The sequence below is a fragment of the Pseudomonas sp. RIT623 genome (assembly GCF_004519305.1).
Taxonomy (GTDB): domain Bacteria; phylum Pseudomonadota; class Gammaproteobacteria; order Pseudomonadales; family Pseudomonadaceae; genus Aquipseudomonas.
The window spans coordinates 1-56,265 of record NZ_SOZA01000024.1 but is presented as its reverse complement, the minus strand read 5'-3'; the positions used below and the strand labels follow the sequence as shown (position 1 = coordinate 56,265).

Sequence of the window (56,265 nt, the reverse complement as noted above, 5' to 3'; positions counted from 1 at the left end):
CTTGCGTGTCTGTGGGGCGCGCAATGTGTTCGATGACCTGACCCAGCCCGCACCGCAAGTCAGTGTGGAGTCGGTGCTGCTGCGCGATCCTGAGGTGATCCTGGCAGGAGATTCAGCGCAACTGGCCAGTTGGCGCAACTGGCCGCAGTTGAGCGCCGTGAAGGCTGAGCGCTTGCTGGTGGTGCCAGACAAGGGCCTGGAACGGCCCAGCGGGCAGATGATCGAGGCCACCGCCCGTCTGTGCGCGCTGCTCAAGGCTAGAGCGCCGGTGTCCAGGTGAGGCTCAGCAGCCAGGTGCGGCCTTCCTCGCGGTAGCCGTAGCTGTTGCTCTGGTAGCTGTAGAGCGTGCGGCCATAGCGCTTGTCCAGCAGGTTGTCGAGTTTCAGGTCGAGCTTCAATTCCCGGCTGGCTGCCCAGCCGCCACGCAGGCCCAGCAGGCCATAGCCGCCAATGGCGTCGTTGTTGGCCTCGTCGTTGTAGCTGCTGCTGACAGCCTGCCAGCTCGCACCGACGTTGAAGCGGTCGAATTGACGGTCCAGGTCCAGGCTCAGGGTTCGCCGTGCACGGCGGGACAGGGTATGGCCGGTTTCGCGGTCGCGCGGGTCGATCACTGCCAGGCCCAGTTGCGAGGTCCAACTGCCCCATTGCTGTTGCAGCGAAAGCTCCAGGCCGTTGATGCGAGCACTGTCGATGTTGCCAGGCCGACGGGCCTTGGCGTCGTAATTGATGGCGTCGCGCAGATCGGTGCGGTACAGGGAGGCTTCCAGGTGGCTACTGTCGGTCAGCTGGCTGCGCCATTGCAGCTCATAGCTCTTCGAATGTTCCGGCTTGAGATCTGGGTTGCCGTAGTCCGGAAAGTACAGATCGTTGAAAGTCGGTGCACGGAAGCCTTCGCTGTACGACAGCAGCAGGTCATTGCGCGTATCCAGCGGCACGCTCAGGCTACCGCTCCAGGTGGTTTGGCTGCCGAATTGCTGGTTGTCGTCGTGGCGTAGCCCAAGCTCACTGGAGAAGTGCTCGCCTTGGAAACGATGCTGGGCGAACACGGCGCGGTTCCAGCGGCTGTCCTCGTCGAATGTCTCGGTGCCGTGAAAACGGTCCTGATACCAGTCGCCGCCGAGCATCAGTTGATGTCGTTCGTTGAGCGTCAGTTCGTTCTGCCAGGTTGCCTGGTCGCGGTAGGTGTTATAGACGATGTGTTCGGTACTGAGCTTGTCACGCTTGTCATCGCGGTTTTCGCTGTGTCCCAGCTCCAGGCGGGAATGCCAGGCGTCGGTGAGCTGAGCGTCGAGCCAGGTGCCCAGGCTGCTGACGTTGAAGTCGGTATAAGGTTTTTGTGCAGAAAAAGCACCGGTCTTCAGGTCATAGCGGCCGTAGGGGCTGTCGTAGGCAGAGCGTCCATGGCTGTCGAGCAGGTTAAGGCCGGCTTCGAAGCGTTCGTTGAACGTATGGCTCAGGCTCAGGTTCAGCGAGCGGTTGCGATAGGTGTCATGGTCGCCGTCGCTGGCGTAAGAGGGGCCGGTCGCGTCGATACCGGCGGTCTCGTCCAGGCTGGCGCCGAGGTTGAAACGAGTCGCGCCATTGCCACCGGACAGTCCCAGGCTGCGTTGCCAGGTCTGGTTGCTGCCGGCGGCCAGGCGCAGGCGCGGTTGCAGGCCCAGGCCATCGCCACGGCGGGTGAAGATCTGGATAACCCCACCAATGGCGTCGCTGCCGTACATCGCCGAACGCGAGCCGCGCAGCACCTCCACCCGCTCGATCTGGTCGACGTCGAGGAACTGCAGGCCGCTGTCGCCGGAGGTGGCGTTGGCGATGCGCACGCCGTCGACCAGTACCAGGGTCTGGGCCGCCTTGGTGCCGCGAATGAAGATACCGGGCAGGCTGCCGCGGCCACCGGTGGGGGCCACTTGTACGCCGGGAACGCGGGCCAGCAGGTCGGTAACGCCGCTTGGTTGCAGGCGGTCGATGTCGGCGCGGGTGAACACCGTGTTGGCGGCGCTGGTGGCGGTGCGCGACTCGACCTGGCGACTGGCGCTGATCAGCACGTCGGGGAGCTTGAGGGCGTCATCGCGGGAGGGTTCGGCGGCCAGGGCGGCGGCGGGAAGGCAGAGCAGGGGGAGGGCGCGGATCTTCATGGGCAGTTCCATTGCAATCGCGGGGCAAGTCGCATCGGCGCACCGATGCGACTTGCCCCGCGATATGGCCTTACAGGCCGAGCTTGGCCATTCGGGCTTTGACGGAGGCTTCGATCCCTGCCACGTCCAGCCCACACTCGGCCAGCATCTGCGCCGGCTTGGCATGCTCGACATAGATATCCGGCAGCCCCAGGTGCAGCAGCGGCTTGACCACCGCTTCGCGGGCGAGGAACTCGCCGACCGCTGCGCCGGCGCCACCCATGATGGCGTTCTCCTCGATGGTCACCAGCAGTTCATGATTGGCGGCCATCTCCAGCACCAGCGCCTCGTCCAGTGGCTTGACGAAACGCATGTCGACCACGCTGGCGTCGATCTGCTCGGCCACTTGGAGGGCTTCGGCCAGTTGCACGCCGAACACCAGCAGGGCGACCTTGCTGCCCTGGCGGCGCACCACACCCTTGCCGATTTCCAGGGGCTCCAGGTCGCCGCTGATCGGCGCGTTGGGGCCAGTGCCGCGTGGGTAGCGCACTGCCGCCGGGCCCTTGTAGTGGTGGCCAGTGCTAAGCATCTTGCGCAGCTCGTTCTCGTCGCTCGGGGTCATCACCAGCATGCCGGGGATGCAGCGCAGGTACGACAGGTCGTAGGCCCCGGCGTGGGTCGGGCCGTCCTCGCCAACCAGGCCGGCGCGGTCGATGGCGAACAGTACATCGAGGTCCTGCACCGCCACATCGTGGATCAGTTGGTCATAGCCGCGCTGCAGGAAGGTGGAGTAGATCGCCACCACCGGCTTGGCGCCTTCGCAGGCCATGCCTGCGGCCAGGGTCACCGCGTGTTGCTCGGCAATGGCCACGTCGAAGTAGCGCTCGGGGTAGCGTTCGCTGAAGTCGATCAGGTCCGAGCCTTCCTTCATCGCCGGGGTGATGCCCACCAGGCGGTTGTCGGCGGCGGCCATGTCGCACAGCCATTGGCCGAACACCGAGGCGTACTTCGGCCCGCTGGGCTTTTTCGGCGCGACCGGCTTGTCGACCGGCTCCAGCTTGGTGATGGCGTGGTAGCCGATCGGGTCGATCTCGGCCGGGGCGAAGCCCTTGCCCTTCTTGGTCACCACGTGCAGGAACTGCGGGCCCTTGAGATCGCGCATGTTGCGCAGGGTGGCGATCAGGGTCGGCAGGTCGTGGCCGTCGATAGGGCCGATGTAGTTCCAGCCCAGCTCCTCGAACAGGGTGCCGGGAACCAGCATGCCCTTGGCGTATTCCTCGGTGCGGCGGGCGATTTCCCAGGCACCGGGCAGGCGCGACAGGACCTTCTTGCTGCCCTCGCGCATGCTGGCGTAGGTGCGGCTGGAGAGGATCTTGGCCAGGTAGTTGGACAGGCCGCCGACGTTGCGCGAAATCGACATGTCGTTGTCGTTGAGGATCACCAGCATGTCGGCGTCCACTTCCTGCGCGTGGTTCAACGCTTCGAAGGCCATGCCCGCGGTCAGTGCGCCGTCGCCGATCACCGCGATGGATTTGCGCGGGTCGTTTTGCAGGCGGGCGGCGATGGCCATGCCCAGGGCGGCGCTGATCGAGGTGCTGGAATGGCCGACGCCGAAGGTGTCGTACTCGCTCTCGCTGCGGCGCGGGAAGGCGGCGATGCCGTCCTTCTGGCGCAGGCTGAGCATGCGCTCACGGCGCCCGGTGAGGATCTTGTGCGGGTAGGCCTGGTGGCCGACGTCCCACACCAGTCGATCATCGGGGGTATCGAAGACGTAGTGCAGGGCGATCGTCAGCTCGATGACGCCCAGGCCAGCACCGAAATGCCCACCGGTCTGACCAACGGTATAGAGCAGTTCCTGGCGCAGCTCGTCGGCCAGGGTCTCCAGGTCGGCTTCGGCCAGCCGGCGCAGGCCGGCGGGCGTGTCGGCGCGGTCCAGCAACGGCGTGACCGGGCGTTCGCGGGGGATCTCTTGAAACGTCGTGGGCATCAGGCGTGTCGTTATAGGTGTGAAGACGCGGCAGTTTACCCCATTGTGGGAAAAGCTGCCCATTTGGACGGGTGTGCAGAAAGCTCAATGCGACACGGATCCTGTAGGAGCGGCCTTGTGCCGCGAAAGGGCTGCGTAGCGGCCCCAGGATTTCAGCCTTGACGCAAAGATTGCCGGGGCCGCTTTGCGGCCCTTTCGCGGCACGAGGCCGCTCCTACAGGGGGGCTCTCGGGCCTCAGTGGCGGCGCTCGACGATATAGCGGGCCAGGGCCCGCAGCGGCTCGGCGTTGTCGCCAAAGCCTTGCAGCGCCGCCAGGGCCTGGTCGCGCAGTTCAAGGGCATAGGCCTTGGCCGCGTCGAGGCCGAGCAAGGCCGGGTAGGTCGGCTTGTCGCGGGCGATGTCGGCGCCCTGGCGCTTGCCCAGCGTGGCGGTGTCGCTCTCGACGTCGAGAATGTCGTCCTGCACCTGGAAGGCCAGGCCTATGGCCTGTGCATAAGTCTGCAGGGCCTCGAGCTGGGCCTGGCTGGCGCGGGCGCTGGCCAGGGCGCCGAGGCGCACGCTGGCTTCGATCAGCGCGCCGGTCTTGTGCCGGTGCATGTACTCCAGGGCCTGCTGGTCGAGCTTGACCCCTACCGAACCCAGGTCGATGGCCTGGCCGCCGACCATGCCGGCGGGGCCGGCGGCCTTGGCCAGGGCCTGGACCATCTGCAGGCGGATGCCATCGGCCTGTGGGCTCAGTCGCGGGTCGAGCAGGGCGCTGAAGGCCAGGCTCTGCAAACCGTCACCGGCCAGAATCGCGCAGGCTTCGTCGAAGGCCTTGTGGGTGGTCGGCTGGCCGCGACGCAGGTCGTCGTCGTCCATCGCCGGCAGGTCGTCGTGCACCAGCGAGTAGGCGTGGATCAGCTCTACCGCGCAGGCCGCGCCGTTGGCCTGTGCGGCCGGGACGCCGAAGGCTTCGCAGGCGGCGTAGGCGAGCAGCGGGCGCACCCGCTTGCCGCCATTCATCACGCTGTAGCGCATGGCGGCGTAGAGCCGTTCGAGCTCTTTGGACGGGGCCTGGAACAACGGTTCGAGGGCGGCATCGACGCGGGCTTGGGCACTGGCCTGGTACGCGGCGATCATGCCTCTGGCTCCGCGTCGAAGGGCTGCGCGGCCAGCTCGCCGTCGCGCTCCAGCAGAATCTGCACCTTCTGCTCGGCCTGGGCCAGGGCGCCCTGGCAATCGCGGGTCAGGGCGATGCCTTGCTCGAAGGCGGCCAGCGACTCTTCCAGCGACAACTCGCCGTTCTCCAGGCGCTCGACCAGGGCTTGCAGGTCGGCGAGGGATTGTTCGAAATCGATGGAGGCTTTTTTGCGGGCCATGGCGACTGTCTCGGTGGTGTTCAGAACGGCGCGACACTAGCAGAGCGGGGCAGGGGGAGCAAATTAGCGGATGCCGTCATTCGTCTTATTTTGTTGCACTTATCCGGCTGCCGCCGTCTTGCATTCTGCGCAGCGCTCGGATTGTGGGGGGTAGAGCCCTCTGCCATAATCCGCGCGCTCTGGCCCGCGGGCCAGCCCTCCCCAACGTCATGTAATGGACTACGTTGTGAGCTTCCTCTCGATCGAATTCGGCCTGTGCTTCACGCTTTTCTTCGTTGTCTACTGGAGCCTGTGCTGGAGCGTGCGGCTGCAGAATGCCCTGCTGCTGGCGGCCAGCTATGGCCTGGTGGCCAGTTTCAGCCTGCAATCGCTGTACATCCTGCTTGGTTACAGCGTGCTGGTGTACTTGCTGGGGCTGCTGGCGGGGCGTTATCCGGAGCGCTGGTTCAGCCGTGCGCTGCTGCTGGCGCTGGTGCTGGGTTGCTTCTACCTGTTCAAGTACCAGGAATTCTTCGTCGGCGGGGTGCAGGGCGCCCTGGCGACGGCGGGGCTCGAGGTATCGTTGCCGCTGCTGGAAGTGCTGGTGCCGATCGGCCTGTCGTTCTATACCTTCCATTCGGTCAGCTACCTGGTGTCGATCAACCGCCGCGAACTGGCGCCGGCGGCGCCGCTGGACCTGGCCCTGTACCTGGCGTTCTTCCCCAGCCTGGTGGCCGGCCCGGTCAACCGCGCCCTGCACATGCTGGCGCAGATCCGCCCACCGGCCATGCGCCAGGTGCTGGAGCCGCAGCGGGCGCTGGGGTTGATCGCCATGGCGGTGGTCAAGCTGTTCTTCCTTAGTGCCTGGCTGGGCAGCGAGTGGGTCGACCCGGTGTTCGACACCCCGGGCAGCGCCACCCCCGAGCAGGTGTTGCTGAGCGTGTACGGCTACAGCTTCCTCATTTATTTCAACTTCAGCGGCTACACCAACCTGGTGACCGGCATCGCCTTGCTGCTGGGCTTTCGCCTGCCGGACAACTTCGATGCGCCCTATGCCGCGCACAACCTCAAGGAGTTCTGGGGGCGCTGGCATATCAGCCTGTCACGCTTCATCCGTGACTACGTGTATATCCCGCTGGGCGGCAACCGCAAGGGCGTGTGGCGCGGCAACCTGAACATGCTGCTGGCCATGCTGGTGTCGGGGCTGTGGCATGGCGCGAGTGTCAACTTCATCATCTGGGGCGCGTTGCATGGCGTCGGCCTGGCTCTCTCCAAGCTGTTCAGCCAATGGCTGCCGGGTTTTGCCCGGGTGCCGGGGGCCGGTTTGCTGGCGCGCCTGATGACCTTCCACTACGTGGCCTTCGCCTGGATCTTCTTCCGCAGCCCGACGCTGGACGGCGCTGTCGAGATGCTTGGCGACATCGCCGAGCTGAGCCTGGCCGGGTTGAACAGCGCCACTGGCCTGATGCTGTTGGCCTGCGTGCTGTTCGTGGCCAGTTATCCACAGTGGCTGGCGCTGCTGCGCGGCAGTGGCGCGGCGTTCCAGCGCTTGCCCTGGCAGTTGTATCCGATCCCGCTCGGGGTTGGCGTGTCGTTGGTGATTTTCGCTTCGCAGTCGGGCGTGCCGGGGTTCATCTATGCAAGCTTCTGATAGCAAACAGCTGTTCCAGGTGCAGGTGGGCGCGGCCCGCGCGTTGTATGCGCTGGTGGTGACCACGGCGTTGCTGTTCTGGCTGAACCAGGACTCGATCAAGCTGTACTGCCAGCAGAAATACCATCAGGGCTGCGAGATCCCGTTGCTTGGCCAGGCGCCGGCCTGGCGCTTCGGCGCACAGTTGACCCTGGCGTTGGAACAGCAGCGCGACAGCCTGCTCGAGCGCCTGCAGCCGGCAGCGCAACTGGCCCAGGCGCCCGTGGTACTGCCTGAGCCGATGCCGGTGCTGGCGGTCAACCTGGAAACCCCGGCGGTACTGGCCAAGCCGCTGGCGGCCACAGCCCAACCGGTGCATCAGGCGCCCGCCGCGCAGCCGCTGCCGGTTCCGGCAGCGGTGACGCAATCGGTGCCGGCCGCCCCGGCGCCGGCACTGCTGCAGCCTGGTACCGTCGCGGCCCTGGCTGCGGGCGACGAAGTGTTCCTGGTGGGGGATTCGCTGATGCAGGGCGTCGCCCCGCACCTGGCCAACAGCCTGCGCAAGCGCTACCAGATCCGCACCGTCAACCTCAGCAAGCAAAGTACCGGGCTTGCTTATCCGGGCTTCTTCAACTGGCCGAGGACCGTGGCCGAAACCCTCGACCACGCGCCGAATATCCGCCTGATGGTGGTGTTCCTCGGCCCCAACGATCCCTGGGACATGCCCCAGGGCAAGGGCAAGCCGTTCCTGCGCTTCAAGTCGCCGGAATGGGAAGCGGCCTACCGTGCCCGCATCGACGCAATCCTCGAACAGGCCCGCAGGCACGATGTGCAGGTGCTCTGGGTTGGCCCGCCGAACATGGAGAAGGCGCGGCTTTCCAGCGCCATGGGCTATCTCAGTGGCCTTTACCAGGAGCAGACCGCGCTGTATGGCCAGCACTATGTGTCGGCCAACCCGATCCTCGGCTATACCGACGACGGCTTCGCGTATACCACCCAGACGCCGCAAGGCAAGCGGGTCAAGGTGCGGGTCGATGACGGCATCCATTTCACCATCACCGGCCAGAAGCTGATCGCCGAACAGGTATTGTCGCTGATCAGCTTCCCTGGCCTGACCGTTACAGGACATTAAGATGCGCCAATGGCATCACCTGCTGGGCCTGGCCCTGCTGATCAGCGCCGTGCCCGGTTGCAGCACCGGCGCCAACAGTGTGGTCACCCAGCCCACGGCGCGGCCCGTCGCCGCGCCGGCCATGGGCCAGGACGGCAATATCGCGCTGCTGGCCGGCAAGTTGCGCAATGCCAGCCGCGCGCCTGTCGCCGTCGTTCAGCTGGGCGATTCGCACACTGCCGCCGACCTGTTCAGCGGTGAGTTGCGTCGCCTGTTGCAAGCGCGCTATGGCGATGGCGGCATTGGCCTGGTGCCGGCCTCGCCCGTACCGGGGATTCGCAACGACCGGGTGATCATCAAGAGCCAGCCGCGCCAGTGGCAACTGGTGTCGGCGCGCAACCAGCAGAGCCAGCAGTTTCCGCTAGGCGGTTACCTGTCGTTGCCGCAGGCCAGCCGTGCCAGCGTGCAGCTGCAGGCACGCGACGAGGATCGCCAGCGCTACAAGATCTCGGCGCTTTACCAAGCCAGCGGCAATGCCACCTTGCTGGCCGATGGCGGCCAGCGCCGCATGCTGCCGGCGAGCAATGGCCAATGGCGCTTCAGCCCGGCTTTCACCAGCGTCGGCTTACCGGTGCAATTGAGCGTGGAAGGGGGACGCGGTGTCGCCCTTGGCGGCTGGTACCTCCAAGGCCAGAAGAATGCCGGGGTGATCTATTCGACGCTGGGCATCAACGGCGCGCGTTTGGAGGTGGTGGACAAGTGGCAGGCCGGTTGGCGCGACAGCCTCAAGGGAGTGCGCCCGGACTTGGTGATCCTTGCCTATGGCACCAACGAGGCGTTCGACGACAAACTCGACCTGGCGCTGTACCAGGCGCAGCTGGATGCGACCCTCAGCGGGCTGCGCAAGGATTTGCCACGTGCGGCGATCCTGCTGGTCGGTCCGCCGGACTCGATCAAGCAGCGCAAGGCGCGCAGCTGCGCGGCCCGCCAACCGCAACCGTTGGCGGCGGTGATCCGGGTGCAGAAGCAGATGGCGCACAAGCACAGGGCGCTGTTCTGGGATTGGCAGGCCTTCATGGGCGGGCCCTGCGCGATTGCCGGCTGGCAGGCCAGCGGGCTGGCGCGGCCGGACCTGGTGCACTTGACGGCCGATGGCTATCGCAAGAGTGCGGCGGGGTTGTATGAGTTCTTGAAAGGGTCGCTGGGCTTGCGTTGACCGTCGCAGGAGCCGGCAAGGCCGGCGCCTACGGGCCTGGGGTCGGGTCAGGCCGGCTCGGCCTCGAGCTCGACCATCGCTTCGCGATAGCGCGCCAGTTCCTCGATGGTCAGCACCGGCAGGTTGTACTGGCGGGCATACACCGCCACCTGCTCGCCGCGGGCCATGCTGCCGTCGGGGTTCATCAGTTCGCACAGCACCGCCGCCGGGCGCAGGCCAGCCAGGCGCGCTAGGTCGACCGAGCCTTCGGTGTGGCCGCGACGGGTCAGCACGCCGCCATCACGGGCACGCAGCGGGAACACGTGGCCAGGGCTGACGATGTGGCGCTCTTGCGCGGTGGAGCGCAGCGCGGCCTCGATGGTGGTGATGCGGTCCTGGGCCGACACGCCGGTGCTGACGCCTTGCGCCGCCTCGATGGTGACGGTGAAGCCGGTGCCGTGGCGGGCCTGGTTGTTTTGCACCATCGGTGCCAATTCCAGGGCGTCGACGGTGGCTTCGTCGAGGCACAGGCAGACGATGCCGCTGCAGTCGCGGATCATCATGGCCATGGTTTGCAGCGAGAGGTTTTCGGCGGCGGCGACGATGTCGGCTTCGTCCTCGCGGTCATCATCGTCGAGCAGCAGCACGGGACGCCCGGCCTGGTAGGCGGCGATGGCGGCGGCGACGTTGGGGAATTGCTTGTGCAGTGGGGTGGACATGAAACGCTCCTCGTGAATGATCGATGAACGTCTCGGGGCGAACAAAATGCGCGCGCAGAGGCGCCTTGTTGGCCCCTGCCTGACGCCTTCTTTCATCCGGACTATGACCGTCGGCCCTGGAATCTCACCAGGTCTGCTGACCCCCGGCATGGCCGGGGCGCTCGCGGGCTCATCTTTCGATTTACCGCCGGTGGGGACTTTCACCCCGCCCTGAAGACCCGGCAAGCATACAACACAGTGGCTGGATGCTGGCAACCCCCTACGACTTTGGTCGATGCCAGGCTGGCCCGAGTAACGCCGTAGGAGCCGGCCTTGCCGGCGAACACCGCCACCAGCAAGGCAGGCGCTCAGGGCCTGATAAATACCTGCCGCCCCTCGTGGCGCACTTGCACCCCGTAGGTCTGCGCCAGCATCGCCAATGCCAGCGCCAGGTCATCCAGCGGGTAGGTGCCGGACACCGCCAGGTCAGCCAGCGAAGGATCGCACGCCAGGGCCTGGTCGGTGTGGCGCAGCAGTTCCTGTATCCATTGCCACAACGGCATGTCCTGGGCCAGCAGCAGGCCATTGCGCCAGGCCAGTTGGCCATCGCTGGCCGGCGCTGGCGAGCTGACCTGCGTCTGGCTGAAGCGCACTTGTTGGCCGGCATGGACGATGGTCGATGCCGGCCCTTGCACCTGCACGGCGCCCTCGTAGACCGCCAGCAAGGTTTCCTGCGCAAGCTGGCGCACGCTGAAGCGGGTACCCAGCGCCTGCATGAGCCCTTGTTCGGTACGGACCCTGAGAGGGCGAGGATCTGGCGCGGTGACGATGTAGACCTCGCCCTGTTCCAGGTGCAGCAGGCGCTGCTCGGCATCGAAGCGCAACGCCAGGGTGGTGGCGCTGTTGAGCGACACCTGGCTGCCATCGGCCAGCGCCACCTCGCGGCGCTCGCCTACGCCGGTCTGGTAGTCGGCGTGGTAGGCGCCGCGTCGCGACAGCCACCAGCCCAGCGGCGTGACCACGAGCAACAGCGCCAGGCCGCGCAGCACCGCGCGGCGGCTGTTGCCGGTCGGGCGCTCCAGGGTTTGCCTGGCGAGGGTAGGGGGCAGGCTGCCGAGGCGCGTCAGCAGGCGCTGCGCGCGCTTCCAGGCGCGTTCATGCTGGGGGTCGCTGTTGCGCCAGTGCGCGAGCTCAAGGCGCTGGGCCGGGGTCAACGGCCCTTCCTGCAGCAACAGCAACCATGCGGCGGCTTGGGCAAGCACCGCCTGGTCAATAGGCTGGTTATTCATCGGGCATCTGGCTCAGGCAGGCGAGGTAACCCTCGTGGATGTATTTCTTCACGGTGGGCAGGGCGATGTTCAGGGCCTGGGCGATGTCCTTCTGTTTCATGCCGTCCAGCGTCGCCATCAGGAATGCCTGGCGTACGCGTGGGCGCAAGCTGTCGAGCACGGCGTCGACCTCGTGCAGGGTCTCGAGGATGACCGTCTGCAATTCCGGCGATGGATGTGCTGTCGGTGGCACAGCGGCCAGGGCTTCGAGCCAGGCCTGCTCCAGCGAGTGACGACGGCGCCAGCTGACCAGCACGCAATTGGCGATGCGCGTGAGATACGCCCGAGGCTGGCGGATGCTTTCCGGCTGGGCGGCCTCGCGGCTGAGCAGCACGCGCAGGAAGATATCCTGGGCCAGGTCGTCGGCCACCCCGTGCCCCCATGAGCGCAGGCGATAGGCCAACCAGTTGCGCAGCCAGGCGTGGTTCTCGATGTACAGCGTGGTCACGGCGCAGCGAGGGGGTGTTTCAAGGATGGTCATGGGCGGTTGGGTCGGCAGGATCAGGTCGTAAATGAAAACCATTATCAACGGTTTTGCGTAGATCACAAGTTGATGTGAAAATACGAATCGATTGCATATACCTTTTTCGATCTCGAGCGACAGAGGCAATGACAGCCCGCCGCGAGTGCCGGGCGCCAACTCTACGAGCGAGAGAAGCATGCCTGCATCCCATCGGCTTTCCCCTGTTTCGCGCCCCTTGTCGCGTTTGTCCCCGCTGCGCCTGGCCGTGCATTGCACGCTGGTCGGCTGTCTGATCGGCGCTGCCGTCGACCTGGCCCAGGCTGCCAGCGCGGTGCCCGGCGCGGCCACTCGGCTGGATGACGCCACGCTGCGCGACTACGACATCGTCCAAGGTGGGCTGGGCACCTCTCTGGGGTTATTTGCCAACCAGTCCGGGCTGCTGCTGTCCTACGATTCCGAGCTTACCCGTGGGCGCAGCGCGCCCGCGCTCAAGGGGCGCTACACGGTGCTCGAGGCGGCGCGGCTGCTGCTGGCGAACACTGGCCTGCAGTTGTTGCCCAGTACGCGCGGTGCCTACATCCTGGCCCCGCAGGGCAAGGCTTCCACCGCGACCGAGCTGTCGGCCACCGTGGTCGGCGCTGCCGTGTTGGACGATCCGCAGCGTGACACCTACCGGGCGCCGCGCTCCACCGTGCACCTCACCCGCGCGGACCTCGACCGTTTCGCCACGGTCTCGGTGGGCGACATGCTCAAGGGCGTGGCCGGGGTCCAGGTGGGCGACAGCCGCAACGGTGGTGCGCTGGACGTGAACATTCGCGGCATCCAGGGCCAGAGCCGGGTGGCGGTGCGGGTCGATGGCTCCGAGCAGGCGGTGGATGTCTACCGCGGCTATGGCGGTACCCAGCAGCGCAGCTATATCGACCCTGACCTGCTCAGCAGCGTGACCGTGAACAAGGGGCCCAGCACCCGTTCCGGGGCGATCGGCGGCTCGGTGGAGATGAAGACCCTGGGCGTCGACGACATCCTGGTGGATGGCAACAGCGTGGGCGTGCGCCTGACCGGCAACCTGTGGAACAACGGTGTCGAACCGGCCCACCGCAGCCGCCATTCCAAGGACGAGGACCTGAGCACCGTGCCGCGCGACAGCCGCGCGGGCCTGTTCGGTTCGCAGGCCGGGTCCGGCAGTGCCGCCTTCGCCTACAGTAACGAGCGCTTCGACCTGGTGGCCGCCTATGCGCAGCGTAACCAGGGCAATTATTTTTCTGGCAAGAAAGGCCAGGAGCGCTATCGCCTGTACGACCGTTGGGGCTATGAGCAACCCAGCGTGGCCAACACCTACAACGCCGGTGAAGAGGTGCTCAACTCCTCGTCGCAAACCGACTCCTACCTGTTCAAGACCACCTGGCGCCTGGCCGACGCGCACACCCTGGACCTGGGCTACCGTCGCTTCGACGGCCACATGGGCGAGATCATGCCGTCGGATATCTTCCGCTACGCAACCGCCGGGATCTACCAGTACCCCACGAGCGAGGTGCGGCTCGATGCCTACACCGCCCGCTATCACTACCTGCCCGAGGGTAACCCGCTGGTGGACCTGACCAGCACCCTGTGGCTGACCGACACCCAGACCAGCACCCTGACCGCGGCCTGGATGGCGCCCAAGTCGCAGCTGTTTCGCACCGACCGCGGCTGGACCCGGCAGGACAACCGACGCATCGGTGGTGACCTGAACAACGTGTCGCGCTTCAGTACCGCCCACGGCGACTTCAAGCTCGACCTTGGCGGCGCCTTCCAGCTCGAAGACTTGCAGCCGCAGAAAAGCGTGCTGACCACCCAGCACGACATCAACGCCAACCGCATGCTGCGGGATGCTTCGCGCCAGGAGTTCAGTGTCAACGGCAACCTGGAGTACCAGCCCATCGAGCAGGTGACCCTGTGGGGCGGCGGGCGCTATGCCCACTATCGGACCAAGGACAACACGGTGCTTGCCGAGGCCCGGCGCGAGGACCGCAAGCTGCGCTGGATCACTGCCAGCAGCCCGGGAAACTGGGGCAGCATGACCTGGTTCCCGGATCAGAACGGGCAATACACCGACGCCACCGACCCGCGCCTGAACAATGGCATCGTCTTCGCCAACAGCAACGAGCCGTTCAACGGCGTGCCGTTCAACGAGGCTGGCGCGACCAACGTGACGGTGCATCCGGAAAGCACCAGCAGTGTGGTCACCGGCTACGACTACACGCCCCAGGGCAAGAGCAGCGGCGCTGGCTTCTCGCCGGCGTTCGGCATCAATGTCGAGTTCCTGCCCGACACGTTCGTGTACGCCTCCTATACCCAGGGCCTGCGCCTGCCATCGCTGTTCGAAACCAGCCAGGGCACCCAGCAGGTTACTCCGGGCAAGCACCTCAAGCCCGAGCGTTCACGCAGTTGGGAGTTCGGGGTCAGCGCCTTGCGCGACAACCTGTTGCGCACGGGTGACGAGGCGTCGATCAAGCTGGCGTACTTCGACAACCAGATCAAGCACTACATCACCCGCTACTACGACCCCAGCCCCGGCCGGTGGGGGCAGATGACCTTCAGCAACACCGACAGCTTCAGCACCCGTGGCCTGGAGTTGCAGTCGCACTATGACGCCGGGCGGGTGTTCGCCGATCTGTCGGCCACCTACTACCTGAAAACCGAAACCTGCGACGCGGCATTCGCCAGCACGCTGCGCAGCACCGCCAATAGTTACCAGCGTACCCAGGACACCCCCGACTGCACCTCGGGCAGCTACATGGGCTCGTACACCAACACGCAGAACCCACCGCGTTTCTCAGCCAACCTCGTCAGCGGCCTGCGCTTTTTCGACGAGGCGTTGACCGTTGGCGGGCGCATGACCTACACCTCAGGCCCGACCGCGCAGATGGACAAGCCCTGGCAGACCGGCGCCACCACCCCGCAGATCGATTACCGCTCGGTGGCGTTGTTCGATCTGTTCGCCCGCTACAAGCTGCTGGAACACACCGAGCTGAATGTATCGGTGCAGAACCTGACTGATCGCTACTACCTGGACCCCTTGGCTCAGAGCTTCATGCCCGCGCCGGGGCGCACCTGGCGGGTGGGGATGCAGACGCGGTTCTAGTGCGGCGTTGCGCAATCCACACGGGGTTGACGCTAGTGGGGCGACGACAACCCTGACAGGCCCCGAGGCTGCAATGGCATCGGGGCCAGCGCGCTGCATGATTGCCTGATGCCCTACGAGGGGGAACGAAAGCACCCGTATGAGTGTGGGATTCTTCCTATCAAGTTTCGACGTGCATCGGCATAGAGTTTTCCTCCGCAAGGTTCAGAACCTAATCGAGGTGCTCTATGACGCTTATCCATGTCGATGCACTCTGCGCGCTTGCCGATCCCTATCGCGCCGATGCGCGCGCCGACCATCTATTCGATGCGGCGATGCGCGAAATTACTGCCTTTCACCAGCAACACACGCCGGGCTATGCGAACTGGCTACGTCAGCAGCATTGCGATCCCGCCGCCCTGGATATGCACAGTTGGGGGCAGTTGCCACCGATATTCGCCAACTACCTGAAGAAGCGCCTGCTGTTCAGCGAGTCCGGGCGCGATGCCCTGGAGCTGACGTCTTCGGGGACCACAGGGCAAAAAAGCCGGATGCGCTACGATGCGCGCAGCATGGGGGCTGCCCAGGGCATGGTCGACAGGATATTCCAGCGTTACGGCTGGGATACGCCGCAGACGCCCTGCAACTACCTGCTCTTGGGGTATGAGCCCAGCGAGCATCGCACGCTCGGAACGGCTTTTACCGATAATTTCCTGTGCAAGTACGCACCAGTCAAACAGTCGTTCCATGCCCTGCGCCACAACGGCAGGGGCACAGAGTTCGACCCCTTTGGCGTGATCAGCGCGCTGCAACGTTTTGCCGAGGACGGCGCGCCGCTGCGTATTCTGGGCTTTCCGGCATTCATGTGGTTCGTGCTCGAGCGCATGCGTGAAATGAAGTTGCCTGCGTTGTCGTTCGACACGCGCTCGCTGGTGCTGTTTGGCGGTGGCTGGAAAACCCATGCCGACCAGCAAGTGCCCAAGGCGCGGCTGTATGCCCGCGTGGCCGAGCAGCTCGGCATCCCCCTGCCACGTTGCCGGGACGGTTATGGCGCTGTCGAACATTGCGTGCCGTATGTCGAGTGCGCACACCACCATCTGCATGTCCCGACCTATGCCAGGGCGTTCACCCGCGACCCGCGCAGCTTTGCCTTGCAGGAGCATGGGCTGCCGGGGCTGCTCCAGTTCGTTTCTCCCTACATCACCTCGAGCCCGGCCCACAGCATCGTGATGAGCGACCTGGCCGTGCTGCATCGCGCCAGCGAGTGCGGATGCGGCCTTGCCACCGACTGGTTCGAGATTCTCGGACGGGCGGGCACGGGCAAAAGCCGCAGTTGCGCAATGGCCGCTTCCGAACTGATAAAGGACGCCTGATATGTACCTCATTCACGGACAACACCGCGCCGAGCTGAGCTTGGACCAGGCACTGCAACAGCTGACCGATGGGTTGGCTGGCACGCTACGCCAGCCTTGTAACGTAGAGGTCGTAATGGCCTGCGCCGAGCGCTTCGCGGGGAAACTGCTGGCCGACGATTTTCTGACCGAACTCGATAGCGCCGCCCGTGCTGAAGTTCGCGCGTTCTGTCAGCCTGGCGCGTTACGTGGCAAGTTGCAGGGTGAACTCGGGAACCAGCCCTTTTCCCTGCGGCGTATCGACTACCGGAGCGCTCGCTTCGAGAGCTGGCGGCCATTGGGCGTCGTTCTGCACATTACCCCGGCCAATGCACCGCTCCTGCCGTTTTTTGCCATCCTCGAAAGCCTGCTGGTGGGCAATATCAACTGGTTACGGCCAAGCGAGCGCGAACGGGGTTTGAATACCCGGCTGCTACAGGCATTCCTCGCTTGTGACGAGTCGGGCGAGCTTGCCCGGCATGTCGCCGTGCTGCCTGTGGCCAAAGACGAGCTACCGCGCTTGATGGCGCATGCCGATGGCGTGTCGGCATGGGGCTCGAGCGAGACGCTGAAGGCCATACGCGATCAACTCCCCGACGGTTGCCGCTGGATACCCTGGGGGCACAAGATCAGCTTTGCCTGGCTGGTGCCGGACGCCTTGGACAGCGCGGCGCTGGAGGCCCTGGTCGATGAGGTTTGCCGCCTGGATCAACAGGCCTGTTCCAGCCCACAAGTGGTGTTCGTCGATAGCGAGGACCCGGCCACCCTGCATGCCATCGGCGAGCAGTTGGCCGCGACGCTGCAACGGCGCCAGGGCCGCTGGCCTGCCTTGCGCCCCAACTTGCAGGAGGCCGCGCAGATCACCACCACCCTGGCTTTGGCCGAACTAGGCCAGGCCTTTGCCCAGACCGCAGGGCAGATCTGGAGAGGCGAGGGCTGGCAAATCATTCTTGAACACAGGATGGCCATCGAGCCCTCGCCGTTGTTCCGTACCCTACTGTTGCGACCACTGCCGCGCGATGTCGTGGTTGAGACCTTGCGCCCTTGGCGTACGCGTCTGCAAACCTGTGGATTGGTCTGCGGCGCAGCGGAGGTAGCGCCGCTGAGCCAGTTGCTGCTGGTTGCCGGTGTCGATCGAGTGACATCCGTGCAACAGATGCATGGCGGCTACGGCGGCGAACCTCACGATGGGGTCTACGCCCTGAGCATGCTGTCCCGGCGGGTCGGCGTGAGCCTGGAAGAAGGCTGTCTGCCTGGGCGGGCGAGCCTCGATCCACCAGGTGGACAGCCGGCGGGTCTGAGCCAGTCGCCGGTCATGGATAGAAACGCGTTTGTGCAGGGGGCGAGCACCGACAGCGCCCAATTGTTTTTCCGCTCCGGGGGGACCACCGGCACGCCCAAGCTTGTGGGCTATTCCTACCGTGACTTCCATCGACAAATGCAAGCTGCGGCTGACGGCCTGTTCGCTGCTGGCTTGGATCCGGCCAAGGACAGCGTGCTGAACCTGATGTATGGCGGCAACCTCTACGGGGGGTTGCTCAGTTTCTTCACGGTCCTCGACAAGCTGGGTGCCAGGCAATACCCCATGGCTGGTCCGCAAAGTGATGACTACAGCGAAATCGCGCGTTTCATCGTCAGTCAGGGTATCGACACACTGGTCGGCATGCCGACCACCGTGCATCAGTTGTTCTACCGTGAGGCGCCTACCCTGCGGGCCTATGGTGGTATTCGCAAGATACTGCTGGGTGGCGAGCATATTGGCGAGCCTCAGCGTGCCTATCTGCAGAGTTTTGGTGTACAGAGCATTCGCTCGGTGCTCTACGGCTCTGTCGATGCCGGGCCGCTGGGGCACGCGTGCGCCGCCAGCCCTGATGGCGTGTTCCATCTGATGAGCGATATCCAGTGCATGGAGATCGTGGCCCTTGAGTGCGATGAACCGGTTGCCCAGGGGCAGGTTGGACGTTTGTTGATCACCTCCAAGGCCCGCGAGGGACAGCGCGTGATTCGCTATGAGATTGGCGATACCGGGCGCTGGGTTGACGCTCCCTGCGCCTGTGGCTCGCCACAGCCAAGGTTTGAATTGTTAGGACGTCATGGCGGGTTGGTGCGTATCGGATCCTTGTTCCTCCAGCCGCAACAGTTGGCCACCTTGGCCGAGGCACCGATGCAGTTGCATCTGGAGCACAACCTCAGCAACGGTCTGGAACGCATTCGTATGTACGTCGACGCGCGGCCCGAGGCGGTCAGGGCCAAGCTTTGCGCCGACACCGAGCTGCACAAAGCATTGGAGCTGGGATTGTTGGAGCTTGAGGTGTATCAGCTGGCCCAAGGTCAATTCGAGCGCCATTCGCAATCGGGCAAGACCCCCCTGGTCATCGACAAGCGCCGCTAGCCACAGGCACGCAGAAGGATGTTAAGCATGCATCATCATTGCTACGCTCCCCTGGAGTTAACACGGCTGGTTGACCATGTCCGTGCGCATTCACCTTACTACGCCCGCCTCTGGCGAGACGTCCCGCAAACAGGATGGACACTCGCCGACCTGCCCCTGGTCGATCTTCGCCACTATTGGGCAACGGCGACCTTCCTGGAGGATTGGTCGGTTTTGACCGGTCCGGTCACCGATGCGATCGTCTACAAAACCGGAGGGACGACCGGCGGCGCCAAGTATTCGCTGTTCACGCAGGCCGAGTGGCAGCAGTTTGTCAGCACCTTCGGGCAGAGCCTTGGTGGTTGGTTCGAACCGGGGGATCGGGTGGCCAACCTGTTTTTCGCCGGCGATCTTTATGCCAGCTTCTTGTTCATCCAGGGCGCGTTGGGGCATGTGCCGGTGCCTCTGTGCGTGTTTCCCTTTACCGGTACGGTCGACTCACAGGCGTTGACCGTGCAACTTGAGCAACACCACATCAATGTACTGGCCGGGGTTCCGGGAAAACTGTTGCAGTACGCGGCGGTGCTTGAGCAGCAGGGCGTGCAATTGCCGCAAATCAAGACGGTGCTGTATGGCGGCGAAAGTGTCTTCGTCGAGCAGCTTCAGCTGTTCAAGGCAATATTTCCCAATGCGCGGGTGGTCTCGATCGGCTGTGCCAGCGTGGATGCTGGCCTGATCGGCGCCAGCGCACCGGATTGCCAGCCTGGAGAGCATCGAGCCTTCGAGCCCGAAACCATCGTCGAGATCCTCGACGAGGATTCCGGGGCGCCGGTCATCGAGCAGCATCGCCCGGGTCTGTTGGTGGTGACCAACCTGACGCGCAGGTTGATGCCGATCATACGCTACCCAGTTGGCGACCTGGCCGAGTGGACGGAGGCACCCGGGACTCCGGGGCGGAAGTTCAGGTTGATGGGCCGCAGCAGCTTGGGTAATCGGCTACGGGTAGGCTATGCCACCTTGTTCCCGGATGAGCTGGCGGTGACCATCCAGGCACGCCTGGGCAATTGCCGGTGGCAGCTGATCCTCGATCAGGAAAACGGTGTCGACGATATCGTGCTCAGGGTCGCTCATGCGCGTGACCCGGCGGCGGCCAGCGAGTTGCTACAAGCGATCATTGGCAAGGATCCGGCAGTGGCGGATTTGATCGCGCAAGGTGCCCTGGATATCGCTGTCGATTGGTGCCAACCAGCGGAACTGCAGACCCATCAACGTACTGGAAAACTGCAGCGAGTCGTTGACCGGCGCAATTACCGTGCCCCTGCTGGACGGTCGCGATCATGATCGTCGTGCGGGGGTTCGAGGCCCGGGATGCGAAGCCGATCAGTGGGTTGTTCACCCGGGTTTACGAGGAACGATACTTCTACCCGCAGATCTACTTGCCGTCGGTCATTCGCCACTACAACCGTACCCAGCAATGGCAGTCCGTGGTAGCGCTGCACGAGGAGCGTCTTGTCGGACATGCCCTGTTGTGGCGTTCACCCGAGGATGCCAGTTGCGCCGAGTTGGCGATGATCGTGGTCGATCCACAGTTCAGGGGGCGGGGCATCGCGGGCCGAATGAGTCGCTACCTGTGTGACCACGCCCGGCGCCAGGGCATGTCGGTACTGACGATCAAGATGGTAGCCAGCCATTTATGGACACAACGGTTGGGCATGTCGCTGGGCTTTCAGGTGACCGGGCTGCTACTCGACTACGTTGCGTCGGGGTTGTGCCCGCGCTCCCGGGAAAGCGCCATTCTCGGGGTGCTGCCGTTGCAGCCCCAGCCCATACCGCTCTTGTATGCCGATGGTGACCAGCCTGAGTGGCTCTGTGCGTTGCTCGAGCGCTTCGGTACGGTTGCTCCATGCCGAAGCCGTCATTCTGAGGAGCCCGCGAGGATCTCCATCCAGGATAATCGCCTGGACCTCATCCTCGACCATCCTACGGGGGCCGATGCCCTCGAGATCATACGCCTGTCGACCCGTCGTGTGATGCACCTGCGGCTATTGATCGATGCCAACCTGGCCAGCGTTGTTCCCGTGCTACACCGGGCCGGTTTCGTTGACACCGGGCTTGCGTTGGGCGGGAACAGGCAGTGGTATTGGTTGTTGCAACGCGGATTCTCCGACCACCTGTTGCACCTGCACTGCCCGACTGCACGGGACTTGCATAGTGGTACACGTAAAGACATGGCGCTGGCGCAGCATTATTGAGCGCAATGCAACGTAGTGGCGGGAATTAAAAAGCCGGCTTGTGGCCGGCTTCTTGGGGACGGTCTTGGTTTATTTTTGATAAACCGCAATCGCCTTAAACGGTTGGCAACATGGCCTGGAAAAGATGGCTAACGGCTGTGTCGGACGTTGCCAGGCCCTCTGGGATGCGGCTTGCATCCGCTTGGGCGGTATGTGCGGGGTAGCATACTAGGGCCAGTTGGCGATGCCCAGCAAAAAATGGTGCGAGTTGCTTCAGCCTGGACGCGCCATACGCAGGCATGACCACCAGAACACCCAGCCGAGGATGTCCAGGCCCTGAACTCGGCGCTGGTAAGTGGTGTAGCGTTCATTGGGATGATTGAGTCGGTCATGACTATGCAGGCACAGGGTGCCATTGTGGCCCAGGCTGAGGTAATGCACCCGTAACCTGCCATTGTGCAGCAAGGCATAGCACTCGCCGTCGACCACGTGGGTGACGCTACGGTCGATGGCCAACAGGCTACCCCGAGGGAGCAACGGCGCCATGTTGTTGGCCGGCATGCTCATGCAGATTGCGGCCTGGAGGGGAACCTGCAAGGCGTCCATGGCCCGGCGCGGGATGGCCTGGCAATGCCCGGGCAGCGCTTGTAGCGTGTTGTTCTGGATGCGGTGGAACGGCAGGCTGACGTGCTCCGTGTCTTGCGCCAGCAAGGGCGATAGCGAGTCGCCGGAAGGCACGGGGGGGAGAACGGCGGCTAGGGGGGCAGGGTGCTTCGAGCCCTCGCCGCTGCGCAGCCAACGCCTGTTCACGCAGAACAGATCGGCGAGCTCGTCCAGGCGTGACAGGGGAACCCCGCGCTTGAACCAGTTGTTGACATGCTGGGGCGTAACGTTGCGTTGGGCAGCGAAATCCGAAGGGGTCAGGTTGCACTCCAGCAGGAGGGCTTTGAGGCGGTCACCGGAAGTGTTCATTGGGCGAGTCTATCGGCCCGTGATTTGTGTGGGTATCAACAGGATGTAGATACGTCTTGTAGGCAACAGTGTTTTTTGTGGGTGGTGGGCTAAGGAGTGCGTGGGAAAAGTTCTTGCTGTAGGTGCCTGGTGCTGAGGCGCGCGCTCGCTTCTTTTCCTGTTTCCATAAAAAACCCCGCCGAAGCGGGGTTTTTTGGTGTCTGGTATCAGCCCTTGTAGGCCGCGACCGACTTGGTGATCGCGGCGCGGGCGGCGTCGGCGCCTTCCCAGCCTTCGATCTTGACCCACTTGCCCTTCTCGAGATCCTTGTAGTTCGCGAAGAAGTGCTCGATCTGCTGGATCAGCAGGGCAGGCAGGTCGGTGTATTCCTTCACGTCGACATACAGCTGCGACAGCTTGTCGTGAGGAACGGCGATGACCTTGGCGTCGCCGCCGCCGTCGTCGGTCATGTTCAGCACGCCAACCGGACGGGCGCGGATGACCGAGCCTGGAGCGACCGGGTACGGGGTCACGACCAGCACGTCCAGCGGATCACCATCGTCGGCCAGGGTGTTGGGGATGAAGCCGTAGTTGGCCGGGTAGAACATCGGGGTGGCCATGAAGCGGTCGACGAACAGGGTGTCGCTGTCCTTGTCGATCTCGTATTTGATCGGCGCGTGGTTGGCCGGGATCTCGATAGCGACGTAGATGTCGTTCGGCAGGTCTTTGCCAGCCGGAATCTTGCTGTAGCTCATTGGGCAATGCCCCCGTGTTTGATCAAAAAAGTGGCGGCGATTATAGGCACATTCCCACGCGGCATGCCACGCTCGGCCTGATGTGCGGGCGCTTCAGGCGTGGCTTTGACGGTAATCCGGATGCTCGGCCTGCAGGCGGCTCAGACGGGCCAGCGGGTCCTGGCGGTAGAACAATGCCAGTTGCTGGTACACCTTGGGGTAGGCCTGCTTTAGCAGGTCGGGGCCGCTGAAGAAGTATTCGCTGGTAACCGCGAAGAACTCCGCCGGATTTTCCGCGGCGTAGGGGTCGATGGCCGTTTCGGCGTCGGGGTCGGCATCGAGTTGGCGGTTCAGGTCGTCGTAGGCCTGCTGCATGGCGCTGGCCCAATCCTCGACACGCATGCCGCTGTGCAGCGGCGGCAGGCCGTTGGCGTCGCCGTTGAGCATGTCGAGCTTGTGTGCCAGTTCGTGGATCACCAGGTTGTAGGCTTCCCAACCACCGCTGGCCAGCACCCCAGGCCAGGCCAGGATCACCGGGCCTTGTTGCCAGGCTTCACCGCTGTGCTCGGCATCCCACACGTGTTCCACGCCGCTGGCGTCGCGGTGGCGCTGGGGGCTGAGGAAATCGTCGGGGTAGAGGATCAGCTCATGAAAGCCCTGGTACCAGTTGAGCGCGCCCAGGTGCAGCAGCGGCAACTGGGCCTGGGCGGCGAGGAACAGGCGCTGTTCGTCGTCCAGCTCGACCCCGGGCAGGGTGGTCAGGTGCTTGTCGTGCAGGAACAGCACGCTGGCTTCACGCAGCCAGCGGTCTTCCTCGGCGCTGATGCCGTCGAGCAGGGGCAGGCGATCGCGGATCACCTGCCACAGGGCCGCGTCAACCGGGTAGCGGGCCAGGGTGCGCCGGCGGCGCCAGGCGCTGAACGACCACATGCCGAGGTCAGTGGGCTTTGGCCGCGCGGCCGAAACGGCCGCGCAACAGGCCGAGAATCATCGGCACCAGCGACAGCAGGATGATGCCCACCACCATCAGCGACAGGTGTTGCTTGATGAACGGCACATTGCCGAAGAAGTAGCCCAGGGTCACCAGGCCACCGACCCACAGCAGCGAGCCGGCCACGCTGAAGGCGAGAAAGCGTGGGTAGTGCATGTGCGCGATGCCGGCGACGAACGGCGCGAAGGTGCGCAGGATCGGCAGGAAGCGCGCCAGTGTGACGGTCTTGCCGCCGTGGCGTTCGTAGAACTCGTGAGTGCGCTGCAGGTAATCCTTGCGGAAAATCTTCGAGTTGGGGTTGCGGAACAGGCGTTCGCCCGCAGTGCGTCCGATCACGTAATTGGTGCTGTCGCCGAGAATGGCGGCGACCATCAGCAGGCCGGCCAGCAGCCCCGGGTCCATCCCACCACCGGCGGCCACGGCGCCAGCGATGAACAGCAGCGAGTCACCCGGCAGGAACGGCATGACCACCAGGCCGGTTTCGCAGAAGATCACGGCGAAGAGGATGGCGTAGATCCACGGACCGTAGTTGTTGACCAGCAGGTCGAGGTAGGCATCGAGATGCAGGATAAGGTCCAGCGGGTTGAAATCCATGTACAGCACCTGTGTTCTTGACCCGCGTCTACGGGCGCGCAATGACGGACAGCGCCATGGGCTAAGGAAGATTTACCGGCAAGGGGTAATTATTCGCACATGACAGGAGCAAGGATTATACGGCGAAGTGACGAAGATGCCTGGACAGTTTGTAGCGGCGGGTTACGACAGGGTAATTGGGCTTTCAGAGGGGACGTCTCGGTGTGGGAGCGGCCTTGTGTCGCGATGGGGCGCTCGGTTGCCTCCAGCATTTCGACATCATGCAAAGATGTCGGGGCCGCTGTGCGGCCCTTCGCGACACAAGGCCGCTCCTACAGAGAGCTGCCTGGCATCACTCCTGGCTGATCGGCAGGATGTAGTTCTCGAACTCGGTGTCCTTGCGAAAGCCCATGGACTCATAGGTCTTGCGCGCCACCTCGTTGTCGCTGCTGGTGGATACGCGCATGCGCACGGCGTTGGATTCCTTGGCCATCTTCTTGGCTTCGCGCATCAGGTGGTCGGCCACCAGCATGCGCCGGGAGTCTTCGGCCACATAGATGTCGTTGAGGATCCACACACGCTTGAGCGACAGCGACGAGAAGCTCGGGTAGAGCTGGCAGAAGCCCATCAGGCGGTCATCGCCATCATCCGGCAGGGCCAGGTAGATGATCGATTCCTTGCGCTTGAGGCGTTTCTCGAGGAAGGCTCGCGAACTGTCCGGGTAAGGCAGTTGCCCATAGAACTCGCGGTATTTCACGAACAGTGGGGTGAGCAGGTCAAGGTGGTCCAAGGTTGCCTGGATGATGCGCATGGGCGGGCCTCTGAGTCCATTGGGGATACGGCGGATTGCCAGCAGCGTCCTCTGGCATGCTGCCTAAAGCAGGCTAGAAGCGCAATCCGCCTTCCGTGACATGTTTTTTACTCCTCGCCGAGTAGGAAGTTTCCGGTTCTGCCAAGAGAGCCTTCGCTGTCGATGCTATGGACCTCGGCTTCGTCCTTCAAATTCACCCCGGACAGCTGGCGCCGACAGGCTTCGCGCATCAGGTACAGCAAGCGATGCGCGGCCATGCCGTAGCTCAGGCCCTCGAGGCGCACGTTGGAGATGCAGTTGCGGTAGGCGTCGGTCAGGCCGACCTTGGGCGCGTAGGTGAAGTACAGGCCGAGGCTGTCCGGTGAGCTGAGCCCGGGGCGTTCGCCGATCAGCATCACGGTCATGCGCGCGCCGAGCAGTTCGCCTACCTCGTCGGCCACCGCCACCCGGCCTTGCTCCACCAGCACCACCGGGGCGCTGGTCCAGCCGTCGGCGGCGGCCTGCTCCTCGAAGCGGGTCAGAAACGGCAGGGTGTGACGGTGCACGGCCAGCGCCGAAAGGCCATCGGCGACGACGATCGCCAGGTCGACCCCGCCGGGGTTGGCCTGGGCGTGTTCGCGCAGGCACTGGGCCGACTCCTCGTGCAGGCGCCGGCCCAGGTCCGGGCGTTGCAGGTACTGGTGGCGGTCGCTGGCGGCGCTGTGCAGCAGCAGGCTGTCGCGCCCGCGGTCGCTGAGCTGCTGGCGCAGGCCGGCATGGTCGAAGGGCAGGTGCACGGCATCGCGGGCCTGGGCGTGGGCGTACTGGAAGTCCAGTTGGGCGCCGGTGGGCAGGCTGATGCCGGTGCGGCCCAGGGCTATGCGCGCGGGGGTCAGGTTGCGCAAGGCCAGCCAGGGGTTGTCCGGGGTCGGGGTGTGCTGTGCCATGGTCACCTCTAGGCCAGTTGCCGCAAAGCCTGGCGGAAGGCCGGCGGCAGGTTGTCGCCGAAGCGGATGCGGCCATCGGCCTGGGTGAAGATGCCGGTGCGCGCAAGCCAGGCCTCGAATTCCGGCCCGGGCTTCAGGCCAAGGGTCTGGCGCGCGTAAAGCGCGTCGTGGAACGAGGTGGTCTGGTAGTTGAGCATGATGTCGTCGGAGCCGGGGATGCCCATGATGAAGTTGATCCCGGCCACCCCCAGTAGGGTCAGCAGGGTGTCCATGTCGTCCTGGTCGGCTTCGGCGTGGTTGGTGTAGCAGATGTCGCAGCCCATCGGCACGCCCAGCAGCTTGCCGCAGAAGTGGTCCTCAAGGCCCGCGCGGATGATCTGCTTGCCGTTGTACAGGTACTCCGGGCCGATGAAACCGACCACGGTGTTGACCAGGAACGGCTTGAAGTGCCGGGCCACGGCGTAGGCGCGGGTTTCGCAGGTTTGTTGGTCGACGCCGTGGTGGGCGTTGGCCGAAAGGGCGCTGCCCTGGCCGGTCTCGAAGTACATCAGGTTCTGCCCGACCGTGCCGCGCTTGAGTGATAGGCCTGCCTCGTATCCCTCCTGCAGCACGTTGAGGTTGATGCCGAAGCCGGCGTTGGCCGCTTCGGTGCCGGCGATGGACTGGAACACCAGGTCCAGCGGCACGCCCCGGTTGATCGCCTCGATCGAGGTGGTGACGTGGGTCAGCACGCAGGACTGGGTGGGGATGTCGTAGCGCTGGATGATCGCGTCGAGCATCTCCAGCAGCGCGCAGATCGAGGCGATGCTGTCGGTGGCTGGGTTGATGCCGATCATGGCGTCGCCGTTGCCGTACAGCAGGCCGTCGAGGATGCTGGCGGCGATGCCGGCCGGCTCGTCGGTGGGGTGGTTGGGTTGCAGGCGCGTCGACAAGCGCCCGCGCAGGCCCATGGTGCCGCGGAACGCGGTGACCACGCGGATCTTCTGCGCCACCAGCACCAGGTCCTGGACGCGCATGATCTTCGACACCGCGGCGGCCATTTCCGGGGTCAGGCCCGGGGCCAGGGCGCGCAGGCTGTGTTCGTCGGCGTGCTCGCCGAGCAGCCAGTCGCGCAGGCCGCCAACGGTCAGGTGGCTGACCGCGGCGAAGGCCTCTTTGTCGTGGCTGTCGATGATCAGCCGGGTGACTTCGTCGCTTTCATAGGGGATCAGCGCCTCGTCGAGGAAGTGCTTGAGCGGGATGTTGGCCAGGGCCATCTGCGCCGCCACCCGTTCGCCGTCGTTGCTGGCGGCGACGCCGGCCAGGTAGTCGCCGGAGCGCGCCGGGCTGGCCTTGGCCATTACCTCTTTGAGGCTGTCGAAGCGGTAGACCTGGTGGCCTACGGTGTGGGTGAAACTTGCCATACAGAATCTCCAAAGCGCCGCAGGGCTGGCCTGCGGCGTAGGTCGGCGATCAGTGCAGGGCCTCTTCGGCCTTCTGGATCGCGGCGAATTCCTCTTCCGGCGTCCCGGCCACCAGGTGGTGGCGGCTATAGAAAGCAAAGTAGGCAATTAATACCGCATAGATCACCGCGGCGCCAATCACCACCCGTGGGTCGACCAGGAACCCGGCGACCACGGCGATGCAGGCCAGCACCAGGGCCAGGCCCGAGGTGAAGATGCCGCCAGGTGTGCGGTATGGGCGCTCCATCTTCGGCCGGCGAATGCGCAGGGTGATGTGCGCGGCCATCATCAGCACGTAGGACAGCGTGGCGCCGAACACCGCCACCAGGATCAGCAGGTCGCCCTGGCCGGTCAGCGACAGGGCGAAGCCGATGATCCCGGGGATCACCAGGGCCAGTACCGGGGCCTTGCTCTTGTTGGTCTCGGACAGTTTGCGTGGCAGGTAGCCGGCGCGGGACAAGGCGAAGATCTGCCGCGAATAGGCGTAGATGATCGAGAAGAAGCTGGCGATCAGCCCGGCCAGGCCGACCAGGTTGACGAAACCGCCCATCCAGGTGGAGCCGCCGTAGGCCTTGGCCAGTGCCTCGACCAGCGGGTTGCCCGAGGCCTTGAGGGCTTCGGAACCGGCGCCGCCGGGGCCGACCACCAGGATCAACAAGGCGAAGGCGAGCAGTACCAGCATCGCGCCGATCAGGCCGCGGGGCAGGTCGCGCTTGGGGTTCTTGGTTTCTTCGGCGGCCAGCGGCACGCCTTCGACGGCAAGGAAGAACCAGATCGCGTAGGGGATCGCCGCCCACACGCCGACATAGCCGAACGGCAGGAAACTGCTGGCGCCGGCGGCGTCGGTCTGGGCGATGTCGAACAGGTTGGCTGCATCGAAGTGGGGCACCATGCCCACCAGGAACACCGCCAGGGCCAGGGCGGCGATGGCGGTGATGATGAACATCAACTTGAGTGCCTCGCCCACGCCAAAGATGTGGATACCGATGAACACCACGTAGAACGCCAGGTAGATCATCCAGCCGCCGATGCCGAACAGCGACTGGCAATAGGCGCCGATGAAGGTGGCGATGGCCGCTGGGGCGATGGCGTATTCGATGAGGATGGCGGTGCCGGTGAGAAAGCCGCCCCAGGGGCCGAAGGCGCTGCGGGCGAAGCCGTAGCCGCCACCGGCGGTGGGGATCATCGAGGATAGTTCGGCCAGCGAGAAGCACATGCACAGGTACATGGTGGCCATCAGCAGGGTGGCGAGGAACATGCCGCCCCAGCCGCCCTGGGCCAGGCCGAAGTTCCAGCCGGCATAGTCGCCGGAAATCACGTAGGCAACGCCCAGGCCCACCAGCAGGACCCAGCCGGCGGCGCCTTTTTTCAGTTCACGTTGCTGGAAATAGTCCGAGCCGACTTTTTCGAAGTCGACGGTGGAGCTCGCCGGCGCGCCGACGGTGTGATCGCTTGGCATGGTGTTCACCTGTTGTTTTTCTTAGGTTGCCGGAGGGACTGCCGGCGCTTGGTGATTTTAGTTGCAGGAAGCGAGCCAGGGCCTTTGGGGCCGCTTTACGGCCCTTTGGCCGGCAAGCCGGCTTACAAGGCAGAGGTGAAACCTGTAGGCGCCGATTTGCCGGCCAAAGGGCTGCACAGCAGCCCCAGTGGCCTGTTTAGAAGAAGCCCAGCGGATTGATGTCGTAGCTCACCAGCAGGTTCTTGGTCTGCTGGTAGTGGTCGAGCATCATCTTGTGGGTTTCCCGGCCGACACCGGACTTCTTGTAACCACCGAACGCGGCATGCGCCGGGTACAGGTGGTAGCAGTTGGTCCACACGCGACCGGCCTTGATGCCGCGGCCCATGCGATAGGCGCGGTTGATGTCGCGGGTCCACACGCCGGCACCCAGGCCGAACTCGGTGTCGTTGGCAATCGCCAGGGCCTCGGCTTCGTCCTTGAAGGTGGTGACGCTGACCACCGGGCCGAAGATCTCTTCCTGGAACACGCGCATCTTGTTGTTGCCCTTGAGCAGGGTCGGCTGGATGTAGTAGCCGGTGGCCAGCGCGCCTTCGAGTTGCTCCACCTTGCCGCCGGTCAGCAGCTCGGCGCCCTCTTCCTGGGCGATCTTGAGGTAGGACTGGATCTTCTCGAACTGCTGCTGCGAGGCCTGGGCGCCGACCATGGTGTCGGTGTCCAGCGGGTCGCCGCGCTTGATCTGCAGCACCTTCTTCATCACTACTTCCATGAACTGCGGGTAGATCGACTCTTGCACCAGGGCGCGGGAAGGGCAGGTGCACACTTCGCCCTGGTTGAAGAACGCCAGGACCATGCCTTCGGCGGCCTTGTCGATGAACGCCGGCTCCGCCTGCATGATGTCTTCGAAATACACGTTGGGCGACTTGCCGCCCAGCTCGACGGTGGACGGGATGATGTTCTCGGCGGCGCACTTCATGATGTGCGAGCCCACCGGGGTGGAGCCGGTGAAGGCGATCTTGGCGATGCGCTTGCTGGTGGCCAATGCCTCGCCGGCTTCGCGACCGAAGCCCTGCACCACGTTGAGCACGCCCTTGGGCAGCAGGTCGCCGATCAGCTCCAGCAGTACGGTGATGCCCAGCGGGGTCTGCTCGGCGGGCTTGAGCACCACGCAGTTGCCGGCAGCCAGGGCCGGGGCGAGTTTCCAGGCGGCCATCAGCAGCGGGAAGTTCCAGGGGATGATCTGCCCGACCACGCCCAGCGGTTCGTGCAGGTGGTAGGCCACGGTGGTTTCGTTGATCTCGGCGGCGCCGCCTTCCTGGGCGCGGATGCAGCCGGCGAAGTAGCGGAAATGATCGACCGCCAGCGGGATGTCGGCGTTGAGGGTCTCGCGGATCGGCTTGCCGTTGTCCCAGGTTTCGGTGATGGCCAGCAGTTCGAGGTTCTGCTCGATGCGATCGGCGATGCGCAGCAGCACGTTGGAGCGGTCCTGCACCGAGGTGCGGCCCCAGGCGTCGGCGGCGGCATGGGCGGCGTCGAGGGCCTTGTCGATGTCCTCGGCAGTGGAGCGGGGGAATTCGGCAATCAGTTTGCCGTTAACCGGAGAGGTGTTCTCGAAATATTGCCCTTTCACCGGAGCTACAAACTCACCACCGATGTAGTTGCCGTAGCGGCTCTTGAAGGAAACCTTCGCGCCGTCGGTGCCGGGATGTGCGTAACGCATGGGGTATCTCCTGGTCGTTGTGATTGTTGCGGAGTTTCCAAGCGTAGAGCAAAGGTCGGGCCAGTGCTCTGAGGCCCTTGTGAATCAATGACTTGGGTTAATCCGTAGATGCGGTGTGGAGGGTCTTGTACCTCAGTTGACACGGTCTGGGTGACACTTTGTACCGGTTATGGCACAGGCATGACTCAAGGGTCAGCGCGCCATTGCAAAGCATTCGCCGCTGGAGGATGCTGGCGGGACGCTCTACCTGCGGAGAACAACAAAAATGCAGAGCAACCCGTTCAGCCGCCATGCCCAGCAAGTGCTCACGGTGGCCCACGGCCAGCCCAGCGGGCCGGGCAGTGACCCGTCCATCGCCCGCTCCTGGCTGCGCTGCCTGGAGGATTACCACCTCGACCCGGCACGGGCCCAGGCGCCAGTGGTGCTCGAGCACGGCCGCCTGCTGGAGAGCCGCGAACGCCTGCACCAGGTGCTGCAGATCGCCGACACCGAGATGAACAGCCTGCACCAGCAGTTGTCCGGCACTGGGCATGCGGTGTTGCTGACCGATGCCCGCGGGGTGATCCTCAATTGCGTCACCGCGCCCAATGAGCGGCGCATCTTCGAGCGCGCCGGGCTATGGCTGGGCGCCGACTGGAGCGAGGCCCGCGAGGGCACCAACGGCATCGGCACCTGCCTGGTCGAGCGCCAGGCCCTGACCATTCACCAGGATGAGCACTTCCGTGGCCGGCACACCGGCCTGACCTGCTCGGCCAGCCCGGTGTTCGATCCACACGGCGAATTGCTCGCGGTGCTCGATGTGTCCTCGGCGCGGCCTGATGTCTCGCGCCAGAGCCAGTTCCATACCATGGCACTGGTCAACCTCTCGGCAAAGATGATCGAAAGCTGTTATTTCCTGCGCCATTTCGAGCAGCAGTGGCTGTTGCGCTTCCACTTGCAGGCCGAGTCGGTGGGCCTGTTCAGCGAGGGCTTGCTGGCCTTCGACGGCGACGGGCGGATCTGCGCCGCCAATCAAAGCGCCTTGAACCTGCTGGGCAGCATTCGCGGCGGCGTGCTGGGCAAGCCGCTGGAGCGGTTCTTTGCCTGCAGCCACGACGAACTGTTCAGCCGTGCCACTCCCCAGGGCAGCAGCGCTTGGCCGCTGCATACCCGCGACGGTCGCCAGGTGTTCGCCAGTCTGCGGGGGCAGGCCCGTGCACCGGTGTGGTCGGTGCCAGCGGCCTTGCCCCAGGCGCGGCCTGTGGTCGAGCCGGTGATCTGCCTGCTCGATCCGGCCTTGCAGGAGGATTTTCGCCGCGCCGTGCGGGTGTTCGAGCGCGACGTGCCGCTGTTGCTGCGCGGCGAGACCGGCTGTGGCAAGGAGGCCTTTGCCCAGGCGGTACACCAGGCCGGTGCCCGTCGGCACAAGCCGTTCGTGGCGATCAATTGCGCCTCGATTCCCGAGAGCCTGATCGAGAGCGAGCTGTTCGGTTATCGCGGCGGCAGCTTCACCGGCTCACGCAAGGAAGGCATGCGCGGCAAGCTGTTGCAGGCTGACGGCGGCACCTTGTTGCTGGACGAGATCGGCGACATGCCGCTGGCCTTGCAGACCCGCCTGCTGCGCGTGCTGGAAGAGCGTCAGGTGGTACCGATCGGCGGCGAACCCCAGGCCGTGGATGTGCGCATCATCAGTGCCACCCACCGCGACTTGCTGGAACGGGTGGAGCAGGGCAGTTTCCGCGAGGACCTGTATTACCGCCTCAATGGCCTGGAAGTGGCGTTGCCGGCGGTGCGCGAGCGCAGTGACAAGGCGGCGTTGCTGGACTTCCTGTTACGCCAGGAGGCACAAGGGCAGCGTGTTCAGCTGGCGGCAGAGGCGCGCCAGGCGCTGTTGGACTTCGCTTGGCCTGGGAACGTGCGGCAGATGCGCAATGTATTGCGGACCCTGGTGGCGCTGTGCGAAGACGCCCTTATAGCGCTCTCGGATCTCCCCGCAATCATTCGAAGCGACGCGGGCCCTGTAGGAGCGGCCTTGTGTCGCGAAAGGGCCGCGCGGCGGCCCCAGGATCTCACCGGTGACGCTCAGCCCTTTCGCGACACAAGGCCGCTCCTACACGCCGAGCATCAGGCGCTCATGGACGTACTGGAGGCAAAACACTGGCACCTCACGCGTGTCGCCGAGCACCTGGGCATCAGCCGCAATACCTTGTATCGAAAACTGCGCAAGCACGGCATCGCCAGGGGCGCCTGAGCAAAACACCGGGTGCGATTTCCCGCGCCCTGGGCTACCCTGCCTCGACGTTTTGCGAGGTCGATCATGCACATTCATATTCTCGGTATTTGCGGCACTTTCATGGGTTCGCTGGCGGTGCTGGCCAAGGAGCTGGGCCACCGCGTCACTGGTTCGGACGCCAACGTCTACCCGCCGATGAGCACGCAGCTCCAAGCCCAGGGCATCGAACTGACCCAGGGCTACGACCCGGTCCAGCTGGAGCCGGCACCCGACCTGGTGGTGATCGGCAACGCCATGTCGCGGGGCAACCCGGCGGTGGAGTACGTGCTGAACAAGGGCCTGCCCTATGTCTCCGGCCCGCAGTGGCTGGCCGACCATGTGCTGCAGGGCCGTTGGGTCCTGGCCGTGGCCGGAACCCACGGCAAGACCACCACCAGCAGCATGTTGGCCTGGGTACTGGAGCACGCTGGCATGAGCCCGGGCTTCCTGATCGGCGGCGTGCCGCAGAACTTCTCGGTGTCGGCGCGTCTGGGCGGCACGCCATTCTTCGTGGTCGAGGCCGACGAATACGACAGCGCCTTCTTCGACAAGCGCTCGAAGTTCGTGCACTACCACCCGCGCACCGCGATCCTCAACAACCTGGAGTTCGATCACGCAGACATTTTCCCCGATCTGGCGGCCATCGAGCGGCAGTTCCACCACCTGGTAAGGACTATCCCCAGCGAAGGCCTGGTGATTCACCCGACCGCCGAACAGGCGTTGGAGCGGGTGATCGGCATGGGTTGCTGGACCCCGGTGCAGACCACCGGCGTGGGTGGCCAATGGCAGGCGCGCCTGCTCAGTGCCGACGGTTCGCGCTTCGAAGTGCTGTTCGAGGGCCAGGCCCAGGGCGTGGTGGACTGGGCCCTGACCGGCCAGCATAACGTCGCCAATGCCCTGGCCACTCTGGCCGCCGCCCGCCATGTCGGCGTGGCGCCGGCCATGGCGGTCGAAGGCCTGAGCGCGTTCAAGAGCGTCAAGCGGCGCATGGAGAAGGTCGCCGAGGTGCAGGGCGTGACCATCTACGATGATTTCGCCCACCACCCGACTGCCATCGCCACCACCCTCGACGGCCTGCGCAAGCGCGTTGGCGAGGCGCCGGTGATCGCGGTAATCGAGCCGCGCTCCAACTCCATGAAACTTGGCGCCCACCGCGACGGCCTGCCGGAGAGCGTCAACGACGCCGACCAGGTGATCTGGTACGCACCGCCCAACCTGGGCTGGGACCTGGCCGGCACCGCGGCTCAGTGCAAGGTGCCGAGTGTGGTCGCCGACAGCCTCGAGGCGATCATCGAGCGCATCAAGGGCCAGGCCCGCCCCGGCACCCATGTGGTGATCATGAGCAACGGCGGCTTCGGCGGCCTGCACGGCAAGTTGGCCGAGGCCCTGAAGTGAGCGGGCCCGAGCGCATCACCCTGGCCATGACCGGCGCCTCCGGGGCGCAGTATGGCCTGCGCTTGCTCGATTGCCTGGTGCGCGAGGAGCGCGAGGTGCACTTTCTCATCTCCAAGGCCGCGCAACTGGTGATGGCTACAGAGACCGACGTTGTGTTGCCAGCCAAGCCCCAGGCCATGCAGGCGTTCCTGACCGAGTACACCGGCGCGGCCGACGGGCAGATCCGCGTGTATGGCAAGGAAGACTGGATGTCGCCGGTGGCCTCGGGCTCCGGCGCGCCGGCGGCGATGGTGGTGGTGCCGTGTTCCACCGGTACCCTGTCGGCGATTGCCACCGGGGCCTGCAACAACCTGATCGAGCGGGCGGCTGACGTGACCCTCAAGGAGCGTCGTCAGTTGATCCTGGTTCCGCGCGAGGCACCATTCTCGACCATCCACCTGGAGAACATGCTCAAGCTGTCGCAGATGGGCGCGGTGATCCTGCCGGCGGCGCCGGGGTTCTATCACCAGCCGCAGAGCATCGACGACCTGGTCGATTTTGTCGTGGCGCGGATTCTCAACTTGTTGAATATCCCCCAGGATATGTTGCCGCGCTGGGGCGAGCATCACTATGGGGTCGATGATTGAAGCGCACCCTGGCAGGGCTGTTGCTGTTGGCCCACCTCGGCGGCTGCGCCACGGTGCGCACGTTGGATGGCAACAAGCCGGGGGCGCCGGTGGTGTATGCCGGGACCCGGCTTGACCTGTATGTGATGAATGGCGGGTGCTGCCCGGAGGATCGCTTCGGCGCTACTGCGCCGGCTTATCCAGGGCTGGACCTGCCGGGCAGCGCGTTGCTCGATACCGTGCTGCTGCCGTTGTCGTTGTTGACGGCGGCGGGAGTGGGCTTCAACGCCACAGGCGGCCTGTAGCAAAGCAATCGCGGGGCAAGCCCGCTCCCACGTCTTGATTGCCAAGCTAGGAGGGAGCGGGCTTGCCCCGCGATGAGACCGGTACTGCTGCGCTACTTTTTGCCCAGCTTGCGCAATTCATCCGACTCGACCACGCGGATTCCGTCTTCCTCTTCCAGTGCCAGGCGCCAAAGCGCCCGGGCCAGGGTACAGGCCTCGATGCCACGGTACTTGCCCGGTATCAGTCGCGAGAACGGCGCCGCCAGGCGCTCGCCCAGGCGTGGCTCGATACGCTCGCCCAACAGCAGCGAAGGCCGCACGATGGTCAACTGCGGCCAGTCCTGCTGCCTGAGCGCTTCTTCCATTTCGCCCTTGACCCGGTTGTAGAAGATCGACGACTTCGCATCGGCGCCCAGCGCGCTGATCACCAGCAGGTGTCGCGCACCCATCTCCCGGGCGCGTTTGCTGAAGGCCACGACCATGTCCAGGTCGACCGCGCGGAAGGCGTTTTCCGACCCTGCCTGCTTGAGCGTGGTGCCCAGGCAGCAGAATGCGATATCGACGCGGCCGGCCAGTTGCGGGAGAAACACGGCCGGGTCGCCCACCGGATTTTCCAGGTGTGGGTGCTCGGCCAGCGGCCGACGGGTCGGTGCCAATACGCGGCTGATGGTGGGCTCGTTGAGCAGGCGGTCGAGCAGGTGTTCACCCGTCAGACCCGTGGCACCGGCAAGCAGGACATGCTGAGGCGTCAAATACATGATGTCTCTCCCTCGTTACTACTGAGCTTAGTGGGCCCCAGGTGTTTTCGCCTGTTCCCCCGAAGCTGGCTGGGCTTCATTGCGCAAGGCTTGCTTGGCCTGTTGTCGGCGCAGGCGCTGCCAGTGGCTGACTACCGCAGGCGGCGCCCAGAGCTGCGGCTGCGAGGCTTCGAAGCCTTCCCTTCGTTCTCTTTCGGCAACGCTTTGTCGCGCCAGTTCAAACGCTTGTTTCAGATCGTCGGTCTGGTTCAGCGCCTGGGCGAACAGGGCATCGCCGAAATAGGTGAAGTCGGCCTCCTCCGAGCAGCCGAACGAGACTCGGTCCGGGCGCGCGGCGGTCATGATCAGGGTGCGTTGGTCCTTGAGCGGGGCGATGTAGCCCCCGGAGTAGCAGGCGGAAATGACCACGACCTTGTCGCGATCTTTCAGCGGCGCCAGGGCGCTGGCCAGTTCATCGGCGGACAGGTCGGCCAGTTGCAGGCGTGGCTGGTCGAGTACCAGTTGGTGATCATGGCTGCCGTGGCTGGTCAGGTAGATGAATACCAAGTCTTCCGGGCCGCTGCGCTCGGCCAGGGTACGCGCGGCGCGGGTGATGTTTTCGCGGGTGGCCATGGGCCGGTCGGCCAGGTGGTCGCGATGGTTGACCAGGGTGACCTGGCCATGGGCGCCGAAGCGCACCTTGAGCATGTTGCTGACATAGTCGGCTTCGCGCAGGAACACGCTCTGCTGGCCATCGCCGGCCACCACCAGGCTGTACAACTGCACCGGCGGTAGCGTGCGTGGCACCTTGGCCAGGGCATCCTCCAGCAGCTTGCCCTGGCTGAGCAGGGCCAGGTCGAGGGGGTCGGGCAGCAGCGTGCCATGCTCGTCGCGCACCCGCACGCCATTGACCCAGGTGCCTGCTTCGACGCGGCCGTCGGGATGGGTCAGGCGACCATGGCCATGGTAGGCGTCGTCGGCAAAGCCGCCGGCGTACTGGCTGCCGTCGGCCAGTTGCAAGGTGCCCAGGCCGCTGAAGCGCCAGTCGCGAAAGCCGCCTTTGTAGCGGCTGCCATCGCTGCCCAGCAGCTCACCCTCGCCAACCAGCGAGCCGTCCTTGAAGTCGCCGATCCACACGTCGCCATCAGCGCTTTCGTAGCGGCCGCGGCCCTCGAGACGGTTGTCCTTGAATTCGCCGATGTACTGCTCGCCGTCGGCGCTGTCGTAGGTGCCGGCGCCTTGCAGTTGGCCATCGATGAAGTGGCCGCTGAACTGGTTGTCGCTGGCGTCGCTGCGCACGCCCGCGCCATTGGGCTTGCCCCGGGCGAACAGGCCCTGGTAACGGCTACCGTCGGCCAGTTCGAGCTGGCCGGCGCCGTCGTACTGGTCGTCCTTGAATTGGCCGCGGTAGGTCTGGTCGTGTTGCTTTAGGGTTCCCTCGCCATCGCGGCGGCCGTGCTTGAACGTGCCGGCGTAGTGGCTGCCAGGGGTGGTCAGCTCGCCCAGGCCCTGGAACAGGCCTTCGCTGAACTGGCCTCGGTAAACCTCGCCATTGCTGCCGTGCCATTCGCCCTGGCCGTGCCATTGGCCATCCTTGAAACTACCGGCGTACCAACTGCCGTTGGGATAGTCGATGCGCCCCTCGCCTTGTAGCAGGCCGTTCACCACCTGGCCGCGGTAGCGGCCGCCGTCCGGCAGGCGCGCGTCCGGCGGCGCCAGGGGCTCACCTTCGCCGCAAGCGGCGAGTAGCAGGATCAAAGTCAGGGGCAGCAGGGGGCGCATGGCGGCTTCCGCGAAAAACGATGCGCCGAGTATGCCGCAGAATGCCAGGAGGCGTGAATTGGGCCGCGAAGGCCGGTGTGGGAGCCGGCCTCGTCGGCAAATACCGGCATCGCCGGTGCGGTTCGCCAGCAAGCTGGCTGCTACGCAAGATCAGACGAAACAGAGCGACAGCGGTTCGGCGATATAGGCGGGCTTCTCTTCACCTTCGATCTCGAGGGTGGCAGTGGCCTTGAGCAGCCACTGGCCTGGCTTCTTCTCGGTGGCGTCGACCAGGTCCACCTTCAACCGCACCTGGCTGTCGACCTTCACCGGCTGGATGAAGCGCACGCTGTCCAGTCCGTAGTTGACCACCATCTTCAGCCCCTCGGGGAGTACCAGGATGTCCTCCATCAACTTGGGGATCAGCGACAAGGTGAGGAAGCCATGGGCGATGGTGGTGCCAAACGGAGTTTTGGCCGCCTTCACCGGGTCGACATGGATGAACTGGAAATCGCCGGTGGCTTCGGCGAACAGGTTGATGCGTTCTTGGTCGATCTTCAGCCATTGGGAACGGCCCAGCTCCTTGCCAACGTACTGCGAAAGCTCTGTAACGGGTACATAGGGCATCGCGACATCTCCAGATTGTCATTTGGTACGAAGGTGCAAGATCAGCACGGCCATGGGGATCAGTCAAGTTGCCAGCATTTCGCCGAACATCGCCTTATAGCCAGTTGCTTAGCGTGCTTATAATGGCCGCCATGCTCTGAGGGAGGTCTTTATGCTGCTGCGTGGTTTGACCTGGCTGGTGCTGTTCCAGTTGCTGGGGACGGCAATCAATCACCTGTTCCTGCACATTCTGCCTGGGCCGATCATCGGCCTGTTGCTGCTGCTGGCATACCTCATGCTGCGCGGCGAGGTGGGCGAACCGCTCAACGAGGCCGCCAGCAGCCTGCTGCGCTACCTGCCATTGCTGCTGGTGCCGCCAGCGGTGGGTGTGATGGTCTATGCCAGGGACATCGCCGCCGACTTCTGGGCCATCGTCGGGGCGCTGTTGATCTCCTGCCTGGCGACCCTGGTGTTCGTCGGCGTGCTGATGCAGAAGCTCATCCAGCGCCAGGGCAAGCACGAGGAGCAGCCATGACCCTCGATTGGCACGGCGCGCTCGACGCGGTCATCCACCATCCACTGTTCGGTATCGGCATCACCCTGGCCGCTTACCAGCTGGTGCTGGCAGGTTATGAAAAGACCCGCTGGATCTTCCTGCAACCGGTGCTGGTTTCGATGCTGGTGGTGATCGGCATCCTGCTTGTCTGCGGCATCGACTACGCCGAGTACCGCAAGAGCACCGAGATCATGAACATCCTCCTGGGTCCGGCCACCGTGGCCCTGGCGGTGCCGCTCTACCTTAACCTGCGGCGGATCCGCCAGCTGTTCTGGCCGACATTTACTACGCTGGTAATCGGAGGCCTGTTCGCCACGGTGGCATGCCTGGCGCTGGGCTGGTGGTTTGGCGCCGAGCACATGATCCTGATGACCATGGCGCCGAAGTCGGTCACCTCGCCGATCGCCATGTTGGTGGCCGAGCAGATTGGCGGCGTGGCGGCCCTGGCGGCGGTGTTCGTGCTGATCACCGGGGTGATCGGGGCTATCTTCGGCCCGGCGTTGCTCAGCCGCTGCGGCGTGCTCAGCGCCGAGGCTCGGGGCATGGCGCTGGGTGTGACCGCCCATGCGGTGGGCACTTCGGTGGCCTTGCAGGAAAGTGACGAATGCGGCGCCTTCGCCGCGCTGGCGATGAGCCTGATGGGGGTGGCCACGGCGGTGTTCCTGCCGTTGGCGGTCAGCCTGGTGGCTTGAGGAGCAAAGATGACGCTACCGCTGTTTCCCCTCAATACCGTGCTGTTTCCCGGTTGCCTGCTCGACTTGCAGATCTTCGAGGCACGCTACCTGGACATGATCGGCCGCTGCATGAAGCAGGGCGAAGGCTTTGGCGTGGTATGCATCCTGGAAGGCGAGCAGGTGGGCAAGGCGGCGCCGGTGGTGGCGTCGGTCGGCTGCGAGGCACTGATCCGCGATTTCGTGCAGCAGGACAATGGCCTGTTGGGCATCCGCGTCGAAGGCGTGCGGCGTTTTCGTGTCGAGCGCACCGAGGTGCAGAAGGACCAGTTGATGGTCGGCCAGGTGCAGTGGCTGTCGGAGCTGGCGGACGGGCCGCTGCAGGAGCAGGACGATGACCTGCTGGCGCTGCTGCTGGCCCTGGGCGAACACCCGATGGTCGAGGCGCTGGACATGCCGCGGGATGTCGACGGGCGACAGGCGTTGGCCAACCAGTTGGCCTACCTGTTGCCGTTCGTGGAAGAGGACAAGCTCGACCTGCTGGCGATCGACTCGCCGCAGCTCAGGCTGGAGGCGATCCAGGCGTTGCTCGAGCGTATCCAGGGCGAGTTGTTCGCCTGATCAGCGGCCGATGCGATCCCTGTAGGAGCGGCCTTGCGTCGCGAAAGGGCTGCGTAGCAGCCCCGGCGATCGCCAATACGGCCAAAATCCCGGGGCCGCTTCGCGCCCCTTTCGCGACGCAAGGCCGCTCCTACAGGGATTCGCGGTGCCGCAAAATGGCCGTCTCAGTACTGGTAGCGCAACAACGCCTTGGGCAGCGCATGCAGGGCGAAGAACGCCAGCAACGCGATGCATGCCGGCAGCACCAGCCACCATACCCGTTGCGACAGTGCCGTAAGCGGCTGGCGATACTGCGCCAGGGTCAGGCTCAGCGCGCACACACAGCAGGCCAGCAACGCCCCGGCGAGGATATCGGTCGGCCAGTGCGCCCCCAGGTACACCCGCGACAGGGCGATGGCCAGGGCCGGGATGCAACCCAGTAGCACCCAGGTCAGGCGCATGCGCGGCGGTTGGCCGCGCCCGGCCAGCAACGCCAGTACCAGGAAGAAGGCGAACGACGCCGAGCTGTGCCCGCTGGGCATGCTGTAGCTGGTCAGCGGGTCGGCCAGCACCTCGGGGCGGGCGCGGGCGAACAGCCACTTGAGCGAGCCGTTGGCCAGGGCCGTGCCGATCAGCGCGCTGCCGGCGAACAGCGCATGGCGCCACTGCCGGGCCAGCAACAGCAGGCCGGTCAGCAGGCCGCCGAGGAAGAACTGGGTGCGAAAGTCGCCCAGCCGGGTCACCACCACCACCGCGCCGTCGATAACCTGGCTGCGGTGTTCCTGCACCAGGGTCATCACGCCCTGGTCGAGTGCGCTCAGGTAAGGCCAGCCAACGAACAGCGCCGCCACCGCCACGCCGCTCAGCGCGGCGATCAGGCGCGTGCCGTGGCGCTGGTCGCGGATGCTGCTGTTCAGGCTCAGGCCGATCAGCACCGCAAGGGTGCCCACGACGATCCCAGCATCCAGCCAGAAGCCTTCCGGCAGCGGCAGGCGCATCGCCGCGCCGGTGGCCCAGCCGGGCAGCAGGTAGGCCACCGCCCAGCCCGCCCCGGCCACCAGGCTGACAGCGATGAAGCGTGGCAAGGGCATGTCGAACATGCCGGCGACCATTGGCAGCATCGGCCGCAAGGGACCGATGAAGCGCCCGACCAGCAGGCTGGCGATGCCATAGCGCTGGAAGTAAGCCTCGGCGCCGCCGATCCATTGCGGGTGGCTGCGCAGTAGCGGCAGGCGCCGGATGTTCTGGTGAAAATACTTGCCCACGGTATACGACAACGCATCGCCGAGCAGGCCGCCGAGAAAGCCCAGCAGCAAGGTTTCGCCCAGGCTCAGGGCGCCGCTGCCGGCCAGCACGGCGACGGCGAACAGCAGCACGGTGCCGGGTACGATGATGCCGGCAATTGCCAGGCACTCGACGCAGGCGATGATGAAGACCGCCAGGCCGAGCCACTGTGGATGAGCGCCAAGCCAGGCGGTCAGGCTATCGAGCCATTGGCCCATGTTTCAGTTTCCTTGTTCGAGCATGAAAAAATCCTTGCCTTCGACCTGGCCGCGGCGCAATGGGTTGCGGGTGCAGAAGCGCGCGTAGTCGGCATCGACGAAGCGGTAGGGCAGGTGTTCGTCGCGGCCGTGGGGAATGCCCAGGCGGGTGGTCTGGATCACCCGTGGCACGGCGATGGCGCAATCCTCGACGTACAGCCGCTGGGGGTCGAAGCGCTGGGCGTCCCACTGGGTCACCTTCAGGCCCAGGGCCCGACACAGCAGAGTCTGGCCGTTGCACAGGCGCTCGGGCGGGCGCAGGTTGCCGCTGGCGTCGGGGTTGTTCAGCTGCATCTGCGCCAGGCTGTTGTCGCCCGACAGTGCGTCGCTCCAGGGGAACGCCGACTTGATCAGCACCGCGTTGCCGGGGCCATGGGCGCTGAAATTGAGCGAATCGCCACCGCGGGCGTAATACATGTAGATGTGCCCGCCGTCGAGGAACAGCGCCTTGCGCTTCTCGGTGAAGCCGAGGGAGGCATGGCTGCCTTTGTCACTGAGGTAGTAGGCCTCGGTCTCGATGATGCGCGCGGCCAGCCACAAATCGCCATGGCGATGGCGAATGATCTTGCCCAGCAGATCGCGGGCGAGGGTCTGGGCATCGCGGTCGAAGAAGCTGTCGGGCAGGGCGCGGGCCGGGCAGGGGGCTTGTTCGGGCATGCGGGCGGGGTTCGTGTTGGTGAAGGCGGGGATGATAGCAATGAATGGCTTAAGCGAGGCTGAATCAGGTTGTCCCGCGATGGCTAGGTGAAAATTCCGATACGGGCGGTTACATCTTTCCTGCACTTGGACGCCAACCATTTTCGACCATCCGCCACCCGCCGCTGGGCGTACCCGAGCGCGCCAGTTATAATCAGCCGATTTCCCCTTTGCCAAGACACCGAACCCATGACCGAGTCCGTTCTTGACTACATGACCCGCCTGGGTCGCGCCGCCCGTGAGGCCTCGCGGGTGATCGGCCGTGCCAGCACCGCGCAGAAGAACCGCGCCCTGCAGGCCGCCGCCGACGCCCTCGACGCGGCCCGCGACGTGCTCACAGCAGCCAATGAACAGGACCTGGCCAATGGCCGCAAGAACGGCCTGGAGCCAGCCTTGCTCGAGCGCCTGGCGCTCACCCCGGCGCGCATCGACGGCATGATCACCGGCCTGCGCCAGGTGGCCAGCCTGCCGGACCCGGTCGGCGCCATCCGCGATATGAGCTACCGCCCGTCAGGCATCCAGGTCGGCAAGATGCGCGTGCCACTGGGGGTGATCGGCATCATCTACGAGTCACGCCCCAACGTGACCATCGACGCCGCCAGCCTGTGCCTGAAGTCGGGCAACGCCACCATCCTGCGTGGCGGCTCCGAGGCCATCCACTCCAACCGTGCCATCGCCACCTGCATCCAGCGTGGCCTGGCCGAGGCCGGCCTGCCGCCAGCGGTGGTGCAGGTGGTCGAGACCACTGACCGTGAGGCGGTCGGCGCGTTGATCAGCATGCCGGAGTTCGTCGACGTCATCGTCCCGCGCGGTGGCCGTGGCCTGATCGAGCGCATCAGCCGTGATGCCCGGGTGCCGGTGATCAAGCACCTGGACGGCATCTGCCACGTTTTCGTCGACGAGCACGCCGACCTGGACAAGGCCTGGCGTGTCGCCTTCAACGCCAAGACCTACCGCTATGGCATCTGCGGCGCCATGGAAACGCTGCTGGTCGACCAGCGCGTGGCCGAGCGCTTCCTGCCGGAGATGGCCCGCCGCTTCCAGGAAAAAGGTGTCGAGCTGCGCGGCTGCGAGCGCACCCAAGCGATCATCGCGGCGACGCCGGCCAGCGAAACCGACTGGCACACCGAATACCTCGACGCGATCCTGTCGATCCGTGTCGTCGACGGCCTGGAGCAGGCCATCGAGCACATCAACCATCACGGCTCGCACCACACCGATTCGATCATCACCGAACACCAGGGCCAGGCCCGGCGCTTCATGGCCGAGGTCGACTCGGCGTCGGTCATGCTCAACACCCCGACCTGCTTCGCCGACGGTTTCGAGTACGGCCTGGGCGCGGAGATCGGTATTTCCACCGACAAGCTGCACGCCCGTGGCCCGGTCGGCCTGGAAGGCCTGACCTGCGAGAAGTACGTGGTGATCGGCGACGGCCAGCTGCGCGGCCAGGAGTCCTGCTGAGTTGAGCGAGCCTGTGGCCGTCCGCCGCGTCGGCATTCTCGGCGGCACCTTCGACCCGGTGCATATCGGTCACCTGCGCAGTGCGCTGGAAGTGGCCGAATTCATGTGCCTGGACGAACTGCGCCTGCTGCCCAATGCGCGTCCGCCGCACCGCGACGCGCCACAGGTATCGGCCCAGGACCGCCTGGCCATGGTGCGCGGCGCGGTGGCCGGGGTTGGCTGCCTGAGTGTCGATGATCGTGAGCTGGCTCGCGACAAACCGTCGTACACCATCGACACCCTCGAGTCGATTCGTGCTGAACTGAACAGGCATGACCAGTTGTTCCTGGTGCTGGGCTGGGATGCCTTCTGTGGCCTGCCCAGCTGGCATCGCTGGGAAGAACTGCTGCAACACTGTCACATCCTGGTGCTGCAACGCCCGGATGCCGATGTCGAACCCCCTGACGAGCTGCGCAACCTGCTGGCGGCGCGCTCGGAGAGCGATCCCACCGCCATGTCCGGCCCGGCGGGGCACATTTCGTTCGTCTGGCAGACCCCGCTCGCGGTGTCCGCCACGCAGATCCGACAGCTGCTGGCCAGCGGCAAGTCGGCGCGGTTCCTGGTGCCGGACGCAGTACTGGCCTACATCGAGGCGCACGACCTGTATCGTGCGTCCAACTGACGGCGCCCGTGGGCGCCTCAATCAATGAGTTGAACGAGTTTTATATGACCAAGCAGAAAATCAACGGCATCAGCGGCGAAGAACTGGTCGAACTGACCAAGGCCGCGCTGGAAGACGTCAAGGCCCAGGACATCCAGGTCATCGACGTGCGTGAAAAGCACAGCCTGACCGACTACATGATCATCGCCACCGGTACTTCCAACCGCCAGATCAGCGCGATGCTGGAAAAGGTCCGCGAAGCGGTCAAGGCCAAGGGCGTGCAGCCGCTGGGCGAAGAAGGCAAGGGCGACAGCGACTGGGTGCTGCTGGACCTGAACGACGTCATCGTGCACATGATGACCGCCGCCGCCCGCCAGTTCTACGACCTGGAACGCCTGTGGCTGGGCGCCGAGCAGAGCCGCGCCAACGACGGCAAGCACCACAGCCCGGAGCACGCTCACGAGTACTCCGACAAGCTCAAGGACCGGGAATAAGGAAGCGTCGTGCGTCTGCGCCTGATCGCGGTCGGCTCGCGCATGCCCAAGTGGGTCGAGGAAGGCTGGCATGAGTATGCCAAGCGCCTGCCCCCGGAGCTTGCGCTGGAGCTGGTGGAAATCCCGCTGAACACCCGCGGCAAGAACGCCGATGTCGCCCGCCTGATCCGTCAGGAGGGCGAGGCGATGCTGAGCAAGGTGCAGCCCGGGGAACGCATCGTCACCCTTGAGGTCCATGGCAAGCCCTGGAGCACCGAGCAACTGGCGGGCGAGCTGGACCGTTGGCGCCTGGACGCGCGTACGGTCAACCTGATGGTGGGCGGCCCGGAAGGGCTGGCGCCGGAAGTCTGCGCGCGCAGCGAACAGCGCTGGTCGTTGTCGCCGCTGACGCTGCCGCACCCGTTGGTAAGGATACTCATCGGCGAGCAGATCTACCGCGCCTGGACCGTGTTGTCCGGGCATCCCTACCACAAATGAACCTGTAAGCCTGTCCGATGCCGCAGCAGATCCGCCTCAAGGACCACGAGAAAGACGCCCGCCTGGTGCGCAACCGCGTCGTCGTGGGCGCCGTGGCGGTGGTGCTGCTCGTCTGCGTGCTGATCGCCCGGCTGTACTACCTGCAGGTCATCCAGTACGACTACCACTCGACGCTGTCGGAGAACAACCGGGTGCACGTGCAGCCGATTCCGCCGACCCGTGGCCTGATCTTCGACCGCAACGGCGTGGTGGTGGCGGACAACCGGCCAAGCTTCAGCCTGGTGATGACCCGCGAGCGCGCGGGCAACGCCGGCAAGTGGCAGGAGGTGCTGGATGTGATCGTCGAGGTGCTGCAGCTCACCGCGGATGACCGCGCCCTGTTCGAAAAACGCATGAAGCAGGGGCGCCGGCCGTTCGAGCCGGTGCCGATCCTGTTCGAACTGACCGAGGAGCAGATCGCCCGTATCGCCGTGAACCAGTTCCGCCTGCCCGGCGTGGAAGTGGCCGCGCAACTGGTGCGGCACTACCCTCAGGGCGCGCATTTCGCCCACTCGGTGGGCTATGTGGGGCGGATCAACGAGAAGGAGCTCAAGACCCTCGACACGGTGAACTACAGCGGTACCCACCATATCGGCAAGACCGGCATCGAGCGCTTCTACGAAGACGAGCTGCATGGCCAGGTGGGTTACGAGGAAGTCGAGACCAATGCCCGCGGCCGTGTGCTGCGGGTGCTCAAGCGCACCGACCCGAAACCGGGCAAGGACATTGTCCTGAGCCTGGACATCAAGCTGCAGGAAGCCGCCGAGCAGGCCCTGGGCGGGCGTCGTGGCGCCCTGGTCGCCCTCGATCCACGCACCGGAGAGGTGCTGGCGATGGTCAGCCAGCCAAGTTTCGACCCCAACCTGTTCGTCACCGGCATCAGCTTCAAGGCCTATGCCGAACTGCGTGATTCGATCGACCGGCCGTTGTTCAACCGGGTGTTGCGCGGCCTGTATCCGCCGGGCTCGACCATCAAGCCGGCGGTGGCCATCGCCGGCCTGGACAGCGGCGTGGTCACCGCTTCGAGCCGGGTGTTCGACCCTGGCTACTACCAGTTGCCCAACTATGACCACAAGTACCGCAACTGGAACCGCTACGGTGACGGCTGGGTAGACCTCGATGTGGCGATCATGCGCTCGAACGACACGTATTTCTACGATCTTGCGCACAAGATGGGTATCGATCGGTTGTCCACCTACATGAACAAGTTCGGTATCGGGCAAAAGGTCGCGCTGGACATGTTCGAGGAGTCCCCCGGGCTGATGCCGTCGCGCGAATGGAAACGCGCCACCCGTCGCCAGGCCTGGTTCCCCGGCGAAACCCTGATCCTCGGCATCGGCCAGGGCTACATGCAGGCCACGCCCCTGCAACTGGCCCAGGCCACGGCGCTGATCGCCAACAAAGGGGTATGGAACCGCCCGCACCTGGCCAAGACTATCGAAGGCCAGCCGCCGGTGGACGACAATCCGATGGAGAACATCGTCCTGCGCGACAAGTCCGACTGGGCCAAGGTCACCCACGGCATGGAGCAGGTGATGCACGGTGCCCGCGGTACCGCGCGCAAGGCCGCGATCGGCTCGCCGTACCGGATCGCCGGCAAGAGCGGCACGGCCCAGGTGGTGGCGATCAAGCAGGGCGAGAAGTACGACCGCAATAAACTCCAGGAACGTCACCGCGACCACGCATTGTTCGTCGCCTTCGCCCCGGCCGACGATCCGAAGATCGTGGTCTCGGTGATGGTCGAGAACGGCGAGTCTGGCTCCGGCGTCGCCGCCCCCGTGGTCCGCCAGGTCATGGACGCCTGGCTGCTCGATGAAAACGGCCGGCTCAAGCCCGAGTTCGCCCCCGCCACCGTTGCCCAGGAATCGGCCCCGTGAAGAACAATTTCGATCGCATGCTCTCCAGCGAGGACGTGATGCGCCGGCGCGCCAGCTTCCTGCAGCGCATCCATATCGACGGCCCCTTGCTGCTCATCCTCCTGACCCTGGCCGCCGGCAGCCTGTTTGTGCTGTATTCGGCCAGTGGCAAGAACTGGGACCTGCTGATGAAGCAGGCCACCTCGTTCGGCATCGGCCTGGTGTCGATGTTCGTCATTGCCCAGCTCGAACCGCGCTTCATGGCGCGTTGGGTGCCACTTGCCTATGTGGTCGGGGTGGTGTTGTTGATCGTGGTGGACGTCATGGGCCATAACGCCATGGGCGCCACGCGCTGGATCAACATCCCCGGGGTGATCCGCTTCCAGCCCTCGGAATTCCTCAAGATCATCATGCCGGCGACCATCGCCTGGTACCTGTCCAAGCGCACCCTGCCGCCGCACCTCAAGCATGTGGCGATCAGCCTGGTGATGATCGGTGTACCGTTCATCCTCATCGTGCGCCAGCCCGACCTGGGTACCGCGTTGTTGATCCTCGCCTCCGGCGCATTCGTGCTGTTCATGGGCGGGCTGCGCTGGCGCTGGATCGTCAGCGTGGTGGCGGCGGCGGTGCCGGTGGCGGTGGCGATGTGGTTCTTCGTCATGCACGACTACCAGAAGCAGCGCGTGCTGACCTTCCTCGACCCCGAGAGCGACCCGCTGGGCACCGGCTGGAACATTATCCAGTCCAAGGCGGCGATCGGTTCCGGCGGGGTGTTTGGCAAGGGCTGGCTGCTGGGCACCCAGTCGCACCTGGACTTCCTGCCCGAGAGCCACACCGACTTCATCATCGCCGTGCTCGGCGAGGAGTTCGGCCTGGTGGGCATCTGCCTGCTGCTGCTGATCTACGTCCTGCTGATCGGCCGTGGGCTGATGATCACCGCCCAGGCCCAGACCCTGTTCGGCAAGCTGCTCGCTGGCAGCCTGACCATGACCTTCTTTGTTTATGTGTTCGTCAATATCGGTATGGTCAGCGGCCTACTGCCCGTGGTGGGCGTGCCGCTGCCCTTCATCAGCTATGGCGGAACTTCGTTGGTGACGCTGCTGTCAGCGTTTGGCGTTCTGATGTCGATCCATACGCACCGCAAATGGATCGCACAGGTTTGAAAAAGGTGAAGAATTGCATGCAAGCAGTACGTGGTTGGGCGGCCCGTTGGGTACCGTGGATAGGCGCGATAAGCCTGTGCGGCGCGATCCAGCAGGCCAATGCCGGTGACTACGACGGCTCGCCCCAGGTGGCCGAGTTCGTCGGCGAGATGACCCGCGACTACGGTTTTGCCAGTGAGCAACTGCTGGGCGTGTTCGCCGAGGTGCAGCGCAAGCAGTCGATCCTCGATGCGATCTCGCGGCCGGCCGAACGGGTCAAGCCGTGGAAGGAATACCGGCCGATGTTCATCAGCGACGCGCGCATCGCCCGCGGGGTGGACTTCTGGCGCCAGCACGAAGCGGTGCTGGCTCGCGCCGAGCAGGAGTACGGCGTGCCGGCGCAGTACATCGTGGCGATCATCGGCGTGGAGACGTTCTTCGGTCGCAACACCGGCAACTACCGGGTCATCGATGCCCTGTCGACCCTGGGCTTCGACTACCCGCCGCGTGCCGAATTCTTCCGCAAGGAGCTGCGCGAGTTCCTCCTGCTGGCGCGTGAAGAGCAACTCGACCCGCTGACCCTCAAGGGCTCGTACGCTGGCGCCATGGGCCTGCCGCAATTCATGCCGAGCAGCTTTCGCAACTATGCGGTGGACTTCGACGGCGACGGCCACATCAATATCTGGAACAACCCGGACGACGCCATCGGCAGCGTTGCCAGTTATTTCAAGCGCCATGGCTGGGTTGCCGGCGAGCCTGTGGTCAGCCGCGCGCAGGTGCGCGGCGAGCGTGTCGACGAAGGCCTGACCAGCGGTATCGAGCCGGTCAGGACCGTGGCGCAGTTGCGAGCGCTGGGCTGGTCGGGCGATGATGCGCTGCGCGATGATCAAGCGGTCACCGCTTTCCGTCTGGAGGGCGAAAACGGCCCGGAATACTGGATGGGCCTGAAGAACTTCTACGCGATCACTCGCTACAACCGCAGCGTGATGTATGCCATGGCGGTGCATCAGCTATCCGAACAGCTGGTTCTGGCACGGGGCGTCAAGTAAATGCGCGAACTCTTTACAGCCAATGGCTTCAAACTGCTGACCTGCGTCGCCGTCGGCCTGGTCCTGGCCAGTTGCTCGTCGAGCCGGCCCAGCAGCCCGCAGGGCGGCAATACCAATACCGTGCGCGCGCAGCCGGGCCTGGACATCAACCGGGCCCACAAGGACGGCGCGCCCTGGTGGGACGTCGACGTCAACAAGATCCCCGACGCCACCCCGACGGTGCATACCGGTAATTACAAGGCCAACCCCTATACCGTGCTGGGCAAGACCTACTACCCGATGCAGGACTCGCGCAGCTACCGCGCCGAGGGCACCGCGTCGTGGTACGGCACCAAGTTCCACGGGCAGAATACCGCCAACGGCGAGCTCTACGACCTCTACGGCATGAGCGCGGCGCACAAGACCCTGCCGCTGCCGGCCTATGTGCGGGTGACCAACCTGGCCAACGGCCGTAGCGTGATCCTGCGGGTCAACGACCGTGGCCCGTTCTACTCCGACCGCATCATCGACCTGTCCTACGCGGCGGCGAAGAAGCTTGGTTACGCCGAGATCGGTACCGCCCATGTCCGCGTCGAGGGCATCGACCCGCAGCAATGGTGGGCGCAGCGCGGCCAGCAGCCGCCGATGATGCTCAAGGAGCCGCAGGTGGCCCAGGCCCAGCCGATCGCGGCCAGCAGCGGACGGGTCGAGCAATGGACCCCGCCACCGCAGCAGCACGCGGCGCCGGTGGTGCCGGTGCAGGTGGGTGGCAACAATGTACCGGCGGGCAACGGCGGCAGCTTCCTGCAGGTCGGTGCCTTCGCCAACCCGGACGCCGCCGAGCTGTTGCGCTCGAAACTGAGCAGCATGGTCAGCGCGCCGGTGTTCATCAGCTCCATCGTGCGCAACCAGCAGACGCTGCACCGTGTGCGCCTGGGGCCGATCAACAGCCAGGGCGAGATCCAGCAGACCCAGGACAGCATTCGCCTGGCCAATCTGGGTCAAGCCAAAGTAGTCACCGACTGAAGGCTGTGCGCTTACTGTAGGAGCGGCCTTGTGCCGCGAAGGGCCGTGAAGCGGCCCCAGGTCTCAGCGTCACCGCAAATATCGCCGGGGCTGCTGCGCAGCCCTTTCGCGGCACAAGGCCGCTCCTACAGGGAGCGCGCCTGAGTCGAAGTCGGCGAAACAGACAACGCCGACCTGTCGGTTTGTTCATGAATTACCGGGCGTTGCCATGTACAATGCCCGCTTTTGCCCGCAGCGGCATTAGGTCGCACTTTTGCGGGCCAGGCCACAGGCCATATAACCAGACTGACGGGGCGTAGGGCACACGACGTGGCCCACGGAACATCAGACCATTAGCGATTTACGAGAGACGGATGAACATCACCAACCTTGCCAAACGACTTTGCCTGCCCGTTCTGCTGATGATCACGCCTGCTGCCTTCGCAGCGGAGCAGATGATGCCAGCACCACCGCAACTGGCCGCCAAGTCCTATGTACTCATGGACGCGTCCAGCGGCAACGTGCTGGTCGAGAACAACGGTGACGAGCGCCTGCCGCCAGCCAGCCTGACCAAGCTGATGACCGCCTACATCGCCACCCTGGACATCCGTCGTGGCCAGATCGGCGAGAACGACCCGGTCACCGTCAGCGAGAACGCCTGGCGCACCGGCGGGTCGCGCATGTTCATCAAGGTCGGCAGCCAGGTCACTGTCAGCGACCTGCTGCACGGCATCATCATCCAGTCGGGCAACGATGCCTCGGTCGCCCTGTCCGAGCACATCGCCGGCAGCGAAGACGCCTTCGCCGACATGATGAACAAGACCGCCGCCGATCTGGGCATGTCCAACAGCCACTTCATGAACCCGACCGGCCTGCCGAACCCGGAGCACTACTCTTCGGCCCACGACATGGCCACCCTGGCCCGGGCGATCATCAACGAAGACCCGGCGCACTACGCCATCTACTCGCAGAAAGAGTTCTTCTGGAACAACATCAAGCAGCCCAACCGCAACCTGCTGCTGTGGCGCGACAAGACCGTCGACGGCCTGAAGACCGGCCACACCGACGAAGCCGGCTACTGCATGGTCGCCTCGGCCGTGCGTGATGGCCAGCGCCTGATCGCCGTGGTATTCGGCACCAACAGCGAACAGTCCCGCGCTGCCGAGACCCAGAAGCTGCTGACCTATGGTTTCCGCTTCTTCGAAACCCAGACCTTCTACCAGAAGGGTACCGAGCTGACTCAAGCCCAGGTATGGAAAGGCGCGACCAACCAGGTCAAAGCCGGTCTGGCCAACGACCTGACCATGACCATGCCTAAAGGCCAATTGAAGCGCCTCCAGGCTTCGATGACCATGAACCCGCAACTGACCGCTCCGATCGCCAAAGGTGACGTGATCGGTAAAGTGGAAGTCAAACTGGACGAGAAGGTGGTTCACAGCGCCGACCTCATCGCCCTGGATGGTGTCGAGGAAGCTGGTTTCTTCGGCCGTATGTGGGACAGCATTCGCCTGTTCTTCTACGGTTTGTTCAACTGATACGTGACTTGCACGCCCCCGTGAACCAGGCGGGGGCGCTGCTGCCACGGCTTACGAGGCCGTTACCGCCATGAGCGAAGAAGACGTCAAGTCGCACAAGATCGAATTCCCCTGCGAGGATTACCCGATCAAGGTGATCGGTGACACCGTTGTCGGTTTCAAGGACACGGTGATCGAGATCCTCAGCAAGTACGCCAAGGTCGACCTCTCGACCCTGGCCGAGCGCCAGAGCAAGGAAGGCAAGTACACCACGGTGCAGTTGCATATCGTTGCCACCGGTGAGGACCAACTGCACGACATCAACAGCGCCCTGCGCGCTACCGGCATCGTGAAAATGGTGCTGTGATGCCCGCTTGTCTCGGTTTTCGCGATCTTGGTCTGCAGCCCTATGAACCGGTGCTGGAGGCCATGCGTCGCTTTACCGAGCAGCGCGGCCCGGACAGCCTGGACGAAGTCTGGCTGGTCGAGCATCCTCCGGTGTTCACCCAGGGCCAGGCCGGCAAGGCCGAGCACCTGCTGGTCCCCGGCGAGATACCGGTGGTGCAGACCGACCGCGGTGGCCAGGTCACCTACCATGGCCCCGGCCAGTTGGTGGCCTACCTGCTGCTGGACGTGCGCCGCCTGAGTATCGGCGTGCGCGAGCTGGTCAGCCGCATCGAGCAGACCCTCATCGATCTGCTCGCCAGCTATGGTGTGCAGGCGGTGGCCAAGCCCGACGCCCCAGGCGTCTATGTCGATGGCGCGAAGATCGCGTCCCTTGGCCTTCGAATCCGCAATGGCCGTTCGTTCCACGGCCTTGCCCTGAACGTGGACATGGACCTTGCGCCATTCCGCCGAATCAACCCCTGTGGGTATGCGGGGCTGGCGATGACCCAGCTGCGCGACCTGGCAGGCCCGATCGAACTCATTGAGGTCAGGACAAGGCTGCGCGGACAGCTGGTCAAGCACCTCGACTATGCTGAGCAGACGACCCTGACGGGCGGAATCGACTGATTATGACAACTGTGCAAGAAGCCGTGCCGAACCTGATCCCGACGCAAGACGTCACCCCGCGCCCTGCTCCTAAAAAAGTGGAAGCCGGCGTGAAGCTGCGTGGCGCCGACAAAGTGGCGCGTATCCCGGTGAAGATCATCCCCACCGAAGAGCTGCCGAAAAAGCCCGACTGGATCCGCGTGCGCATTCCGGTATCCCCGGAAGTCGACCGTATCAAGCAGCTGCTGCGCAAGCACAAGCTGCACAGCGTATGCGAAGAGGCCTCCTGCCCGAACCTGGGCGAGTGTTTCTCTGGCGGTACCGCCACCTTCATGATCATGGGCGATATCTGCACCCGTCGTTGCCCGTTCTGCGATGTCGGCCATGGCCGACCGAAGCCATTGGACCTGGACGAGCCGAAGAACCTGGCCGTGGCCATCGCCGACCTGCGCCTGAAGTACGTGGTGATTACCTCGGTGGACCGCGACGACCTGCGTGATGGCGGCGCCCAGCACTTCGCCGACTGCATCCGCGAGATCCGCGCGCTGTCGCCGGGCGTGCAGCTGGAGACCCTGGTGCCGGACTACCGCGGGCGCATGGACGTGGCGCTGGAAATTACCGCGCAGACCCCGCCGGATGTGTTCAACCACAACCTCGAGACCGTGCCGCGCCTGTACAAGGCAGCGCGCCCGGGGTCGGACTACGACTGGTCGCTGGACCTGCTGCAGAAGTTCAAGCAGATGGTCCCGCACGTGCCGACCAAGTCCGGCCTGATGCTCGGCCTGGGCGAGACCGACGAAGAAGTGATCGAGGTGATGCAGCGCATGCGCGAGCACGACATCGACATGCTCACCCTGGGCCAGTACCTGCAACCGTCGCGCAACCACCTGCCGGTGCAACGCTTCGTGCACCCGGACACCTTTGCCTGGTTCGCCGAGGAAGGCTACAAGATGGGCTTCAAGAACGTCGCCTCCGGCCCGTTGGTGCGTTCCTCGTACCACGCCGACCAGCAGGCCCACGAAGCCAAGATCAAGCTCTGACGCGAGCTTGAGCGGAACATGCCGATGCGCGCTGGAAGGCGGCATCGGCATTTTTTTTGAGCTACAAGTCTCAAGCGACAAGCTGCAAGGAGTGGCGCGATGAATTGCCTGGAAACTGCCCAATACCTGTTGCCCAAGGCCCTGCCTGACAACGCCTGTTTCGCCATCGTTGCCCCAGCTGGGCCGGCGCGGCTCGATACCGACAAGGCCCGTCAGTGGTTCGCAGACCGTGGCCAGCAGTGCCGCATCTACCCCGGGGTGTTGCAGGCGGATGGCTACCTTGCCGGCAGCGACGAGCAACGCCTGCGCGACTTGCACGATGCATTCAGCGCCCCGGACATCGACGCTGTCCTGTGCATGCGCGGCGGTTACGGCAGCATGCGCCTGCTGGACCGTATCGATTTCGAACTGATCCGACGCCATCCCAAGCCGCTGGTGGGTTACAGCGACATTACCGCCCTGCATTCGGCGCTCAACCGACATGCGGGGATGCTGGCCTTCCATGGCGCAATGCTCAATGCCGACCTGCTGGGGGGCAAGCTCGAGCCTACCATCAGCTCACTGTTCGGGCAGTTGCGGGGGCGGCTGGGCGCGGGTGATGTGATTGCCCATCCTGCGGCGTTTGCGCTCACCGGCGTGGTACCTGGGGTTGCCAGCGGGCGCCTGGTCGGCGGCAACCTGTCGCTGCTCGGCTCCACGCTGGGGACGCTGGCGGAAGTCGACACCCAGGACAGCATCCTGTTCATCGAGGACGTCAACGAGCCACTGTACCGCGTCGACCGGTTGCTGACGCAGTTGCGCCTGGCCGGCAAACTTGAGGGGGTACGTGGCGTGCTGGTGGGGGATTTTGCCGGGATCACCGTGGCGGCGATCACGCCGCTGCTGCTGGATATCTTCGGCCCGCTCGGAGTGCCGGTGCTGGCCGGGTGGCGCAGCGGGCATTGTGATCCGAATGTGTGCTTGCCGTTGGGGGCAAGCGTGCGACTGGATGCCGAAGAGCAGAGTCTGGTGCTGTTGCAGGATCTGTTCAGAGTTTGAGATCGCCGGGGCTGCTTTGCAGCCCATCGCGACACAAGGCCGCTCCTACAGGGGGCACGTTATCGCGAATTTCGCGATTGCTTGTAGGAGCGGCCTTGTGTCGCGAAAGGGCCGCGCAGCGGCCCCAAAATTCTCAGCGCTGACGCAGGCTGTCGAGCAGCTTGTGCGTCGGATAGCCATCGGCCGGCCAGCCCTGCGCCTGCTGCGCATTGCGGATGGCCTTGCGGGTGTTGGCGCCGATGATCCCGTCGGGGTTGCCCGCTTCATGCCCGCTGGCATTGAGCAAGGTCTGCAGCTCGATACGTTCGCTACGGCTCAGCGGCAAGTCCTCCTTCGGCCAGTTGCCGGCGATGAAGCCCCAGCCCGAGAAGCGATCGCCCAGCAGGCTCACGGCCAGGGCATAGGACGACGAATTGTTGTACTTGAGGATCGCGCGGAAGTTGTCCAGCACCAGGAACGCCGGGCCACGGGCGCCGGCGGGCAGCAGCAGGGCGGCGGACAGCTGGTTGCTGCCGGCGGGCAGTTGCGTGCCGGCGGGCAGCTTGACGCCCAGTTGCAGCCATTCGCTGACACTCTTGCGCTGGCTGCCGTCGGCCAGCCACCAGTCGAACCCGGCCGGCACCTGTACCTCGAAGCCCCACGGCTGGCCACGCTTCCAGCCGGACGCCTGCAGGTAGTGCGCGGTCGACGCCAGGGCGTCGGCGGTGCTGTTCCAGATATCGCGGCGACCATCGCCGTCGAAGTCCACGGCGTGGGTGAGGTAGGTGGTGGGGATGAACTGGGTCTGGCCCATGGCGCCGGCCCACGAGCCACGCATGGCATCGGGCTGGATGTCGCCGTTCTGCAGGATCTGCAGGGCGGCGATCAGTTGGTCCTGGGCGAACTGTGGGCGGCGGCCTTCATAAGCCAGGGTGGCCAGCGAGCGGATCACCGACTTGCTGCCCTGGAACTGGCCGAAGTTGCTCTCCATGCCCCATACCGATACCAGCACCTGGCGGTCGACCCCATAGCGCTGTTCGATGCGGCCCAGCAACTCGGCATTTTGCTCCAGCAGCTTCTTGCCGTTGCGCACGCGCAGAGGCGACAGGGCGCCGTCGAGGTATTCCCACACCGGGCGGGTGAATTCGGGTTGGCTGCGGTCGGCCTTGATCACGTCCATGTCCGGGGTGACACCGAGGAAGGCGCGATCGAACAGGCTGGGGCTGATGCCGGCTTGCAGGGCTTGCTGGCGGAAGTTCGCCTGCCATTGGGCGAAGGTCTGCAAGGGC

At 64.8% G+C, this 56,265-nt stretch carries 51 protein-coding genes and 1 riboswitch (1 of these 52 only partly in view); of the genes, 29 read left to right on the top strand and 22 right to left on the bottom strand.

Going from position 1 to position 56,265, the window contains the following annotated elements:
- Positions 1-280: the final stretch of a cobalamin-binding protein gene (locus tag E3U47_RS16435; RefSeq protein WP_134692739.1), read on the top strand. Its footprint begins 533 nt before the window's first position; 280 of the gene's 813 nt are visible here — the last part of the coding sequence; its start codon lies beyond the left edge, outside the window; its stop codon occupies positions 278-280.
- Here the strand turns inward: E3U47_RS16435 and E3U47_RS16430 are convergent.
- The 4 genes from E3U47_RS16430 to E3U47_RS16415 form a co-directional block, all read right to left on the bottom strand.
- Positions 258-2,147 carry a TonB-dependent receptor domain-containing protein gene (locus tag E3U47_RS16430; protein WP_134692738.1) on the bottom strand — a complete coding sequence of 630 codons (1,890 nt, stop codon included), beginning with the start codon at positions 2,145-2,147 and terminating at the stop codon, positions 258-260. The genes E3U47_RS16435 and E3U47_RS16430 overlap by 23 nt on opposite strands.
- A gap of 58 nt (positions 2,148-2,205) precedes the next feature.
- The gene (gene dxs, locus E3U47_RS16425; RefSeq protein ID WP_134692737.1) at positions 2,206-4,101 is read right to left on the bottom strand and encodes a 1-deoxy-D-xylulose-5-phosphate synthase; all 1,896 of its coding nucleotides are present in this window, start codon (positions 4,099-4,101) and stop codon (positions 2,206-2,208) included.
- A 235-nt stretch (positions 4,102-4,336) separates the two neighbouring features.
- A complete protein-coding gene (gene ispA, locus E3U47_RS16420) occupies positions 4,337-5,224 on the bottom strand; it encodes a (2E,6E)-farnesyl diphosphate synthase (RefSeq protein ID WP_134692736.1) in 888 nt (295 codons plus the stop codon).
- Complete coding sequence (locus tag E3U47_RS16415; protein WP_011531978.1) at positions 5,221-5,463, bottom strand: exodeoxyribonuclease VII small subunit; 243 nt, start codon at positions 5,461-5,463, stop codon at positions 5,221-5,223. The genes ispA and E3U47_RS16415 overlap by 4 nt, the downstream gene beginning before the upstream one ends.
- 214 nt (positions 5,464-5,677) lie before the next feature.
- On the opposite strand from E3U47_RS16415, the gene E3U47_RS16410 reads away from it, so the two are divergent.
- From E3U47_RS16410 to E3U47_RS16400, 3 genes are read left to right on the top strand one after another with little or no spacing between them, the layout of a single operon-like run.
- Positions 5,678-7,093, top strand: coding sequence for an MBOAT family protein (locus E3U47_RS16410; RefSeq protein WP_134692735.1), 1,416 nt, complete (start codon positions 5,678-5,680; stop codon positions 7,091-7,093).
- Positions 7,080-8,204: an SGNH family hydrolase gene (locus E3U47_RS16405; RefSeq protein ID WP_134692734.1), complete on the top strand. Its 1,125-nt coding sequence runs from the start codon at positions 7,080-7,082 to the stop codon at positions 8,202-8,204. The genes E3U47_RS16410 and E3U47_RS16405 overlap by 14 nt, the downstream gene beginning before the upstream one ends.
- A 1-nt stretch (position 8,205) precedes the next feature.
- Complete coding sequence (locus tag E3U47_RS16400; protein WP_134692733.1) at positions 8,206-9,399, top strand: SGNH/GDSL hydrolase family protein; 1,194 nt, start codon at positions 8,206-8,208, stop codon at positions 9,397-9,399.
- A gap of 47 nt (positions 9,400-9,446) precedes the next feature.
- On the opposite strand, the gene ribB is transcribed toward E3U47_RS16400, so the two are convergent.
- The 3 genes from ribB to E3U47_RS16385 all read right to left on the bottom strand — a co-directional run bounded on the left by ribB (position 9,447) and on the right by E3U47_RS16385 (position 11,885).
- Positions 9,447-10,097, bottom strand: a complete 651-nt coding sequence (gene ribB, locus E3U47_RS16395) for a 3,4-dihydroxy-2-butanone-4-phosphate synthase (RefSeq protein ID WP_134692732.1) — start codon at positions 10,095-10,097, stop codon at positions 9,447-9,449.
- Positions 10,098-10,177: 80 nt separating this feature from the next.
- A riboswitch (FMN riboswitch) is annotated at positions 10,178-10,319 on the bottom strand.
- Positions 10,320-10,444: 125 nt separating this feature from the next.
- Positions 10,445-11,365 (bottom strand): FecR family protein, encoded by a 921-nt coding sequence (locus E3U47_RS16390; RefSeq protein WP_134692731.1) that lies wholly within the window; start codon positions 11,363-11,365, stop codon positions 10,445-10,447.
- Positions 11,358-11,885 (bottom strand): sigma-70 family RNA polymerase sigma factor, encoded by a 528-nt coding sequence (locus tag E3U47_RS16385; protein WP_134692764.1) that lies wholly within the window; start codon positions 11,883-11,885, stop codon positions 11,358-11,360. Before E3U47_RS16385 ends, E3U47_RS16390 begins: the two co-directional genes overlap by 8 nt.
- 178 nt (positions 11,886-12,063) lie before the next feature.
- Here E3U47_RS16385 and E3U47_RS16380 point away from each other — a divergent pair, with 178 nt between their 5' ends.
- From E3U47_RS16380 to E3U47_RS16360, 5 genes are all read left to right on the top strand, one after another.
- Entirely contained in the window at positions 12,064-14,991 is a 2,928-nt protein-coding gene (locus E3U47_RS16380; RefSeq protein WP_134692730.1) for a TonB-dependent receptor, read from the top strand.
- A gap of 227 nt (positions 14,992-15,218) precedes the next feature.
- Positions 15,219-16,343 (top strand): acyl-protein synthase, encoded by a 1,125-nt coding sequence (locus E3U47_RS16375; RefSeq protein WP_134692729.1) that lies wholly within the window; start codon positions 15,219-15,221, stop codon positions 16,341-16,343.
- 1 nt (position 16,344) lies between these two features.
- On the top strand, positions 16,345-18,753 hold the full coding sequence (locus E3U47_RS16370; RefSeq protein ID WP_134692728.1) for an aldehyde dehydrogenase family protein: 2,409 nt from the start codon (positions 16,345-16,347) through the stop codon (positions 18,751-18,753).
- Positions 18,754-18,780: 27 nt separating this feature from the next.
- Positions 18,781-20,073, top strand: a complete 1,293-nt coding sequence (locus E3U47_RS16365) for a phenylacetate--CoA ligase family protein (RefSeq protein ID WP_134692727.1) — start codon at positions 18,781-18,783, stop codon at positions 20,071-20,073.
- Positions 20,070-20,984: a GNAT family N-acetyltransferase gene (locus E3U47_RS16360; RefSeq protein ID WP_134692726.1), complete on the top strand. Its 915-nt coding sequence runs from the start codon at positions 20,070-20,072 to the stop codon at positions 20,982-20,984. The genes E3U47_RS16365 and E3U47_RS16360 overlap by 4 nt, the downstream gene beginning before the upstream one ends.
- Positions 20,985-21,236: 252 nt before the next feature.
- Here E3U47_RS16360 and E3U47_RS16355 read toward each other — a convergent pair whose 3' ends face one another.
- From E3U47_RS16355 to E3U47_RS16315, 9 genes are all read right to left on the bottom strand, one after another.
- Positions 21,237-21,935 carry a LexA family transcriptional regulator gene (locus E3U47_RS16355; RefSeq protein WP_134692725.1) on the bottom strand — a complete coding sequence of 233 codons (699 nt, stop codon included), beginning with the start codon at positions 21,933-21,935 and terminating at the stop codon, positions 21,237-21,239.
- Positions 21,936-22,141: 206 nt separating this feature from the next.
- Positions 22,142-22,669 (bottom strand): inorganic diphosphatase, encoded by a 528-nt coding sequence (gene ppa / locus E3U47_RS16350; RefSeq protein WP_003255365.1) that lies wholly within the window; start codon positions 22,667-22,669, stop codon positions 22,142-22,144.
- Between the two features lie 93 nt (positions 22,670-22,762).
- Positions 22,763-23,578 carry a zinc-dependent peptidase gene (locus E3U47_RS16345; protein ID WP_134692724.1) on the bottom strand — a complete coding sequence of 272 codons (816 nt, stop codon included), beginning with the start codon at positions 23,576-23,578 and terminating at the stop codon, positions 22,763-22,765.
- A 7-nt stretch (positions 23,579-23,585) separates the two neighbouring features.
- The gene (locus E3U47_RS16340; protein ID WP_134692723.1) at positions 23,586-24,233 is read right to left on the bottom strand and encodes a DedA family protein; all 648 of its coding nucleotides are present in this window, start codon (positions 24,231-24,233) and stop codon (positions 23,586-23,588) included.
- 331 nt (positions 24,234-24,564) lie between these two features.
- Complete coding sequence (locus E3U47_RS16335) at positions 24,565-25,023, bottom strand: GNAT family N-acetyltransferase (RefSeq protein ID WP_134692722.1); 459 nt, start codon at positions 25,021-25,023, stop codon at positions 24,565-24,567.
- A gap of 107 nt (positions 25,024-25,130) precedes the next feature.
- Positions 25,131-25,949 (bottom strand): ethanolamine ammonia-lyase subunit EutC, encoded by an 819-nt coding sequence (eutC, locus tag E3U47_RS16330; RefSeq protein ID WP_134692721.1) that lies wholly within the window; start codon positions 25,947-25,949, stop codon positions 25,131-25,133.
- A gap of 8 nt (positions 25,950-25,957) precedes the next feature.
- Positions 25,958-27,352 (bottom strand): ethanolamine ammonia-lyase subunit EutB, encoded by a 1,395-nt coding sequence (locus tag E3U47_RS16325; RefSeq protein WP_134692720.1) that lies wholly within the window; start codon positions 27,350-27,352, stop codon positions 25,958-25,960.
- A 49-nt stretch (positions 27,353-27,401) separates the two neighbouring features.
- Complete coding sequence (gene eat, locus E3U47_RS16320; protein ID WP_134692719.1) at positions 27,402-28,850, bottom strand: ethanolamine permease; 1,449 nt, start codon at positions 28,848-28,850, stop codon at positions 27,402-27,404.
- A 196-nt stretch (positions 28,851-29,046) separates the two neighbouring features.
- Positions 29,047-30,567 carry an aldehyde dehydrogenase family protein gene (locus E3U47_RS16315; RefSeq protein ID WP_134692718.1) on the bottom strand — a complete coding sequence of 507 codons (1,521 nt, stop codon included), beginning with the start codon at positions 30,565-30,567 and terminating at the stop codon, positions 29,047-29,049.
- A 265-nt stretch (positions 30,568-30,832) separates the two neighbouring features.
- Here E3U47_RS16315 and E3U47_RS16310 point away from each other — a divergent pair, with 265 nt between their 5' ends.
- From E3U47_RS16310 to E3U47_RS16295, 4 genes are all read left to right on the top strand, one after another.
- Entirely contained in the window at positions 30,833-32,797 is a 1,965-nt protein-coding gene (locus E3U47_RS16310; protein ID WP_134692717.1) for a sigma-54-dependent Fis family transcriptional regulator, read from the top strand.
- 66 nt (positions 32,798-32,863) lie between these two features.
- A complete protein-coding gene (gene mpl / locus E3U47_RS16305; protein WP_134692716.1) occupies positions 32,864-34,213 on the top strand; it encodes a UDP-N-acetylmuramate:L-alanyl-gamma-D-glutamyl-meso-diaminopimelate ligase in 1,350 nt (449 codons plus the stop codon).
- Positions 34,210-34,839 carry a flavin prenyltransferase UbiX gene (gene ubiX, locus E3U47_RS16300; RefSeq protein WP_134692715.1) on the top strand — a complete coding sequence of 210 codons (630 nt, stop codon included), beginning with the start codon at positions 34,210-34,212 and terminating at the stop codon, positions 34,837-34,839. Before mpl ends, ubiX begins: the two co-directional genes overlap by 4 nt.
- Positions 34,836-35,123: a YceK/YidQ family lipoprotein gene (locus E3U47_RS16295; RefSeq protein WP_134692714.1), complete on the top strand. Its 288-nt coding sequence runs from the start codon at positions 34,836-34,838 to the stop codon at positions 35,121-35,123. Before ubiX ends, E3U47_RS16295 begins: the two co-directional genes overlap by 4 nt.
- 92 nt (positions 35,124-35,215) lie before the next feature.
- Here the strand turns inward: E3U47_RS16295 and E3U47_RS16290 are convergent, their stop codons facing one another.
- The 3 genes from E3U47_RS16290 to E3U47_RS16280 form a co-directional block, all read right to left on the bottom strand.
- Entirely contained in the window at positions 35,216-35,860 is a 645-nt protein-coding gene (locus tag E3U47_RS16290; protein WP_134692713.1) for an oxidoreductase, read from the bottom strand.
- 27 nt (positions 35,861-35,887) lie between these two features.
- Positions 35,888-37,621 carry a C13 family peptidase gene (locus E3U47_RS16285; RefSeq protein WP_134692712.1) on the bottom strand — a complete coding sequence of 578 codons (1,734 nt, stop codon included), beginning with the start codon at positions 37,619-37,621 and terminating at the stop codon, positions 35,888-35,890.
- 150 nt (positions 37,622-37,771) lie between these two features.
- On the bottom strand, positions 37,772-38,227 hold the full coding sequence (locus tag E3U47_RS16280) for a MaoC family dehydratase (RefSeq protein WP_134692711.1): 456 nt from the start codon (positions 38,225-38,227) through the stop codon (positions 37,772-37,774).
- Between the two features lie 151 nt (positions 38,228-38,378).
- Between E3U47_RS16280 and E3U47_RS16275 the strand changes: the two genes are divergently transcribed.
- Genes E3U47_RS16275 through E3U47_RS16265 form a run of 3 tightly spaced genes read left to right on the top strand, consistent with a single transcriptional unit; the run spans position 38,379 to position 40,054 of the window.
- A complete protein-coding gene (locus E3U47_RS16275) occupies positions 38,379-38,741 on the top strand; it encodes a CidA/LrgA family protein (RefSeq protein WP_134692710.1) in 363 nt (120 codons plus the stop codon).
- The gene (locus E3U47_RS16270; protein ID WP_134692709.1) at positions 38,738-39,454 is read left to right on the top strand and encodes an LrgB family protein; all 717 of its coding nucleotides are present in this window, start codon (positions 38,738-38,740) and stop codon (positions 39,452-39,454) included. The genes E3U47_RS16275 and E3U47_RS16270 overlap by 4 nt, the downstream gene beginning before the upstream one ends.
- A 9-nt stretch (positions 39,455-39,463) precedes the next feature.
- On the top strand, positions 39,464-40,054 hold the full coding sequence (locus tag E3U47_RS16265; protein ID WP_134692708.1) for an LON peptidase substrate-binding domain-containing protein: 591 nt from the start codon (positions 39,464-39,466) through the stop codon (positions 40,052-40,054).
- Between the two features lie 164 nt (positions 40,055-40,218).
- Here the strand turns inward: E3U47_RS16265 and E3U47_RS16260 are convergent, their stop codons facing one another.
- On the bottom strand, positions 40,219-41,535 hold the full coding sequence (locus E3U47_RS16260; protein WP_134692707.1) for a bifunctional DedA family/phosphatase PAP2 family protein: 1,317 nt from the start codon (positions 41,533-41,535) through the stop codon (positions 40,219-40,221).
- A 3-nt stretch (positions 41,536-41,538) separates the two neighbouring features.
- The gene (locus E3U47_RS16255) at positions 41,539-42,231 is read right to left on the bottom strand and encodes a DNA-3-methyladenine glycosylase (protein ID WP_134692706.1); all 693 of its coding nucleotides are present in this window, start codon (positions 42,229-42,231) and stop codon (positions 41,539-41,541) included.
- A gap of 228 nt (positions 42,232-42,459) precedes the next feature.
- Here E3U47_RS16255 and E3U47_RS16250 point away from each other — a divergent pair, with 228 nt between their 5' ends.
- The 13 genes from E3U47_RS16250 (at position 42,460) to E3U47_RS16190 (ending at position 54,997) form a co-directional block, all read left to right on the top strand.
- On the top strand, positions 42,460-43,731 hold the full coding sequence (locus E3U47_RS16250; RefSeq protein WP_134692705.1) for a glutamate-5-semialdehyde dehydrogenase: 1,272 nt from the start codon (positions 42,460-42,462) through the stop codon (positions 43,729-43,731).
- Position 43,732: 1 nt separating this feature from the next.
- On the top strand, positions 43,733-44,392 hold the full coding sequence (gene nadD, locus E3U47_RS16245) for a nicotinate-nucleotide adenylyltransferase (protein ID WP_134692704.1): 660 nt from the start codon (positions 43,733-43,735) through the stop codon (positions 44,390-44,392).
- 44 nt (positions 44,393-44,436) lie between these two features.
- On the top strand, positions 44,437-44,865 hold the full coding sequence (gene rsfS, locus E3U47_RS16240; protein WP_134692703.1) for a ribosome silencing factor: 429 nt from the start codon (positions 44,437-44,439) through the stop codon (positions 44,863-44,865).
- 9 nt (positions 44,866-44,874) lie between these two features.
- The gene (rlmH, locus tag E3U47_RS16235) at positions 44,875-45,342 is read left to right on the top strand and encodes a 23S rRNA (pseudouridine(1915)-N(3))-methyltransferase RlmH (protein ID WP_023631106.1); all 468 of its coding nucleotides are present in this window, start codon (positions 44,875-44,877) and stop codon (positions 45,340-45,342) included.
- 17 nt (positions 45,343-45,359) lie between these two features.
- A complete protein-coding gene (gene mrdA / locus E3U47_RS16230) occupies positions 45,360-47,258 on the top strand; it encodes a penicillin-binding protein 2 (RefSeq protein WP_134692702.1) in 1,899 nt (632 codons plus the stop codon).
- 38 nt (positions 47,259-47,296) lie between these two features.
- Positions 47,297-48,400, top strand: coding sequence for a rod shape-determining protein RodA (gene rodA, locus E3U47_RS16225; RefSeq protein WP_167659498.1), 1,104 nt, complete (start codon positions 47,297-47,299; stop codon positions 48,398-48,400).
- 17 nt (positions 48,401-48,417) lie between these two features.
- Entirely contained in the window at positions 48,418-49,428 is a 1,011-nt protein-coding gene (gene mltB / locus E3U47_RS16220; protein ID WP_134692700.1) for a lytic murein transglycosylase B, read from the top strand.
- Positions 49,429-50,433 (top strand): septal ring lytic transglycosylase RlpA family protein, encoded by a 1,005-nt coding sequence (locus tag E3U47_RS16215; RefSeq protein ID WP_134692699.1) that lies wholly within the window; start codon positions 49,429-49,431, stop codon positions 50,431-50,433.
- A 353-nt stretch (positions 50,434-50,786) separates the two neighbouring features.
- The gene (locus E3U47_RS16210; RefSeq protein ID WP_134692698.1) at positions 50,787-51,947 is read left to right on the top strand and encodes a D-alanyl-D-alanine carboxypeptidase family protein; all 1,161 of its coding nucleotides are present in this window, start codon (positions 50,787-50,789) and stop codon (positions 51,945-51,947) included.
- 70 nt (positions 51,948-52,017) lie between these two features.
- Positions 52,018-52,293 (top strand): DUF493 domain-containing protein, encoded by a 276-nt coding sequence (locus tag E3U47_RS16205; RefSeq protein ID WP_023630272.1) that lies wholly within the window; start codon positions 52,018-52,020, stop codon positions 52,291-52,293.
- Positions 52,293-52,940 carry a lipoyl(octanoyl) transferase LipB gene (gene lipB / locus E3U47_RS16200; RefSeq protein WP_134692697.1) on the top strand — a complete coding sequence of 216 codons (648 nt, stop codon included), beginning with the start codon at positions 52,293-52,295 and terminating at the stop codon, positions 52,938-52,940. Before E3U47_RS16205 ends, lipB begins: the two co-directional genes overlap by 1 nt.
- Before the next feature lie 2 nt (positions 52,941-52,942).
- Positions 52,943-53,959, top strand: a complete 1,017-nt coding sequence (gene lipA / locus E3U47_RS16195) for a lipoyl synthase (RefSeq protein WP_134692696.1) — start codon at positions 52,943-52,945, stop codon at positions 53,957-53,959.
- A gap of 99 nt (positions 53,960-54,058) precedes the next feature.
- Complete coding sequence (locus E3U47_RS16190; RefSeq protein WP_134692695.1) at positions 54,059-54,997, top strand: LD-carboxypeptidase; 939 nt, start codon at positions 54,059-54,061, stop codon at positions 54,995-54,997.
- 133 nt (positions 54,998-55,130) lie between these two features.
- Here the strand turns inward: E3U47_RS16190 and E3U47_RS16185 are convergent.
- On the bottom strand, positions 55,131-56,265 hold a 1,135-nt coding region (locus E3U47_RS16185), incomplete at its 5' end, for a lytic murein transglycosylase (RefSeq protein ID WP_134692694.1).

Excerpts from the sequence above, each read along its gene's own strand:
- E3U47_RS16430 (WP_134692738.1), bottom strand. The coding sequence starts at position 2,147 with ATGGAACTGCCCATGAAGATCCGCGCCCTCCCCCTGCTCTGCCTTCCC.
- dxs (WP_134692737.1), bottom strand. The coding sequence starts at position 4,101 with ATGCCCACGACGTTTCAAGAGATCCCCCGCGAACGCCCGGTCACGCCG.
- ispA (WP_134692736.1), bottom strand. The coding sequence starts at position 5,224 with ATGATCGCCGCGTACCAGGCCAGTGCCCAAGCCCGCGTCGATGCCGCC.
- E3U47_RS16415 (WP_011531978.1), bottom strand. The coding sequence starts at position 5,463 with ATGGCCCGCAAAAAAGCCTCCATCGATTTCGAACAATCCCTCGCCGAC.
- E3U47_RS16410 (WP_134692735.1), top strand. The coding sequence starts at position 5,678 with ATGGACTACGTTGTGAGCTTCCTCTCGATCGAATTCGGCCTGTGCTTC.
- E3U47_RS16405 (WP_134692734.1), top strand. The coding sequence starts at position 7,080 with ATGCAAGCTTCTGATAGCAAACAGCTGTTCCAGGTGCAGGTGGGCGCG.
- E3U47_RS16400 (WP_134692733.1), top strand. The coding sequence starts at position 8,206 with ATGCGCCAATGGCATCACCTGCTGGGCCTGGCCCTGCTGATCAGCGCC.
- ribB (WP_134692732.1), bottom strand. The coding sequence starts at position 10,097 with ATGTCCACCCCACTGCACAAGCAATTCCCCAACGTCGCCGCCGCCATC.
- E3U47_RS16390 (WP_134692731.1), bottom strand. The coding sequence starts at position 11,365 with ATGAATAACCAGCCTATTGACCAGGCGGTGCTTGCCCAAGCCGCCGCA.
- E3U47_RS16385 (WP_134692764.1), bottom strand. The coding sequence starts at position 11,885 with ATGACCATCCTTGAAACACCCCCTCGCTGCGCCGTGACCACGCTGTAC.
- E3U47_RS16380 (WP_134692730.1), top strand. The coding sequence starts at position 12,064 with ATGCCTGCATCCCATCGGCTTTCCCCTGTTTCGCGCCCCTTGTCGCGT.
- E3U47_RS16375 (WP_134692729.1), top strand. The coding sequence starts at position 15,219 with ATGACGCTTATCCATGTCGATGCACTCTGCGCGCTTGCCGATCCCTAT.
- E3U47_RS16370 (WP_134692728.1), top strand. The coding sequence starts at position 16,345 with ATGTACCTCATTCACGGACAACACCGCGCCGAGCTGAGCTTGGACCAG.
- E3U47_RS16365 (WP_134692727.1), top strand. The coding sequence starts at position 18,781 with ATGCATCATCATTGCTACGCTCCCCTGGAGTTAACACGGCTGGTTGAC.
- E3U47_RS16360 (WP_134692726.1), top strand. The coding sequence starts at position 20,070 with ATGATCGTCGTGCGGGGGTTCGAGGCCCGGGATGCGAAGCCGATCAGT.
- E3U47_RS16355 (WP_134692725.1), bottom strand. The coding sequence starts at position 21,935 with ATGAACACTTCCGGTGACCGCCTCAAAGCCCTCCTGCTGGAGTGCAAC.
- ppa (WP_003255365.1), bottom strand. The coding sequence starts at position 22,669 with ATGAGCTACAGCAAGATTCCGGCTGGCAAAGACCTGCCGAACGACATC.
- E3U47_RS16345 (WP_134692724.1), bottom strand. The coding sequence starts at position 23,578 with ATGTGGTCGTTCAGCGCCTGGCGCCGCCGGCGCACCCTGGCCCGCTAC.
- E3U47_RS16340 (WP_134692723.1), bottom strand. The coding sequence starts at position 24,233 with ATGGATTTCAACCCGCTGGACCTTATCCTGCATCTCGATGCCTACCTC.
- E3U47_RS16335 (WP_134692722.1), bottom strand. The coding sequence starts at position 25,023 with ATGCGCATCATCCAGGCAACCTTGGACCACCTTGACCTGCTCACCCCA.
- eutC (WP_134692721.1), bottom strand. The coding sequence starts at position 25,949 with ATGGCACAGCACACCCCGACCCCGGACAACCCCTGGCTGGCCTTGCGC.
- E3U47_RS16325 (WP_134692720.1), bottom strand. The coding sequence starts at position 27,352 with ATGGCAAGTTTCACCCACACCGTAGGCCACCAGGTCTACCGCTTCGAC.
- eat (WP_134692719.1), bottom strand. The coding sequence starts at position 28,850 with ATGCCAAGCGATCACACCGTCGGCGCGCCGGCGAGCTCCACCGTCGAC.
- E3U47_RS16315 (WP_134692718.1), bottom strand. The coding sequence starts at position 30,567 with ATGCGTTACGCACATCCCGGCACCGACGGCGCGAAGGTTTCCTTCAAG.
- E3U47_RS16310 (WP_134692717.1), top strand. The coding sequence starts at position 30,833 with ATGCAGAGCAACCCGTTCAGCCGCCATGCCCAGCAAGTGCTCACGGTG.
- mpl (WP_134692716.1), top strand. The coding sequence starts at position 32,864 with ATGCACATTCATATTCTCGGTATTTGCGGCACTTTCATGGGTTCGCTG.
- E3U47_RS16290 (WP_134692713.1), bottom strand. The coding sequence starts at position 35,860 with ATGTATTTGACGCCTCAGCATGTCCTGCTTGCCGGTGCCACGGGTCTG.
- E3U47_RS16285 (WP_134692712.1), bottom strand. The coding sequence starts at position 37,621 with ATGCGCCCCCTGCTGCCCCTGACTTTGATCCTGCTACTCGCCGCTTGC.
- E3U47_RS16280 (WP_134692711.1), bottom strand. The coding sequence starts at position 38,227 with ATGCCCTATGTACCCGTTACAGAGCTTTCGCAGTACGTTGGCAAGGAG.
- E3U47_RS16275 (WP_134692710.1), top strand. The coding sequence starts at position 38,379 with ATGCTGCTGCGTGGTTTGACCTGGCTGGTGCTGTTCCAGTTGCTGGGG.
- E3U47_RS16270 (WP_134692709.1), top strand. The coding sequence starts at position 38,738 with ATGACCCTCGATTGGCACGGCGCGCTCGACGCGGTCATCCACCATCCA.
- E3U47_RS16265 (WP_134692708.1), top strand. The coding sequence starts at position 39,464 with ATGACGCTACCGCTGTTTCCCCTCAATACCGTGCTGTTTCCCGGTTGC.
- E3U47_RS16260 (WP_134692707.1), bottom strand. The coding sequence starts at position 41,535 with ATGGGCCAATGGCTCGATAGCCTGACCGCCTGGCTTGGCGCTCATCCA.
- E3U47_RS16255 (WP_134692706.1), bottom strand. The coding sequence starts at position 42,231 with ATGCCCGAACAAGCCCCCTGCCCGGCCCGCGCCCTGCCCGACAGCTTC.
- E3U47_RS16250 (WP_134692705.1), top strand. The coding sequence starts at position 42,460 with ATGACCGAGTCCGTTCTTGACTACATGACCCGCCTGGGTCGCGCCGCC.
- rsfS (WP_134692703.1), top strand. The coding sequence starts at position 44,437 with ATGACCAAGCAGAAAATCAACGGCATCAGCGGCGAAGAACTGGTCGAA.
- mrdA (WP_134692702.1), top strand. The coding sequence starts at position 45,360 with ATGCCGCAGCAGATCCGCCTCAAGGACCACGAGAAAGACGCCCGCCTG.
- rodA (WP_167659498.1), top strand. The coding sequence starts at position 47,297 with ATGCGCCGGCGCGCCAGCTTCCTGCAGCGCATCCATATCGACGGCCCC.
- mltB (WP_134692700.1), top strand. The coding sequence starts at position 48,418 with ATGCAAGCAGTACGTGGTTGGGCGGCCCGTTGGGTACCGTGGATAGGC.
- E3U47_RS16215 (WP_134692699.1), top strand. The coding sequence starts at position 49,429 with ATGCGCGAACTCTTTACAGCCAATGGCTTCAAACTGCTGACCTGCGTC.
- E3U47_RS16210 (WP_134692698.1), top strand. The coding sequence starts at position 50,787 with ATGAACATCACCAACCTTGCCAAACGACTTTGCCTGCCCGTTCTGCTG.
- E3U47_RS16205 (WP_023630272.1), top strand. The coding sequence starts at position 52,018 with ATGAGCGAAGAAGACGTCAAGTCGCACAAGATCGAATTCCCCTGCGAG.
- lipB (WP_134692697.1), top strand. The coding sequence starts at position 52,293 with ATGCCCGCTTGTCTCGGTTTTCGCGATCTTGGTCTGCAGCCCTATGAA.
- lipA (WP_134692696.1), top strand. The coding sequence starts at position 52,943 with ATGACAACTGTGCAAGAAGCCGTGCCGAACCTGATCCCGACGCAAGAC.
- E3U47_RS16190 (WP_134692695.1), top strand. The coding sequence starts at position 54,059 with ATGAATTGCCTGGAAACTGCCCAATACCTGTTGCCCAAGGCCCTGCCT.